Annotated in this window: 48 protein-coding genes (1 of these 48 running past the window's edge); 30 read left to right on the top strand and 18 right to left on the bottom strand. The window is 69.9% G+C overall.

Features of this window, described 5'->3' with window-relative positions; genetic code table 11:
• The 3 genes in view from ACWGIH_RS30405 to ACWGIH_RS30395 are tightly spaced (each overlapping or abutting the next) and all read left to right on the top strand, a layout consistent with a single transcriptional unit that may run on beyond the window.
• Positions 1–244, top strand: partial view of a glycosyltransferase gene (locus ACWGIH_RS30405; RefSeq protein ID WP_453448344.1) — the 3' portion only. The gene continues 917 nt to the left of window position 1, outside the view; 244 of the gene's 1,161 nt are visible here — the last part of the coding sequence; its start codon lies beyond the left edge, outside the window; its stop codon occupies positions 242–244.
• Positions 244–903 (top strand): lipopolysaccharide biosynthesis protein, encoded by a 660-nt coding sequence (locus ACWGIH_RS30400; RefSeq protein WP_453448343.1) that lies wholly within the window; start codon positions 244–246, stop codon positions 901–903. Before ACWGIH_RS30405 ends, ACWGIH_RS30400 begins: the two co-directional genes overlap by 1 nt.
• Positions 900–2,030 carry a GNAT family N-acetyltransferase gene (locus tag ACWGIH_RS30395; RefSeq protein ID WP_453448342.1) on the top strand — a complete coding sequence of 377 codons (1,131 nt, stop codon included), beginning with the start codon at positions 900–902 and terminating at the stop codon, positions 2,028–2,030. Before ACWGIH_RS30400 ends, ACWGIH_RS30395 begins: the two co-directional genes overlap by 4 nt.
• 20 nt (positions 2,031–2,050) lie before the next feature.
• On the opposite strand, the gene ACWGIH_RS30390 is transcribed toward ACWGIH_RS30395, so the two are convergent.
• Entirely contained in the window at positions 2,051–3,220 is a 1,170-nt protein-coding gene (locus ACWGIH_RS30390) for a glycoside hydrolase family 26 protein (protein WP_453448341.1), read from the bottom strand.
• Between the two features lie 129 nt (positions 3,221–3,349).
• Between ACWGIH_RS30390 and ACWGIH_RS30385 the strand changes: the two genes are divergently transcribed.
• Positions 3,350–4,630, top strand: coding sequence for a carboxylate--amine ligase (locus ACWGIH_RS30385; protein ID WP_453448340.1), 1,281 nt, complete (start codon positions 3,350–3,352; stop codon positions 4,628–4,630).
• Positions 4,623–5,891 (top strand): FAD-dependent oxidoreductase, encoded by a 1,269-nt coding sequence (locus tag ACWGIH_RS30380; protein ID WP_453448339.1) that lies wholly within the window; start codon positions 4,623–4,625, stop codon positions 5,889–5,891. The genes ACWGIH_RS30385 and ACWGIH_RS30380 overlap by 8 nt, the downstream gene beginning before the upstream one ends.
• Positions 5,892–6,182: 291 nt before the next feature.
• Here the strand turns inward: ACWGIH_RS30380 and ACWGIH_RS30375 are convergent, their stop codons facing one another.
• The 3 genes from ACWGIH_RS30375 to ACWGIH_RS30365 all read right to left on the bottom strand — a co-directional run bounded on the left by ACWGIH_RS30375 (position 6,183) and on the right by ACWGIH_RS30365 (position 8,027).
• Positions 6,183–7,049 carry a chaplin family protein gene (locus ACWGIH_RS30375; RefSeq protein WP_453448338.1) on the bottom strand — a complete coding sequence of 289 codons (867 nt, stop codon included), beginning with the start codon at positions 7,047–7,049 and terminating at the stop codon, positions 6,183–6,185.
• Positions 7,050–7,149: 100 nt separating this feature from the next.
• Complete coding sequence (locus tag ACWGIH_RS30370) at positions 7,150–7,407, bottom strand: chaplin (protein WP_371527420.1); 258 nt, start codon at positions 7,405–7,407, stop codon at positions 7,150–7,152.
• A 209-nt stretch (positions 7,408–7,616) separates the two neighbouring features.
• Positions 7,617–8,027 (bottom strand): rodlin, encoded by a 411-nt coding sequence (locus ACWGIH_RS30365; protein WP_453448337.1) that lies wholly within the window; start codon positions 8,025–8,027, stop codon positions 7,617–7,619.
• Between the two features lie 206 nt (positions 8,028–8,233).
• Between ACWGIH_RS30365 and ACWGIH_RS30360 the strand changes: the two genes are divergently transcribed.
• On the top strand, positions 8,234–8,644 hold the full coding sequence (locus ACWGIH_RS30360; RefSeq protein ID WP_453448336.1) for a rodlin: 411 nt from the start codon (positions 8,234–8,236) through the stop codon (positions 8,642–8,644).
• A 67-nt stretch (positions 8,645–8,711) separates the two neighbouring features.
• On the opposite strand, the gene ACWGIH_RS30355 is transcribed toward ACWGIH_RS30360, so the two are convergent.
• Positions 8,712–8,906 (bottom strand): hypothetical protein, encoded by a 195-nt coding sequence (locus ACWGIH_RS30355; protein ID WP_453448335.1) that lies wholly within the window; start codon positions 8,904–8,906, stop codon positions 8,712–8,714.
• Positions 8,907–9,284: 378 nt separating this feature from the next.
• On the opposite strand from ACWGIH_RS30355, the gene ACWGIH_RS30350 reads away from it, so the two are divergent.
• The 6 genes from ACWGIH_RS30350 (at position 9,285) to ACWGIH_RS30325 (ending at position 14,405) form a co-directional block, all read left to right on the top strand.
• The gene (locus tag ACWGIH_RS30350) at positions 9,285–10,175 is read left to right on the top strand and encodes an LCP family protein (protein WP_453448334.1); all 891 of its coding nucleotides are present in this window, start codon (positions 9,285–9,287) and stop codon (positions 10,173–10,175) included.
• A gap of 111 nt (positions 10,176–10,286) precedes the next feature.
• Positions 10,287–10,694 (top strand): rodlin, encoded by a 408-nt coding sequence (locus tag ACWGIH_RS30345; RefSeq protein WP_453448394.1) that lies wholly within the window; start codon positions 10,287–10,289, stop codon positions 10,692–10,694.
• 103 nt (positions 10,695–10,797) lie between these two features.
• Positions 10,798–11,124, top strand: coding sequence for a trypco2 family protein (locus ACWGIH_RS30340; protein ID WP_453448333.1), 327 nt, complete (start codon positions 10,798–10,800; stop codon positions 11,122–11,124).
• Between the two features lie 11 nt (positions 11,125–11,135).
• Positions 11,136–12,206 carry an effector-associated domain 2-containing protein gene (locus tag ACWGIH_RS30335; RefSeq protein ID WP_453448332.1) on the top strand — a complete coding sequence of 357 codons (1,071 nt, stop codon included), beginning with the start codon at positions 11,136–11,138 and terminating at the stop codon, positions 12,204–12,206.
• Positions 12,207–12,285: 79 nt separating this feature from the next.
• Complete coding sequence (locus tag ACWGIH_RS30330) at positions 12,286–12,495, top strand: hypothetical protein (protein ID WP_363209049.1); 210 nt, start codon at positions 12,286–12,288, stop codon at positions 12,493–12,495.
• Between the two features lie 35 nt (positions 12,496–12,530).
• Positions 12,531–14,405, top strand: a complete 1,875-nt coding sequence (locus ACWGIH_RS30325; RefSeq protein WP_453448331.1) for an HEXXH motif domain-containing protein — start codon at positions 12,531–12,533, stop codon at positions 14,403–14,405.
• 33 nt (positions 14,406–14,438) lie between these two features.
• On the opposite strand, the gene fxsT is transcribed toward ACWGIH_RS30325, so the two are convergent.
• From fxsT to ACWGIH_RS30310, 3 genes are all read right to left on the bottom strand, one after another.
• The gene (gene fxsT, locus ACWGIH_RS30320) at positions 14,439–18,338 is read right to left on the bottom strand and encodes an FxSxx-COOH system tetratricopeptide repeat protein (RefSeq protein WP_453448330.1); all 3,900 of its coding nucleotides are present in this window, start codon (positions 18,336–18,338) and stop codon (positions 14,439–14,441) included.
• A 440-nt stretch (positions 18,339–18,778) separates the two neighbouring features.
• Complete coding sequence (locus tag ACWGIH_RS30315; protein ID WP_453448329.1) at positions 18,779–20,266, bottom strand: VMAP-C domain-containing protein; 1,488 nt, start codon at positions 20,264–20,266, stop codon at positions 18,779–18,781.
• A gap of 203 nt (positions 20,267–20,469) precedes the next feature.
• Positions 20,470–21,576, bottom strand: a complete 1,107-nt coding sequence (locus ACWGIH_RS30310; RefSeq protein WP_453448328.1) for a threonine synthase — start codon at positions 21,574–21,576, stop codon at positions 20,470–20,472.
• Positions 21,577–21,827: 251 nt separating this feature from the next.
• Between ACWGIH_RS30310 and ACWGIH_RS30305 the strand changes: the two genes are divergently transcribed.
• Entirely contained in the window at positions 21,828–23,402 is a 1,575-nt protein-coding gene (locus ACWGIH_RS30305) for a S8 family peptidase (protein ID WP_453448327.1), read from the top strand.
• 11 nt (positions 23,403–23,413) lie between these two features.
• Here ACWGIH_RS30305 and ACWGIH_RS30300 read toward each other — a convergent pair whose 3' ends face one another.
• The gene (locus ACWGIH_RS30300) at positions 23,414–24,613 is read right to left on the bottom strand and encodes a serpin family protein (RefSeq protein WP_453448326.1); all 1,200 of its coding nucleotides are present in this window, start codon (positions 24,611–24,613) and stop codon (positions 23,414–23,416) included.
• Positions 24,614–24,763: 150 nt separating this feature from the next.
• Between ACWGIH_RS30300 and ACWGIH_RS30295 the strand changes: the two genes are divergently transcribed.
• From ACWGIH_RS30295 to ACWGIH_RS30265, 7 genes are all read left to right on the top strand, one after another.
• Positions 24,764–26,029: an alpha/beta hydrolase fold domain-containing protein gene (locus tag ACWGIH_RS30295; protein WP_453448325.1), complete on the top strand. Its 1,266-nt coding sequence runs from the start codon at positions 24,764–24,766 to the stop codon at positions 26,027–26,029.
• A 174-nt stretch (positions 26,030–26,203) separates the two neighbouring features.
• Positions 26,204–26,956: a GntR family transcriptional regulator gene (locus ACWGIH_RS30290; RefSeq protein ID WP_453448324.1), complete on the top strand. Its 753-nt coding sequence runs from the start codon at positions 26,204–26,206 to the stop codon at positions 26,954–26,956.
• 178 nt (positions 26,957–27,134) lie between these two features.
• Positions 27,135–28,829 carry a purine-cytosine permease family protein gene (locus tag ACWGIH_RS30285; protein ID WP_453448323.1) on the top strand — a complete coding sequence of 565 codons (1,695 nt, stop codon included), beginning with the start codon at positions 27,135–27,137 and terminating at the stop codon, positions 28,827–28,829.
• 216 nt (positions 28,830–29,045) lie between these two features.
• Positions 29,046–29,231 carry an SPOR domain-containing protein gene (locus ACWGIH_RS30280; protein ID WP_453448322.1) on the top strand — a complete coding sequence of 62 codons (186 nt, stop codon included), beginning with the start codon at positions 29,046–29,048 and terminating at the stop codon, positions 29,229–29,231.
• Positions 29,232–29,249: 18 nt separating this feature from the next.
• Positions 29,250–29,636, top strand: coding sequence for a (deoxy)nucleoside triphosphate pyrophosphohydrolase (locus tag ACWGIH_RS30275; RefSeq protein ID WP_453448321.1), 387 nt, complete (start codon positions 29,250–29,252; stop codon positions 29,634–29,636).
• Between the two features lie 179 nt (positions 29,637–29,815).
• Positions 29,816–30,232: an ATP-binding protein gene (locus ACWGIH_RS30270; RefSeq protein WP_453448320.1), complete on the top strand. Its 417-nt coding sequence runs from the start codon at positions 29,816–29,818 to the stop codon at positions 30,230–30,232.
• A 166-nt stretch (positions 30,233–30,398) separates the two neighbouring features.
• Positions 30,399–33,095: a SpoIIE family protein phosphatase gene (locus tag ACWGIH_RS30265; RefSeq protein ID WP_453448319.1), complete on the top strand. Its 2,697-nt coding sequence runs from the start codon at positions 30,399–30,401 to the stop codon at positions 33,093–33,095.
• A gap of 52 nt (positions 33,096–33,147) precedes the next feature.
• Here the strand turns inward: ACWGIH_RS30265 and ACWGIH_RS30260 are convergent, their stop codons facing one another.
• The 8 genes from ACWGIH_RS30260 to ACWGIH_RS30225 all read right to left on the bottom strand — a co-directional run bounded on the left by ACWGIH_RS30260 (position 33,148) and on the right by ACWGIH_RS30225 (position 42,357).
• Positions 33,148–33,861 carry a PspA/IM30 family protein gene (locus ACWGIH_RS30260; protein ID WP_453448318.1) on the bottom strand — a complete coding sequence of 238 codons (714 nt, stop codon included), beginning with the start codon at positions 33,859–33,861 and terminating at the stop codon, positions 33,148–33,150.
• 99 nt (positions 33,862–33,960) lie between these two features.
• Positions 33,961–36,054, bottom strand: coding sequence for a TPM domain-containing protein (locus ACWGIH_RS30255; protein ID WP_453448317.1), 2,094 nt, complete (start codon positions 36,052–36,054; stop codon positions 33,961–33,963).
• Between the two features lie 184 nt (positions 36,055–36,238).
• On the bottom strand, positions 36,239–36,913 hold the full coding sequence (locus tag ACWGIH_RS30250) for a phosphotransferase (protein WP_453448316.1): 675 nt from the start codon (positions 36,911–36,913) through the stop codon (positions 36,239–36,241).
• Between the two features lie 47 nt (positions 36,914–36,960).
• Positions 36,961–38,181, bottom strand: a complete 1,221-nt coding sequence (locus ACWGIH_RS30245; RefSeq protein ID WP_453448315.1) for a hydrolase — start codon at positions 38,179–38,181, stop codon at positions 36,961–36,963.
• A gap of 162 nt (positions 38,182–38,343) precedes the next feature.
• Positions 38,344–39,144, bottom strand: a complete 801-nt coding sequence (locus tag ACWGIH_RS30240; protein ID WP_453448314.1) for a succinate dehydrogenase/fumarate reductase iron-sulfur subunit — start codon at positions 39,142–39,144, stop codon at positions 38,344–38,346.
• The gene (locus tag ACWGIH_RS30235; protein ID WP_453448313.1) at positions 39,141–41,078 is read right to left on the bottom strand and encodes a fumarate reductase/succinate dehydrogenase flavoprotein subunit; all 1,938 of its coding nucleotides are present in this window, start codon (positions 41,076–41,078) and stop codon (positions 39,141–39,143) included. Before ACWGIH_RS30235 ends, ACWGIH_RS30240 begins: the two co-directional genes overlap by 4 nt.
• A complete protein-coding gene (locus ACWGIH_RS30230; RefSeq protein WP_453448312.1) occupies positions 41,078–41,911 on the bottom strand; it encodes a hypothetical protein in 834 nt (277 codons plus the stop codon). Before ACWGIH_RS30230 ends, ACWGIH_RS30235 begins: the two co-directional genes overlap by 1 nt.
• A 131-nt stretch (positions 41,912–42,042) precedes the next feature.
• Positions 42,043–42,357, bottom strand: coding sequence for a hypothetical protein (locus ACWGIH_RS30225; protein ID WP_453448311.1), 315 nt, complete (start codon positions 42,355–42,357; stop codon positions 42,043–42,045).
• Between the two features lie 364 nt (positions 42,358–42,721).
• Between ACWGIH_RS30225 and ACWGIH_RS30220 the strand changes: the two genes are divergently transcribed.
• The 9 genes from ACWGIH_RS30220 to ACWGIH_RS30180 all read left to right on the top strand — a co-directional run bounded on the left by ACWGIH_RS30220 (position 42,722) and on the right by ACWGIH_RS30180 (position 55,067).
• A complete protein-coding gene (locus ACWGIH_RS30220; RefSeq protein ID WP_453448310.1) occupies positions 42,722–45,031 on the top strand; it encodes an ABC transporter family substrate-binding protein in 2,310 nt (769 codons plus the stop codon).
• 379 nt (positions 45,032–45,410) lie between these two features.
• Positions 45,411–47,285, top strand: coding sequence for a translational GTPase TypA (typA, locus tag ACWGIH_RS30215; protein ID WP_365820180.1), 1,875 nt, complete (start codon positions 45,411–45,413; stop codon positions 47,283–47,285).
• 636 nt (positions 47,286–47,921) lie between these two features.
• On the top strand, positions 47,922–49,547 hold the full coding sequence (locus ACWGIH_RS30210; RefSeq protein ID WP_453448309.1) for a peptide ABC transporter substrate-binding protein: 1,626 nt from the start codon (positions 47,922–47,924) through the stop codon (positions 49,545–49,547).
• A gap of 90 nt (positions 49,548–49,637) precedes the next feature.
• Positions 49,638–50,567, top strand: a complete 930-nt coding sequence (locus tag ACWGIH_RS30205; RefSeq protein ID WP_453452699.1) for an ABC transporter permease — start codon at positions 49,638–49,640, stop codon at positions 50,565–50,567.
• On the top strand, positions 50,560–51,516 hold the full coding sequence (locus ACWGIH_RS30200; protein ID WP_453452698.1) for an ABC transporter permease: 957 nt from the start codon (positions 50,560–50,562) through the stop codon (positions 51,514–51,516). The genes ACWGIH_RS30205 and ACWGIH_RS30200 overlap by 8 nt, the downstream gene beginning before the upstream one ends.
• A gap of 11 nt (positions 51,517–51,527) precedes the next feature.
• The gene (locus tag ACWGIH_RS30195; RefSeq protein ID WP_453452696.1) at positions 51,528–52,589 is read left to right on the top strand and encodes an ABC transporter ATP-binding protein; all 1,062 of its coding nucleotides are present in this window, start codon (positions 51,528–51,530) and stop codon (positions 52,587–52,589) included.
• Complete coding sequence (locus tag ACWGIH_RS30190; protein WP_453452694.1) at positions 52,582–53,733, top strand: ABC transporter ATP-binding protein; 1,152 nt, start codon at positions 52,582–52,584, stop codon at positions 53,731–53,733. Before ACWGIH_RS30195 ends, ACWGIH_RS30190 begins: the two co-directional genes overlap by 8 nt.
• Positions 53,734–53,872: 139 nt before the next feature.
• Positions 53,873–54,418: a SigE family RNA polymerase sigma factor gene (locus tag ACWGIH_RS30185; protein ID WP_453452693.1), complete on the top strand. Its 546-nt coding sequence runs from the start codon at positions 53,873–53,875 to the stop codon at positions 54,416–54,418.
• On the top strand, positions 54,411–55,067 hold the full coding sequence (locus tag ACWGIH_RS30180) for a hypothetical protein (RefSeq protein WP_453452691.1): 657 nt from the start codon (positions 54,411–54,413) through the stop codon (positions 55,065–55,067). Before ACWGIH_RS30185 ends, ACWGIH_RS30180 begins: the two co-directional genes overlap by 8 nt.
• A gap of 27 nt (positions 55,068–55,094) precedes the next feature.
• Here the strand turns inward: ACWGIH_RS30180 and ACWGIH_RS30175 are convergent, their stop codons facing one another.
• Positions 55,095–55,679, bottom strand: a complete 585-nt coding sequence (locus ACWGIH_RS30175; RefSeq protein WP_453452689.1) for a Uma2 family endonuclease — start codon at positions 55,677–55,679, stop codon at positions 55,095–55,097.
• 178 nt (positions 55,680–55,857) lie between these two features.
• Here ACWGIH_RS30175 and ACWGIH_RS30170 point away from each other — a divergent pair, with 178 nt between their 5' ends.
• A complete protein-coding gene (locus ACWGIH_RS30170) occupies positions 55,858–57,489 on the top strand; it encodes a peptide ABC transporter substrate-binding protein (RefSeq protein ID WP_453452687.1) in 1,632 nt (543 codons plus the stop codon).
• The last annotated feature ends 29 nt before the right edge of the window (positions 57,490–57,518 follow it).

The following is a 57,518-nucleotide window of genomic DNA, read 5'->3' as shown; positions in this document are numbered from 1 at the left end:
AGTGGTCTACGTCCGCTGCCCCGCCGTCGAGGACCTCCCGCCGGACGCCGCCACCGGCGCCGAGCGCGTGACCGGCGACCCGGACTCCTTCGCGGGGGCGCTGCTGCGGGCCAGGTCGGCGGGGCAACGGCCGCGCCTCGCCCCGGAGGCAGCGCAGCACTACAGCATCACCCGCAGCGCCGCACAGCTGATGCACGTCTACGAGGCAGCTGCCTCCGGCTCGACCCCGAGAGTGAGTTCCTGATGACCGATACCCTCAGCAGGCGGTACCGCCCGGCCGACCCGGCCCTGATGCTGGCCCGCGTGAAGCGACTGCCCGCGTGGTGGCTCCTGCCCGCGGGGGCCGCGCTCGGCGCCCTCACCGGCGGTCTGTACGGCGCGGTCGCGACACCCGAGTACACCGCCACCAGCTACGTGATCGCCGTCCCGCAGAAGGACTCCGACCCCACCGCCGCGCTGGGCTTCGCCACCGCGTACGGCCGCGTCGCCACCCAGCTCGCGGTGCTCGGCGACGCCCAGGTGGAATCGGGCGTCTCGCCGCAGGCGCTGCGCGAGAGCGTGCGGGCCGCCACCTCGCCCGACGCCCCGATGATCTCCATCTCGGCGACGGCGGCCAAGCCGGGCAAGGCGGCCGACATCGCCAACGCGGTCTCGCGCTCCCTGACCAACAACGCGAACCACACCAAGGACAGCACGCGGGTACGTCTCCTGCAGCTCTCCCGGGCGGTGAAACCCGAGGCCCCCGCATCGGCGTCGGCGCCCATGACCGCCCTGGTCGGCGCGTGTGCGGGAGGTCTGCTCGGCGGGCTCGCCCTCCTGGTGCGGCCACGCCGCGGCGAGGACACCCCGTCCGCCGCGGTACCGGGCCCCGCACAGTCCGCCGACATCGACCGGGAGAGGTGACAGGGGTGGCGGGCAATGCCCTGACGGTCGAACTCTGCACGGACGAAGCGGAGTTCGGAAGCCTCGCGTCGGCGTGGGCCCGGCTGCACCGCACGTGCCGGACGGCGACGCCCTTCCAGAGCCACGCGTGGCTGCACTCGTGGTGGCTCTCCTACGGCAGGCGCGGACGGCTGCGCGTGGTCCTCGTGCGCAGGGACGGCGAGCTCGTCGCCGCGGCGCCGCTGATGCGCGCGTACCTCCCGCTTCCGGCGCTCGTGCCGCTCGGCGGCGCGATCTCCGACTTCACCGACGTGCTGATCGACGACACGATCGCCGACCAGGCCGCGGACGCGCTGGCCGACGGCCTGTCGAAGCTGGCCCGCGGCGCCCTGATCGACTTCCGCGAGGTCCGCTCCGGAGCCGCGGTGGAGCGCATCTACGAACGCTGGCGCGGGCCCCGGCTCCGCCTCACGGACTCGCTCTGCCTGGAGCTGCCCACCACGTCGATGGAGGAACTGCTCGGGCGGCTGCCCGCCCCGCGGGCCCAGCGGGCGCGCGCCAAGATCCGCAAGCTGGACGCGCTCGGCGTCCAGCGACGGGTCGTACGCCACGACGAGGTGGACGCGTCGGTGCGCACGCTCCTGCGTCTGCACCAGCTCCAGTGGCAGGACCGCAAGGTGACGTCCGAGCATCTCCAGCCCCGGTTCTCCGAGCACCTCATCAGGTCGGTGGGGCTCATGGTCAGGTCGGGCGACGCGGTCGTCACCGAGTTCCGGCTCGACGACGACGTGGTGGCGGCCGATCTGACGCTCCTCTCGCCCCATCTCGTCGGCGGCTATCTGTACGGGGCGCACCCGCGGCTCCGTGAGCGGAAGGTGGACGTGGCGACGATGCTCCTGAACGCCTGCACGCAGCATGCCGAGGGTGAGCGGAGCCGGGTGCTCAGCCTCCTGCGCGGCAACGAACCGTACAAGCGCCACTGGCGCCCCGAGGAAGCCACCAACCACCGGCTGCTCCTCGCCCGCCGGCGCACCGCCCCCGTGCTGCGGGCCGCCGCATGGGAGGCGGCGGCCCGCAGCCGGGGCAAGGAGATCCTGCGCAAACGCCGGGAACTCCGGGAACACCGGGAGCGCCCGGAGAAATCCTGAGCGGTCCCGGGCGAACCCGCTTACGACCGCTTGTACCAGTCCAGGCGCATGCACAGCTTCCCGCCCAGCCAGTGCTCGACCCAGTCGCCCAGGTTCAGCGGCGAACAGTTCGGCGGCTGCGTGGGCTTGGTGGGCTGCGTCGGCTCCGGGGTGGTCGGCCCGGTGTCCGTGCGGCCGAAGAGCAGCGAGCGGTACGCCTTGGACGACTTGGGATTGTCCTCGCACTGCCACACGCCGTGCGGGCAGTAGTCGGTGACGGTGTTGTACAGCGGTTTGTGCTCGTCCATCCAGGCGAGCATTTTCCGCATGTACTCCTCGTTGTCGCCGTTACGGAATAGGCCCCACTCCGGGTAGGAGATCTCCTTGCCGTGAGCCTTCGCGAATTCCACGTGCTCCTTCAGGCCGTACGGCTCGCTGACCTGCTCGGCGAAATCGGTGCCCGTCGGCTGGTCGTACGAGTCCATGCCGACGATGTCCACGACGTCGTCACCCGGATAACACTGCGTCCAGGGAATGGCGTCCCGGCCCCTGTTCGGCGTGAAGTCGAACTTGAACTTCTGGCCCGGCACCGAACGCATCGTCGTGACGATGCGCTTCCAGTACTTCTTCCAGGATTCCGGGTCGGGGCCGCACCGATGGGTGTACGTGGTGCCGTTCATCTCCCAGCCGAGCACCACCACGGTGTCCGGGATGTCGAGCTTCACGAGCCGCTCCGCGAGCGCGCGGTAATGCCGGTCGAACTCGCCCGCGGCGCCCCGCTGGAGCAGTGAACGGACTTCCCAGTCGCCGACGCGTTCCTCGTTGCGCTCCATCATGGGGACGTTGAGCACGAAGAGCCGGTCGTCCTTCTCCCGCCGCCACTCGGCCCAGCTCTCCAGGAAGTTCGGCGCCCCCTCGATGTTGCTCCACCGGTCACCCGGCAGGTAGGTGTGCCCGACGCTCAGCTCGGCCCCGCCCAGCCATTCGCTGAGCTCGGTCATGCGCTCCACGCCCTGCGGCCCGTAGGTGAGGTAGGCCCCGAACGCGGGCTTCGAGACGGGCTTCGAGACGGGCGGGGAGGCCGACGGATCGGGGTCCTGGCCGGCGCCCCACGCGTGCCCGGATCCGACGGCGAGCGCTGCTGACACGACGATTCCGGTGGCGGTGAACACCAGTCGTCTACGGGGGGTCCGGGGTCTCTGCGCGGCCATGGTCGCTCCTCACGCTGCTCCTCATCCACTGACACTCAGTCATATGTATTTCTATTGCGCCAATCGAGCCCCTAATCCTCTGGGCGTGCCCATCGCCCGCATGGGGGATGGAATTGAGAGAATTTGGCCGTGCTCACTCTCGACACCCGGGTACCCGCGGTTCTGCTGCGGATCGACCCGAACCCTTTTCATCACGGCACACTCGGAGCCGTCCGGTCCTTGGGCCGCGCCGGAGTGGAGGTGCATGTGGCGGCCGCGGATTCCGCGGAAAGCCCGGTGCGCAGATCCCGCTATCTGCACCAGACGCACCCTCCGCCGCCGCCGGGCGCGTCGCTCCGGGAGATCGCCGTCGTCCTGCGCCGCATCTCCCACCGGGTCGCCAGGCCGTCCGTGCTGATTCCGATGGACGACGCGGGAGCCCTCGCGATCGGACGGCTGCAAAGAGAACTGGCGGAGACCTATCTCCTGCCCGACCAGGCCCGCGGAATCGCGGAGCGGGTGGCCGACAAGGCGACGCTGACCGAGGTGTGCGCCACGGCGGGAATCCCGCACCCGGTGACCCTCCTGCCGGAGTCACCGGCCCAGGCGGCCGCCGCCGTACGGCAGTTGGGGCTCCCCCTAGTGGCGAAGTGGAGCCGCCCGTGGCTGGTCCCCACCGGGACGGATCTGCGCAGCACGGTCCTGGTGCGGTCGGCGGGGCAGGCCCGGGAGCTCTACCGGCGCAGCGAGGAGGCGGGCAGCCGGCTGCTGCTGCAGGCCTTCCTGCCGGCCGCCCCCGGCCGCGACTGGTTCGTCCACGGATACGTCGACCGCGCGGGGGCCGTGCGCGGCGGCGGCTCCGGCCGCAAGCACCGCTCCTGGCCGCGCAGGGCGGGCCTGACGGCGGTGGGCGAGTGGACGCCCGACCCGGGCCTGCGGGCCGACGTGGAGAGACTGGTCGACACCCTGGGCTACCGGGGCATCTTCGACCTCGACTTCCGGGTGGACTCCGCGACCGGCGAGCACTGCCTGCTCGACTTCAACCCGCGGCCCGGCGCCCAGTTCCGGCTCTTCGCCGACGGCACCGACCTGGACGTGGTGCGCGCCCAGCACCTGGACATGACACACCGGCCGCTGCCGACCGCCGCCGCCCTGCCCGGCCGCTCCTTCGTCGTGGAGAACTACTCCCCGCTGGCCGCCCTGCGCGTCCTGACGGCGACCGGCCGCCCCGCCGCCACCGCGTCACACCGCCGCGAGTTCGCCTGGCACGCCCAGGACGACATGGCCCCCGCCCGCGCCATGTGGGTGCTGTGGTGCCGGCACGTGACGCGGCGGCTCCTGGGCCGGATGCGGCGGACGGTGCGCCCGACTCCGGCCGCGCCGCCGGCGCCCGTACCGACGACGAGAGAGCGAGCAGTCGCTGATGCATGACCTGTTGGTTGTCGGAGCGGACCCCTACGGGCTCTCCATCGCTTCGCACGCCGCCGCCGCGGGACTCGACGTACGCGTCTTCGGCAGACCCATGGCGTCCTGGCGCGACCACATGCCGCGGGGCATGTTCTTGAAGTCGGAACCCTGGGCGTCGAACCTGTCCGACCCCCGGCACCGCTACGGCCTGGCCGCCTACTGCGAGCGCAACGGAACACGGGCCCGGCACGGCGAACCCCTCTCCGTGGAGACGTTCGCCTCGTACGGCCTGTGGTTCGCCCAGCACGCCGTGCCGGACGTCGACGAGCGCATGGTGGCGAGGGTCGCCGCCTGCCCCGGGGGCTTCGAGGTGGTCACCGACGACGGCCAGACCATCCGGAGCCGCACGGTGGCCCTGGCCGTCGGAGTGATCCCCTTCGTCGAGATCCCCTCCGCGCTGCACGGGCTCGGCGCGCGGCACGTCTCGCACAGCAGCCACCACCGGGACCTGGACCAGTTCCGCGGCCGCGACGTCACCGTGATCGGCGGCGGCCAGGCCGCCCTGGAGACCGCCGCGCTCCTCGCGGAGCAGGGCACGCGCGTACGGGTGCTCGCCCGGTCGCACCGGCTGAACTGGAACACCGTGCCCCCCGCCTGGAAGCGCCCGTGGCGGGAGTCCGCCCGCGCCCCGCGCAGCGGCCTCGGCTGCGGATGGCGCAACTGGTTCTACGCCGAGGTGCCGGGCGGCTTCCGGCGGCTCCCCGAGGCCACCCGCGCCCGCGTCTCGGCGTCCGCGCTCGGCCCGGCGGGGGCCTGGTGGGTGCGCGACCGGGTCGAGTCACGCGTCGAGGTGCTGCTCGACCACGAGGTCGCCACGGCGTCGGTCGCGTCGGGCCGGGTGCGCCTTTCGACCGTCGGGAGCAACGGGGGAGGACCGGACTTCGACACGGACCACGTCATCGCGGCCACCGGCTTCAGGGCCACCGGCGCTCGCCTCGGCCTGCTGGCCCCGGACCTGCGCGGCGGCCTGGCGGTGAACGCCGCCGAAGAGCCGTACGCCTCCGTGGAGTTCGAGTCCTCGTACCCCGGCCTGTTCCTGGCGGGTCTGGTCACGGCGTCCAGCTTCGGCCCGGCCATGCGCTTCGTGCACGGCGCCTCTTTCACGGCCGGTCGGCTGGTACGGGGCGTTCAACGCAGCCTGCGGCGCGCCCCGTTGGAGCCCCTCGTCCCGGCGCCGGCCGGCGGGCGAGGCCGCCGGGCACTCCTGGGCGCCGTCAAGCGCTGAGCCGGAACTCCGGCTCCCGGGGACCCGATCAGGTGATGCCGTCGGCGAACGGGTGAATCGGTTCTTCGTCCCGGGCGATCAGGTGGTGGACTCTGTCACATGGGACGGGCCTGGTTGCCCTCCGCCAGCCGTCGGCTCCATGCCGTGGGTAGGCAACACGCCCTTCGCGGGCCGGCCCCCCTCCCGTTCTGGCGGGGAAGAGACCCTCGGGTGTCTCTTCCCCGCCAGCGGCTTGTCCGGGCGGATCGGGGTCCTTCCTACGGACCTCCGCGGCGCCGAGACGGAAGGGCGTCAGCGGCGCGACGAGGCGAAGCCGCGGCGGTACAGGATCCCTCCGCCGACCAGCAGCGCGGCGCTCGCGGCGGCTGCGGCGAGCAGGTCCTGGTCACTTCCGGTCTCGGCGAGCCGAGCGACGGGGTGCGACGCCTCCTGAGCGCCCGACGGCAACTGCCGGGAGGTCGAGGACGCGACGTGCTGCGGCGGCTTGCCGCTCTGCACGGTGTCCATGGGCGGCATGGCACGGTCGACCGGCGGCTCGGCGGCCCGCGGAGGCGTCTCGGGGGTGGAAGGCGACTCGGGCGAGGCAGGCGTCTCGTGCCCCGGGGACGTCGGCGCGGGCGCTCCGTTGGCGCAGCCGTTGCCAGTGGCCGGGTTGAGCAGACCCACCACGTCGACGGTGTTGCCGCAGGCGTTGACCGGAACGTCGGCGGGCGTCTGCACGTTGTTGCCCGCCAGGACGCCGGGCGAGTGACTGGCATCGCCCTGGGCCGTCGAGTGCGTGCCCGCGTGCGTGCCCGAGTGCGATCCGCCGTCCGGGGCGTCGTCGCCGTAGCCGTGCCCGTGCCCGCCGCCCGTCCTGGTCTCCGCGCGCTCCTGTGCGGGCGCTCGGTGCGGGGCGTGGGCGTGGCTCTGCGAGGCGCCGGAGTTCCCGCAGCTGTTGCCCATGGCCGGGTTGCCCACGCCGACCGCGTTCGCGCTGTTGCCGCAGGCGTTCACCGGTACTTCCACCGGGGCCTGCACGCTGTTCCCGGACAAGATCCCGGGCGAACCCGTGGCGCCGCCGTCCGCGCCCGCGGCGTACGCGTTCGAGCCGGACAGGGAGAGGATGCTGGTCGCGGCCGCGGTCGCGAGCATTCCTTTACCAATGACCTGTCGCATCTAGTTGTCTTCCTCTGAGCAAGTGGAAAGCCGGCCTTGGAGTCGGTAGCGACGTCCAAGGCCGGCCATGAGAGTCACAGCCAGGTGGCTGGGTGCTACCTCAGGTGTTGGCGCAGGTGTTGCCGAACGCCGGGTTCAGCAGGGCGATCACGTCGACGGTGTTGCCGCACAGGTTGACCGGCACGTGGACCGGGACCTGGACGAGGTTGCCGGAGAGGACACCCGGGGAACCGACGGCCGCACCCTCGGCGCCGGCGTCGGCGAACGCGGGAGCCGCCATGCTCATGGCCATCACGACACCGGCAATGATCGTCGCGCTCTTCTTGTGCTTCACAGATGTTCCCTTCTCTGTGGTCATGCCGATCTGGCAGTCGAAACCGAGCGAGAACCACGTAGTCGTCTCGCACCATGACCCGCAGCCTGCAAACGAGTTGACGGCCCGGAAGAAACCGCCGATTACGACCAATCGGGAAATTCACCCGAATTAACGCATGCAAAAATGAAGAAGCCCGGGCTGCCGGGCCTGAAAAACAGGCCCGGCAGCCCGAGCGTTCTCACGCCGGCAGATCAGCCGTTGAGCTCTCCGTTCCCGGACAGGACCGGGATGTCGTTCAGGATGTGCGACAGCGGCTCGTCGCCCTTGGCCTGCGTGGAGTTCTCGGTGCACTGCTGGTTCTGCGGCGCCGACAGGATCGGGATGTCCTGGACTCCGACGTTCACGAGCGCGACCAGCGACTGCAGGTTCGCCTTGACCGGGAGACCGACACAGGGCTTGTTCAGCGAGCCCTGGACGAGGGAGAGCTGGGGGCTCATGTCGCCGTGCGTCGCGGAGTTGCCGTACGCCTGCTTGGAGCCGTTGCCGCTCAGGGACGTCGTGCCGTGGTCGTCACCGATGGCCAGTGCCGACGGGGCCGCGGCAGCGGACATACCGACGACGGAAACGGCAACTGCCGCCGTGGCCATAGCCTTCTTCATCATTTTGTGTGTTCCTTTTCTGGCAGAAGCTCGAGTCACTGCGGGCTGCTCAACCGGCCCGCACGAGTTTGAGTTTCGGGGCTTCACTCGGTTGGGGTCAGTACCCGCCCCGTATTGGGCCAATGGAGTGAATCGGAGCAACTAACGGCGGTGCGTGGAGTTAATCAGCACGCTCCGGCGAACGGGGTTTCTTCAGAAGGGAATTAGTTGTGATCAAGAAGGGTATGGCTGCAGCCGCGGTTGCCGTCTCCGTCGTCGGCATGTCCGCCGCCGCAGCTCCGTCCGCGCTGGCCATCGGCGACGACCACGGCACCACGTCGCTCAGCGGCAACGGCGCCCAGCAGGCGTACGGCAACTCCGCCACGTACGGCAACATGAGCCCGCAGATGGCGCTCATCCAGGGCTCGCTGAACAAGCCCTGCATCGGTCTCCCGGTCAAGGCGAACCTGCAGTCGATCGTCGCGCTCGTGAACGTCGGAGTCCAGGACATCCCGATCCTGTCGGCGCCGCAGAACCAGCAGTGCACCGAGAACTCCACGCAGGCCAAGGGCGACGAGCCGCTGTCGCACATCCTGTCCGACATCCCGGTGCTCTCGGGCAACGGGAAGGGCAACAGCTGACCCCCACGCATTGCACAGCGGGCCGCCGTTCACCGGCGGCCCGCTGCCGCGTTCCGTGCCCGCGCTCTCAGCCCCTGGGCCAGTGATCGCGTGACATCAGAGCTCGCCATTCCTGGTCCGGGCGGCCCGGTACGGTTTTTCCCTGCCTTTCCCAGGCAGCCTGCAGCGACTTGAAGATGGGATCATCGACGCGGCTTTCCGGAGAATTCCTGCTCACCGGGATGAGGCCCTGCCGCTTCCATTGATGCTTGAAGTCAGCCATGTTCCCTCGCCATCGACGGGCGTGTGTCGGACCATCTGTTCCAGGTGTGGAATCCAGGGAAACCGAACAGCTTAGGGCGAACGAGTTGTTGTTCGTGCGTGCCGAGAACTCTCGTGCTCCGCAGTGGCGTAGAGCGGTTTACCGTTTCGTCGTCCCGGTTCCCCCGCAGCGGAGTCCAGCTTGCGCACTCACTTCCACTCACCGACCGGATCCCGGCGCACGCGAAAACTGCGGGTCGCCCTTCCGGCGGCTCTTCTGATCGGCACCACCATTGCGATGGGAAACGCCACGGCGCTGCCGCTCCCTGTCCAACGCGTCGATGTCTTCAGCGACATGAAGAATCGACCGAACGAGGGAAGCGGTACGAATATCCTCCTGATGGGAACGGACGGGCGCGACACCATCACGCGCAAGGAGAAGCGGGATTACCGCGCGGGCGGGGTCGCCTGCGACTGCACGGACACGCTCATGCTGGTGCACGTCTCCGAGGCGGGGGACCGCGTCAGCGTCGTCAGCCTCCCCAGGGACTCCTACGCCGACATCCCGGCGCACCGTGACAAGACCACGGGCCGGGTGCGCCCCGCGCATCCGGGAAAGATCAACGGCGCCTACGCGCAGGGCGGTCCGGCGCTGTCGGTGCGGACGGTCGAGGGGATGACCGGCGTCCGCGTCGACCGGTATCTGCAGCTCGACTTCCGGCGCTTCATGGACAGCGTCGACACGGTGGGCGGTGTGCGGGTCTGCACGCCCCGCCCTCTCAAGGACAAGACGACGAAGCTCGACCTCGCCCCCGGCAGCCATCTGCTCAACGGCGGCCGGTCCCTGCAGTACGTCCGCTCCCGGCACGTGGACAACAGCGCCGACTTCGGGCGGATCCAGCGCCAGCAGCGCTTCCTGATCGCCGCGATGCGCGCCGTACGTACGGGGAACGTCCTGGCCGACCCGGTCAGGTCGGCACGGCTCGGGCGGTCGCTGGTCGGCGCGGCGCGGGTCGACCGGGGATTCAGCACCGAGCAGATCCTGCGGCTCGCCACAGAGCTCGGCCAACTCCCGGCGTCGTCCATGGAGTTCACCACGGTGCCGGTGAAGGGCTTCAGCGAGACGCTGAAGGGTTCGCTCCAGTGGGACCGCGCCGAGGCCGACAAGGTCTTCACGGCCCTCAAGCGGGACCAGCCCCTGACACCCCCCGGCTCGCAGGCCAGGCTGAGCGATCCACCGCGGTTCGGCAGCCCGGCGAGCGTACGCGGGGACACCCTGGACTGCGGTTGACGGCCGTCCGATTACTAGGCCAGGTGGGTCGAAGGTCGCAACCATCGCCGTGTCAGGCAGTTGATCATCACGCGGCTCTGCCAAGGGAGCCCGCTCTTGAAGGGAATCAAAATGAAGAAGCTGTGGGCATCCGCGGCCATTGCCGCCTCTGTCGCCGGAATCTCGGCGGGCATGGCCCCCCATGCCATGGCGATCGGTGACGACCAGGGCACCACGTCCCTGAGCGGCAACGGGGCCGAGACGGCGTTCGGCAACTCCGCGACCAAGGGCAACCAGAGCCCCCAGCTCACGCTCGTCCAGGGCACGCTGAACAAGCCCTGCATCGCTGTGCCGGTCAAGGCGAACGTCCAGTCGCTCGTCGCGCTCGTGAACGTCGGAGTCCAGGACATCCCGGTCCTGTCGGCGCCGCAGAACCAGCAGTGCACCGAGAACTCCACCCAGGCCAAGGGTGACGAGCCGCTGTCGCACATCCTGTCCGACATCCCGGTCCTGTCCGGCAACGGCACCGGCAACGGCTGATCCTGCCCCGGGGGCCGGCCGTCGTCGTGCCGGCCGGCCCCTCCGGCTCTCGCCGTGTCGCCTCCACGGTGTGGGGGCGACACGCCGGGGGTAGAGGCTCGGCGTGATTGAACTCGCCGAGATGATCGCGCAGTTACGCGGGGAACTCGCCGCCGCCATGGCCGCGGCGCAGGACGCCGAGAACCCCGAGGACCCCGAGGGCGCAGCACTGCGCTTCGAGCTGGGTCCCGTACAGCTTGAGGCGGAGTTCGCCGTACAGCGGTCCGCCGGTGCGGACGGCAGGATCCGCTTCTGGGTCGTCGAGGCAGGTGCCTCCGGCCAGCAGGCGCACAGCACCACCCATCGCGTCACCCTCAGCCTGGAGCCCCGCGTCCGCGACACCGATCAGCGGCCCTGGGTCAGCGGTGACCGGACCGCACGTGAACGCTGAGCCCGGCCACCATGCCGGCGGCAGTGGGTCTTGAGGCGGCGCGGGTCGCCGAGGTGCTGGTGGAGAGGCCGGGGGGAGCGCCCGGACGGCGCGGGTCCGGATATCGCGTGGGGGACAGGTCCGTGCTGACGGCCGCACATGTGGTCGCGGGACCGGTGACGTCCTTGCGGGTGCGCTTCGACGCCGATCTGCCGGGGGAGTGGAGCGCCGACGTACGCGTCGTCCTGCTCGCCGAGGCGGTGGACCTGGCGCTCCTGGAGATCACGACCGAGCCGCCCGGGCGGTGTGCGGTCGTCGAGAGCCCGCGCTATGGTGCCGTGCCCGAGGCCGACGTGGTGCTCACCGCCAGCGCGATGGGCTTTCCCCGGTTCAAGCTGCGGGACGACGGAATGCGCCTCCTGGACGACGGCGCCCCCAGCCAGTACCGCGACTCCTGCCATGTCTCCGGGACCGTCTCCGTCCTGTCCAACCGCCGTGAGGGCACACTCGAACTGGCCGTTCTCGCGCCACGGGCGGACCCCGAGCCGGAGCGCTCGCCCTGGGAGGGAATGTCCGGCGCGGTGGTCTGGTCCGGCGGTGCCGTCGTCGGTGTGATCAGCGCCCACCACCGCTCGGACGGCCTGGGGCGGCTCGCGGCGGGCAGGGTGGAGCACTGGTACGACGCACTGTCCTTCGCCGAGTTGCGACGCCTGCACGAGGACGCGGGCCTGCCGCTGCCCGGAGAGCTCGCCCCCGCAGCGGAACCGGAGGGGCCGACGGCGCCCCCCAGCCTGGCGAAACTCCCCCCTGACCTGCCCTTGCGTGAACTCATGGCGCTGGTCGACGCCTTGACGAAAGTTCCGTCCCTGAAGGACCCGGGCAGTCTGGCTCTGGTGCTTGCCAGCATCGACGGGGAGATCGCCGCGAACCGGCCGAGGGACGCCAGGCTCAGGATGGACATTTACGGCATCGTCCACACCTGCCTCCGCTATGGGGGCACACTCGATCAGCTCCTGGAGACCGTCCGGCTCCTGGAGGGGCAGTCCGCGGAAGTGGCAGTCGTCGACCGTGAGGCAGCTCAACTGGCCAAGCGATACAGCTGACTTGATGTCGGGCACGGCTCGGATGCGGGGTTTCGCAGCGTGCCGTGCTGGGTCATCATGAGGGGGAAAGGGATGGCGCATGCACGGAATCACGGAGGGGGACTTGGCAGCCGTGGAGCAATCGATGCCTGCCGTCGAGTCCGATCTCGTAGATCTCTCGGGGGTTTCTCTTGAAGCGCTGCTCTCCATGGACGGCAGTGCCATCGCGGGGTCGCTCGAACCCCTGCTGCGCCACATCGACGACGCCCGCGCCGTCACCATGTCGTACAGCCCCTCCCGCTTCGACTGACGAGGCCGCGGCCGTCACCGCGCGGTGGGGCACCCATGTCGGATAGGCGTGGAGCGTCCACGGCGGACAGGCGCACGGCGACGACAGGACTGGCGTTCCACCGGCTCTCGGCGCAGAGCGTCCTCGCTCTCGCGCGGGGCGAGGGCGGCGGCGCTGCGGTGGAGGAACTCCTCGCCGCCGAGCGCAGCCGCCGTCTGCTGCTGGTGCGGGCCCTCGCCGACAGCCTGGGCGAGGGCGACCCGCCGCAGCCCGCGGGGACGGCCCCCCTGTCGCAGCGAGCGGCCTGGACGCTGCTCGCGCGCGCCCAGCAGCACGCGCCCCGGGCGTTCGAGGACACCTTGATGTGCCCGCACACCGGTATGTGGCTGTCGCTCGCCCTGCGCAGGCTGCGCGGCGCGGCGGCCTACGAGGACGCGCCCCTGTGGGTGGTCGCGGGGCACCTGTCGGCCCTGGCCGCCGCCGCTGCCGCCAGGGCGGGCCTCGACTTCTCCCTCACCGTTCCGGTACGCCACGGCCGGGTGCCGCTGCCCACCCTGGGATGCGCGGAGTTCGCGGACGCCACGGAGCCGTGGGGCACCGCCCGGATCGACGCGCGGCAGGGGCGGCTGCGGATCACCGCGGGGCGGGAGACGGTGACGGCGGGGCCCGACTGGTCCCGCGGGGCGCCGGGCTGGCACGCGGTGCGCCGCCTGGAGCTGGAACCGGCAGGCCCCGGGAAGCTCCTGCTGCTCGACGAGTCGGACCCCTACCGCACCTTTCCGCACCCCAGCCCGCCCCGTTTCCTCTCCGCCGCGGAGGCGCGGACCTGGCAGGACCTGCTCACCGACGCGTGGGAGATCCTGCGGCGCGACGAGCCGGAGAGCGCGGAGGCGATGCGCGTCGGGCTGATGTCGCTCGCGCCCACGCCGGCCAGGGAGAGATACCGGCCGCACAGCGTCACGGCAGGGGACGCGTTCGGCGGCGTCATGGCGTCGCGGCCGGACGACGTGGCTCAGCTCGCCGCGACCCTGGTGCACGAGTTCCAGCACACCAAGCTGGGCGGCCTGATCCACCTGGGGCCGCTGAGCGAGCCGTCGGCCCCGCCGGAGCAGCTCTTCTACGCCCCCTGGCGGGACGACCCGCGGCCGCTGGGCGGGCTGCTCCAGGGGATCTACGCCTTCGCCGGCGTGGCCCGGTTCTGGTCCGTCCACCGGCATGCCGCCGACGCCGCGTACGCCCCCATGGCCCACTTCGAGTTCGCCCTCTGGCGCGCCCAGGTGTCGTCCACCGTGGATCTCGTCCACAGCCACGACCGCCTGACGGCCCTGGGGCGACGACTCCTCGGCGCGCTGCGCGAGAGGTGCGAGAAGTGGCTGGCCGAGCCGGTGCCGCCCGCCGAACTCGCGCTGGCACAAGAGGTGGCGGCCGACCACCGCGCCCGCTGGCGGGCCCACCACCTACGACCCCCGGCCGCGGCCGTGGAGGACGCCGTACGGGCCTGGCGGCGAGGGGACGCGAGGCCTCCTGCCGCGCTCGCGGCGCGGCCCGAACTCGCGCCGGTCGCCGACACCCGTTACCTGGACACCGCCGCCGTCCTGGCCCGCTACCGCCTCGGCGCCCCGGCGGCCGACCCGAGTGACATCGAGGGTGTCCGCCCCGCCGACCTGCTGCTCGCGCGGGGTGACCTGAGCGGGGCGCGGGACGCCTTCCTCACCCAACTCGCGGGCGAGGAGACGGCGTCCGCCGCCTGGGCGGGTCTTGGCAGGGCGCTGGCCGGGGCCGCCGAACACCGGGATGCCGCCCGCCTCCTGCGCCACCGCCCGGAAAGGGCCCGCGCCGTACAGAGCGCGCTGGAGCACGCCACGGGGCGGGCCGCCGATCCGGTGGAGCTGGCCGGGTGGCTGGGGCGGGGCGAGCCGGACCTGGACTAGCGCGGCGGGGGCGCGAACCCCCACCGCGGCCGGTTACAGCGGCACCGGGTCGATGTCGCAGTTGGCCCGCTGTCCTGCCTTGGCCTGGACGGTCGCCGGGTGCGGTGCGGCGTTCTCCGAGCGGAGCCGGGGTTCGTCGAGCACGCGCTCCATCCGTGCGATCGTGTCGGCCCGCAAGGTGACTCCATCGGCCTCCTCGCCCACCGCGACGAGGTCCATCGCCAGGTTCAGGGCGCAGGCCAGCGTGGTCGGGTGGTCCTCGCCGAGCGTGGCACGGCAGCGCTCCAGGGTCTCCCCGCCGAGCACGCGGGCCGTGGCGTGATCGCCGAGCGCGGCCAGGTCGCTGCCCAGATTGATGGCGCAGGCCAGCGCGATGGGATGTGCGGGGCCGAGCCGTTCGGTGAGCGAGGAGAGGGCCGCTTCGTCGAGCCGGCGCGCCTCGTCGGGCTGACCGAGCAGACGCAACGTCACTGCGAGATCGATGTCGGCGGACAGCACGTGCGGGTGGCTGGGGTCGAAGATCTCGCGGTACCCCTGGCAGGCCTTGACGCCCCGCTCACGTGCCGCCTGGAGGTCGCCGTTCTCGCGCAGGGCGATGGACAGCGTCAGGGCGGCGGACAGCGACTGGGGGTGGTTGTCGCCGTACCGGCGGGTGAAACGTGAGCTGGCGTCGAGGGCCATCTCCAGGGACTTGGCGTGGTCGCCCTCCTTGCGGCAGGCCTCGCTGAGCTGGCGCACCGTCTCGATGGTGGCGGGGTTGCCGCGCCCGAAGGCCTCGCGGTAGGCAGCCATGACGGCTTCCTGGCGGGCCCGCGCGCCGACGTAGTCCCCCGTCTCGCGCATGTCGATGGCGACGTTGTTCTCGGTGTGCAGCGTCTGCTGGTGGTCCTGGCCGAGGACGCGCAGCTTCAACGCCAGGGTCTGCTGGTCGAGTTCGAACGCCTGGCGGTAGTCCCCGATCAGACGCAGGCTCACCGCGAGGTTGTGGGCGGTGTTGAGGGTGGTCGGGTCCTCTTCGCCGAAGGCCCTGCGCGCCCGCTCGTACACCGTGCGGTCCAGGTCGGCGCCGAGTGCGAAGTCGCCTTCGACGCGTCGCACGGCCGCCTCGAAGTTCATCGCGTCCAGGGCGTCCTCACGGGAGTCCTCGTGGTCGGCCGGGGCCGTGCGCTCGTAGATCTCCCTGATCCGGGTGACCAGGTCCGCGGCCTCGCGGTGGCGGCCGACGCTCCAGTAGAAGAAGCCCAGCTTCCGCCCCATGATGAGCGTCATCTGGTCCTCTTCGCCGAAGACCTCACGCCAGGTCTCCCAGGCCCGCTCGGAGAAGTCGATCGCCACGTCGTGGTCGCCCCAGCGGTACAGGTACTCGGCGACGTTCAGGACGAGCTGGCGCACCCAGGGCTGGTTCGACTCGACGGCCTCCGACGCGATGACATGGCTGTAGAGCTCCGCGTACCGCGGCCAGTTGGCCGGGGACACCGGCGACTTGGGGTCGGCGGCGGCGAGCAGGGTGTGGGCCCCGTGACGCATCCGGGCCTGTTCCTCGGGGGACATGCGGTTGTTCAGGACGAGCTGTACGAGGCGGTGCATCTCGATGGAGTTCGTACGGTGGTCGATGCGGGCGAGGGAGTAGCGGTTCACTTCCCTTATGGCGCGCGCGAGCCGCATCGGGTCGTTCAGCGTCGCGTCGAGCTCGGGGAAGATGCTGCTGTTGCCCAGGCCGGAGAAGATGGACCGGGAGATCGGGTCCGGGGCGAAGTACGAGCAGAGCTGCAGCAGACGCAGGGCCGAGGGGCTCCGGGTCTCCAGGTGGTCGAGGGAGACGTTCCACGCGGCCGCGACCGGCAGTTGGTAGTCCGGGGGAGGGGACGTCTCCAGGAGTTCGGTCCGCTTGTTCTCGAAGAGGCGCAGATACTCCGAAGCGGGCATGCCCGTCTCGGCACGCCACGCGGCGGCCTGCTCCAGGGCCAGCGGCAGGTCTCCGAGCGCCTCGGCCAGACGGTCCGCCTCTCCCTCCTGGAGGGGCGGCCCGGAGTGGCGCAGGAGTTCCTTGCTCTCCTCGCGGGTGAAGACGTCCACTTCGAGTGAGCCGCCGACCAGGCCCCACCGCCGGTTGCGGGAGGTGACCAGGATCGTGCCGTTGCCCCCGGTGGGGAAGTAGTGGCGTACCTGCTCGGGGTTGTCGGCGTTGTCGAAGATCAGCAGCCAGCGCGAGTACGGCCGGCCCTCGCGCAGCGCCTCACGCACCGCGGGTCCCGCGATGTTCGCCTCGGTGCTGGTCTCCAGGCCCAGGCGCCCGGCCAGCTCCACGAGTGCCTGACCGATCTGGCCGGGCCGCTCGGAGGGGATCCACCAGACGATGTCGTACTCACCCTGATGGCGATACGCGTACTCGATGGCCAGCTGTGTCTTGCCCACGCCGCCCATGCCGTGAATCGCCTCGGGCAGGACCGTGGTCGTGCCTTCGCGCAGGCGCTCACCGAGCAGTTCGAGCAGCTCCGCGCGGCCGGTGAAGTTCGGATTGCGGGGCGGCAGGTTTCCCCAAACGCGCGGCAGTGATGTGCGGTCCCCCTCGATCGTTTGCTGGGGTGTAGTCGACATCACCAATGCTCCTTCGGGATGGGGCCGAGAGACGGGGGTTTGACCGCTTTTCTCCAGGCTGACTGCGTATCGACGATCGTGCCAGCCAAGTACCCCTGCCAGCAGGGCGGCGCGCTGCATGAAACGCCCGGAGAGTGCCCGCAGCGCGGCGAGTTCCACGCGCAGGAAGTCGATGTTCCGGCTGTTCACCCGCGGCATGGCCAGGGTGTCCAGCGGTTCTGCGGGGGAGGGGAGCGGCGAGGGGGTTTCCGTTCCGTCGGCCGCCAGCAACGCGCGTACGTCGTGCAGGATCCTTGCCGTGTCGCTGCGGCGGCCCAGCGCAAGGAGCTCCTCACGGATGTCGGGAGCGAAGGAGAACGCCACGTCCGTGAGGTCGTCGCCCTGTTCCCCGCTGGGCCGGACGAGGCCGCTCATCAGCAGCTCGGACGCGTGCACCGGGCCCGCTCCCGGCGTGGTCTCCAGGACCTTCTGGATGAGGGGGAGGCTGAGAGGCACGGCCGATAAGCGGGTCGCCAGCGTGAAGGCCGTGGGGGAGGCGCCGGCGCGGAAGTCCGACACGCGCTCCGCCGCGGGCACCGTACTGCGCGGGTCGGGCACGTCGTTCGTCCAGGGCAGGGCGCGCGCGGCGTCCGGCCTGCGCTTCCACTCCCGGGCCCGGACGGCGGACATCTCGAGCCACTGCGGCTCGGGGCCCGTGAGGAGCTGGGTCCAGGCCTCGGCCCAGCGGTTGGTCAGGGCAAGGACCGGCACGAGGACCGTGTCCCCCTCGACCTCCGGCTCGTCCGGGTCGCGCGACTCGACCGGGGCCTCGCGCAGCTCCCAGTCGAGCTCGCTGTTGGCCGCCCAGGCGTGACCGGCGCGCAACCGCACCCGGCAGACGTCAAGGCCGGTGCGGAACCACAGCTGCTGGGGGAGCACGTGCACCACGGCGACCGGGCAGGTGCGGCCCCAGGCACGCAGCAGGGGCATGACGGCGCCCGACCGCCAGCCGGCCGCGAGACCGTCGGTCAGCACGAGGACCACGCGGCGCATGTCCGCGATGCCACCGAGCGGTTCCTCGGGGCTGATGCGGGCGGGGGCGGTCTCGTCGGTGCCGCGCAGGCGCAGGACGCGTACGCGCGCGAAGTCCCCGCCACGCTTCAGCTCGCCGACCAGTTCGTCGACCACCTGGTCCCACACCTTCATGGTCAGGTGGCCGTCCACGACGAGGACCGCTTCGGCGCGCTCCTGTCCTCCGGACCGGCCGGACCTGGCGCGGCCGAGTCGGCCGAGGACGGACGCGGCCTCACGTCGTGCCCGCGTGGCCGGTCCCCGCTGCCCTCCGTCGTCATGCATATGCGCCCTCAAGGCGTCGAGGCGGCCTGGACAGTTGTGCGGAGTCCCGCAGAGCGCGGGCGTGCGTGACATCCACAAGCGCAGCGTGACAGTGCGCCCGCACTGCAAGCAAGGGGGTACGGCGGCATGGGCCGGGGCGCACGGAAATCGTGCTAGAAGTCACCTCTTCGGCAGGGAAGGTCGTGCCTGCGACGGAATGCGCGGTGACCCCGGGGTGCGGCCGCGTGCGCCAGGACGGGGAGTGCGTGCCCCCCGCTCGTACACGCGTGCGCCCGGCCCATAACTGCGTGCGCCCTCCGGAGAGCGACCGAGCGAGGGGAGACGGCCACGCGGCGAGCGGGTGGCGCGCAGCGGCGAAAGCCTCCTCGTTCATGGCGCGGCACCCCCTCTCGCCCTATGCGGGAGGTCCACGGACTGGGCCTGTGGCCGTCGGGGCCCGTTCAACTCGTCACCGGCGCACGGTCGGGGCCAGGTGGCCCGGGTCTGCGCTCGGGATCGTCGAGCAGGATCGCGAGGTGGCGTCCCACGTGGTTGTCCCAGCCCTCGGGGCCCAGCGCCAGAGCCTCCTTGCGCCAATTCCCGGCGCGCGTCACCAGGCTGGACAGGCCCCGGTCCTGGACCATCTCGGCGACCGCTTCCTTGAACGCGGGGTCACCGCAGTCGCCGCGGTGCCAGATCATCGCGGGCACCCCCGCCCGCAGGCCGGCCATGAACTCCTGGTGGCTCGTCGGGCAGTCGGTGCCGGGCGGTTGGCTCAGCACCAGACAGACCGCGTGGTCGTCCTCCTTCAGTTCGCGCTCCAGGTGGAAGTGCGACTGGCCGGGAGGGTTGAAGTACGAGTGGCTGTCGGCGGGTTGCTCCTTGAGCTGGCGCCACTTCTTGTGCCAGGGGCGGTGCCAGGCGGCCTTCCGCAGGCGTTCGAAGCTGCGGATCAGAACCGAGTAGTCCATCACCAGGGGGATGGGTGACGGGGACGAGGACTCCTTGTGCCACCACTCCACGGGCTCCCCCAGCAATTCCCACGGGAGGATGAATTCCAGGACGACAGGTTGCCTCAGGTCCGCCCATCGCTCCTCGGTCTGCTCGATGAGGACCTCGACCTCGGCGGGCAGGTCGTCGCGGTGCAGATGCAGGGTCTCGCCGGGCACGGGATGCCAGCCCTCGGCGTCCGACTGGCGCCAGTGGGAGAGGAAATAGCGGTCGGGATCCACTCCGTCGGGTTCGAACTGGATCATCAGATACGCGGGCACCATGGGCGGCGGGGCCTGCTGGGCCATGCCGCTGCGCTGCCAGTCGGCGATCTGCTCCTCGAGCCCCCATGTCCTGGCCTGTCGGCGGTTCCAGCGGCGCAGGTCCTCCGCAGCCTCCATCTGTCCGTCCTCCACGAGCCGTTCGGCGGCCAGGGCCAGGAACGCCATGCTGACGGGGAGTTCCTTCGCGGCGGTGTTGTCGCCGGCCAGTCGTAGAAAGACTGCCCATCCCGTGTCGCACCACGCGGGCAATTCCTGGGTGCGTGAACGGCTGGCACGCCGGGCGAGCGTGGCGAGCCCGGCGGCCGAGCGCATGTCCCGCAGGATCGGCTGCAGGGGGTGCAGGTCGGCGCCGTCGAAGAACTCCACGGCCTCCCATTCGTCCACAAGACGCCGCAGCGACAGCACGGCGGAGGACCGCTGCTCCAGATACTGCAGGCAGCGCACCAGACTCGTGAGACCGTCCGGGGCCTGCGAGCAGTGCTCCACCAGTTGCAGCAGCCAGGGCCGCAGTGCCGCGTTGCGCAGGGGGTCCACGGGGGACGCCAGCTCGTCGCTCAGCATGCGCACCCAGATGTCTGCGCTGTTCTCCTGTCGTACCGTGCTCGAATCCTGCAGTACGTCGACGATGTCGGCGACCAATTCGTTGCGAACCCTCGCCGGGCTGCGCCCTTCCACCCCCGTGACCTCCCGATCGCCACCAGCAGCCAGCAGTCAGCACTCATGTGAATCGATGGTGCGGCACCGTCAAATCGATGGTGGCGACAAGCGTACGGCCACAGCCCAGCTCAGGGCAGGCCTCCGGTCATTCGCGGGCAGAGCTGTGACCAATGGGCGGACTCCCTCAACTGCTGTGTGTGCGGCTCTAGTTCACGTTTCGGTCACGTGTGCGCCAGTCCTGATTTCAGGCCCGCCCCGCACAGCGGCACCACGGCACTCCGCTCGCCGAGCGCGCCGTCCCGTACGGCTGCCCAGCACGCGACCCCGGTCGTCTCGACGAACAACCCCCGGCCCGCCAGGTCACGTTGGGCGGCCCGGAGCTGGTCCTCCGTCACCGTCAGGAAGCCGCCGCCGGAACCGCGTACGGCCCGCAGGATCTGCCGTGCCCGGGGCGGGCGCGGAATCGCGATGCCCTCTGCGAGCGTGGGCGCCGCCGGGGTGTTGCCCAGGGGCTCGTCGGCACCCGCGCGCCAGGCCTCGGCCAGCGGGGCGACCGCGGCGGCCTGCACGGCGTACAGCGAGGGAGCCTTCGCGATCAGGCCCGCCGCGTGCAGCTCCCGCACCGCGAGGGCCGCGCCCAGCAGCAGGGTGCCGTTGCCCACGGGCAGGACGAGGGCGTCCGGCAGGCGGCCGCCCAGGTCCTCCCAGAGCTCGTGGACGTATGTCTTGGTGCCGTGCAGGAAGTAGGGGTTGTGGACGTGCGAGGCGTAGAAGGTGCCCGGCTCGTCGGCGGCCGTCCGGGCCGTCCATGCCGTCTTCTCGCGGCCTCCGGGGACGACGTCGAGCCGTGCGCCGTGCGCTTCGATCTGCTCCAGCTTCTTCGGTGAGGTGCCCTCGGGGACGTACACCGTGCAGGACAGTCCGGCCCGCGCGCAGTACGCGGCGACCGCCGTGCCCGCGTTGCCGCTGCTGTCGGCGATCACTCTCTCCGGGGCGAGCCGCTGCGCGAGCGCGGCGAGCATGACCGCGCCGCGGTCCTTGAAGGAGAGCGTCGGCATCAGGAAGTCGAGCTTGGCCGAGATCGCGCCATCCAGCGGTACGAGGGGTGTACGGCCCTCGCCGAGCGAGAAAGCGGGGGCGGGCAGCGGCAAGGACTCCGCGTACCGCCACAGGGAATTGACCCTTCCGTTCAACGACTTCAGCGGCGCGGGGCTGGGGGAGAAGTCCAGGTCGAGCGGGCCGCGGCAGACGGGGCAGCACCAGGCGAGAGTGCCCGGGGGGACGCGGGTTCCGTCGCTGGGGCAGAAACAATCCGGCAATGCTGTCATGTACGCAGGCTAGTTGGGACAGTTGGGGCGGATGTGTCATGACGGGTGCGTGGCGGTCATGTTACGTCCGGTACTGACCCTTGTGGGATTCCTATGGATCCGCCAATCTTTCGTCCCGACGAAGGACAAGAGCGGTGAGTCGCCCCGTCAAATTGACATGTCCCTGCCTCCTCTGCCCTTGCCCTCGTGCGTGTGAGCACCACCGGCACCACCCCCCACCAGCGCACCACCTATTGAGGAGGACCCCTCAGATGGCAGTGATGCGTCATACCCGCCGAAGACTGGCCGGGATCAGCGCGACAGCGGTCGCGGCGCTCGCCCTCGGCCTCGTCTCCGCCCTCCCGGCGACCGCTCAGCCGGGTCAGGCCGAAGGCACCGTCGAGAACGCCGGAGTCCCCGGCGCGATACCGGGCAGCTACATAGTCAGCCTCGACGAGGACGCCGCGAAGGCGGGCTCCAAGGCGGGCAAGGCCCTGGCCGAGAAGTACGGCGCCGAGATCGACCGCACGTACAAGAAGGCGCTCAACGGCTACGCGGTCGAGCTCTCCGCGGCCGAGGCGAGGAAGTTCGCCGCCGACCCGGCGGTCGAGTCCGTCGTGCAGAACCGGACGTTCACGGTCGACGCCACCCAGCCCAACCCGCCGTCCTGGGGCCTGGACCGCATCGACCAGAAGACGCTCCCGCTGAACAACTCGTACACCTATCCGGACTCCGCCGGTGAGGGCGTCACGGCGTACGTCATCGACACCGGGGTCCGCATCAGCCACAGCGACTTCGGTGGCCGCGCCTCCTACGGCTACGACGCCATCGACAACGACAACACCGCTCAGGACGGCCACGGCCACGGCACGCACGTCGCCGGAACCGTCGGCGGAACCCTGCACGGCGTCGCCAAGAAGGCGAAGATCGTCGGCGTGCGCGTCCTGAACAACCAGGGCTCGGGCACCACCGCGCAGGTCGTCGCCGGCATCGACTGGGTCACCCAGAACGCCGTGAAGCCCGCCGTCGCGAACATGTCGCTCGGTGGCGGCGCCGACAGCGCCCTGGACGCGGCCGTACGCAACGCCGTCGCGTCCGGCATCACCTTCGCGGTCGCGGCCGGCAACGAATCCGTCAACGCCTCCACGCGCTCTCCCGCGCGCGTGACCGAGGCCATCACGGTCGGCGCCACCACGAACACCGACGCCAAGGCGAGCTACTCCAACTTCGGCAGCGTCCTCGACCTGTTCGCGCCGGGTTCGTCCATCACCTCGACCTGGAACACCAACGACACCGCGACGAACACCATCTCGGGTACGTCGATGGCGTCCCCGCACACCGCGGGCGCCGCGGCGCTCTACCTCGCGGACAACCGCACGGCGACCCCGGCACAGGTGTCCGCGGCCCTGGTCAGCGCGGCCTCGACGGGCGTCGTCACCAGCCCCGGCACGGGCTCGCCCAACCGCCTCCTGAACGTGGGACCCGGCTCGACCAACCCCCCGGGCCCCAAGTTCGAGAACACGACCGACTACGCGATCAACGACAACGCCACGGCCGAATCACCGGTCACCGTGAGCGGCGTCCCGGGCTCCGCCCCCGCCGCCCTGAGCGTGCCGGTCGCCATCAAGCACACCTACGTGGGTGACCTCCAGGTGCAGCTGATCGCGCCCGACGGCACTGCCTACACGCTGAAGGGCTATGGGACCGGCGGCAGTTCGGACGACATCAACACCACGTACTCGGTGAACGCGTCGTCGGAGACGGCCAACGGCACGTGGAAGCTGCGGGTGAGCGACAACGCGGCACAGGACGTCGGCAGGATCGACTCCTGGGGGCTGCAGTTCTGAGTGACCCCCTCCTATTCCTCGTCCTCGCGGTACGGCTCCGGGTCGGTGACCCAGCCCGCCGCGAGGACGAGGCGCGAGGTGCGATGGACGGCGAGGAACCCGAAGGGGCGGTCGAAGACGGCATCGATCTCGATGGCGAGGTAGCGCTCTTGCGGGATGCCCGCGGCGCATGCCTCGAATGCCGTGACCGTCGCGGCCCGGAAACCGAGCGCCCCGAAGGTGGCGGTGGCCGCCTGCGCCCCCTTCTTGACCGCCAGGGGGAGGGGGCTGATGCCGGAGAAGTGGCCGTCAGGCGTGGCCGTCGTGGCCGTCGCCAGGCCGAACAGCGGGCCGTGGGCCAGCAGGTCGTGCCGCGCCGACATCGTGAACGGCACGGTGGTGACGTTCAGTGTCGGAGGCATGGGGTGCGTGCAGCGCACCTTGCGCACACTCAGTCCGGGGCCGACATCGCCGTAGGGCAGCCGAGGGCCCGGGAGCACCGCACGCGTGCGCGCGAGGATGTCGACGCCCGCGCCGAGGACCTGGCCGGGGCTCATCGACTCCTCCCCGAGGAGGAGATGGACATCGACTCCGGTGTCGCCGATGACCTTCAGCTCCGTGACGGAACCGGCCGGGGTCTCGGCGACACCGACACGGTCCAGGAGTGATGTGGTGCGGTACAGGGCCGCGAGCGCTCGGCCCTGCCACGGGCCGCTCTCGGGCGACGAGGCGCCCTCGGTGAAGGGCTGGAACCACTCCGTACGCAGGGCAAGCGCGCTCGCCAGGACGAACTCCGCGTCTTTGTCGGGGTGCAGCGGCATGCGGTCGATCTGACCGCGGGTGCGCTTCGACGCCCACGCGTCCAGTGCCGCCGCGTCCGCTGCGGGATCCCCGGTGAGTACGCCGAGCGCCCCCAGGGGGAGGCCTGTCCGCCACTGCTCCCGCAGCTCCAGCGTGCGCTTGGTCCACATGCCGATGGCCGCGTCCACGCCACGCATCGCTGCGACCGATTCCAGCATGTGCCGCGCCGCGCCCGCCGCGTGGTCCGCGGGGAGGCCGACCGCCTCGGTCAGCTCGGAGCGGGCCTCGCCGTGCGCTCCGGCCGCCAGGAAGGCCAGCAGGGGCCACACGCCCGCCGCGGAGAAGACGGTGCCGCTGTGCGCGGGCGCCGTGTCGGCCCAGCGCGCGGTCAGCCTGTTGACGGCTCTCACCGTCACGGCAGATGTGCCCATGTGGTCCCCCGCTTGTGCGCCGCACGCGATGCGTACGCCCCCGCATCGACCGACCCGGTCGAATCAGGGGCACCGTACTCGCGGACATGCCAAGGCGCTCAACCGCTCTGCTTAAGGGCCTTTTGTCCGCTTCTGTGATAGTTCTTCGGCGTGACGACCGTCGTGACGCCGACTGTCGCAGGCCGGCGTGGTGCGAGGCCCGCGGCGTTGGATCCTCGCCGAAGGGGTAGCCGCAACGACCGGAACGGGGCCAGGGTTTCGTGCGTCGCGCACCTCTCCCGCGGGCTTCTCGTCGTCGTCGCTCTCCTGAACGCCTCTCTCGTCGTGCTCGTCGCGGCTCCGTTGCCCCGCATCTCCCTCCTGGTGCTCGTCGCGGGGGCGGTCACCTCCTGGGGGCTCGTGCTCGTGCCGCCCGCGGTCATCGGCCTGGTCGCCGGAGCGGCCGCGGGGCGGCGGCACCCCTGGTGCGCCGGAGTGGCCGTACTGACCGCGTTCGTCGCGCTCGTGTACGGAGTCATGCCCTATGCCGCCGCGTACCGCACCGCCGAGGAGCACGGCCAATCCCTGGCCCCCGGTGCCTACTTCGAGGGCGTCAACTACGCCAAGGCGCCCGACGGTGATCGCACCCGCCGTTACGCCCGCATCGGCGAGCGGCGCGGAAAGCTGGACCTCTGGACCCTGCCGAAGCGGGACGGCGTGCGCCACCCTGCCGTGGTCTGGGTGCACGGCGGAGGCTGGAACAAGGGGCATCGAGGTCAGAGCCCCGCATGGAACCGCTGGTTCAACGCGCGGGGCTGGTCGGTCTTCGACATCGACTACCGGCTCGCGCCCCACGTGACCCAGCTCGACCAGATCGGCGACGTGAAGTGTGCCGTGGGCTGGGTGCGGCGGCACGCGCGCGTGTTCGGCATCGATCCCGACCGCCTGGTCCTCGCGGGGAGTTCGGCGGGCGGCAACCTCGCGCTCTCCGCCGCTTACACGGAGGGTGATGACCGCGTCCCGTCGTCCTGCGCGGTGCGTGACAGCTCGGTCGCCGGGGTGATCTCCCTCTACGGGCCGACCGACATGGGGCGCCTCATCGCGGGGACCGCGCTGCGCGGTGACCCCATGATCCCGCGTCTGATGGGTGGTTCGGCGAAGGCCGTCCCTGCCCGCTACCTCCTGGGTTCGCCCGCGAAGCTCGTACGGACGGATGTGCCGCCCACGCTCCTGCTGCACGGCAGCGCGGACCGGGCGGTGCCGGTGGCGCAGGCGCGCGAGCTGGCGCGGCGGCTCGACGCCGTGGGGGCGCCGGCGACGTACGTCGAACTGCCCTGGGCTGACCACTGTTTCGACGTGAACTGGGGCGGCTGGGGGAGCCAGATCGCGCGCTCGGCGATCTCCCGCTTCCTCGCCATCCGGGGTGAGAACGCTTGATCGCCGCCACTCGGGGCATCCCGGGAGTGTGATCGCCATAGCCGCGGAAAGCCCCTGCGTAAAGACCTGCACACCCCAAAATCATCACTTCGGGTGATTCCTTGGCCTTGGCTTGCGGCCAACAACCCACGGTTGCCAGGCTGTTGCTGTCTGTCAACCTGATGGGAGTGGCCAGTGACTTTCGGTGAACAGCCGGCGTATCTGCGTGTCGCGGGTGATCTCCGCAAGAAGATCGTCGACGGTTCGCTGCCGCCGCACACCCGCCTCCCCTCCCAGGCCAGGATCCGCGAGGAGTACGGGGTGTCGGACACGGTCGCCCTGGAGGCGCGCAAGGTCCTGATGGCCGAGGGCCTCGTCGAAGGGCGTTCCGGATCGGGCACGTACGTGCGCGAGCGCCCCGTGCCCCGGCGCGTGGCGCGCACCGGTTACCGGGCCTCAGGCGGCTCCACGCCGTTCCGTCAGGAGCAGGCGGAGGACGGCGCACGCGGCACCTGGGAGTCCCGCAGCGAACAGGTGGAGGCCTCCGGCGCGATCGCCGAGCGTCTCGGCATCCGCGCGGGCGACCGCGTGATGTGCACCAAGTACGTCTACCGCGACGCGGGCGAGGTGATGATGCTCTCGACGTCCTGGGAGCCCCTCGCCGTCACCGGACGCACTCCGGTGATGCTCCCCGAGGAGGGACCGCTGGGCGGCTGCGGAGTGGTCGAGCGCATGGCGGCCATCGACGTGGTCGTGGACAACGTCGCGGAGGAGGTCGGCGCGCGCCCGGGGCTCGCGGAGGAGCTCATGGCGCTCGGCGGTGTCCCCGGCCATGTGGTGATCGTCGTGCAGCGGACGTACTACGCGTCAGGCAAACCCGTCGAGACGGCCGACGTCGTGGTCCCCGCGGACCGGTACCGGATCGCATACCACCTGCCGGTGAAATGACCGGGCGCTCCGGCGTACGCCCGGAATACGGACGGGCCCGTCCGCCCGCCGTGATCGCGAGTTAACGCCCGCCCGGCTTCCGTAACGCCGGAGCAACCAGGTCCCGTGACGACTTGTCATGTACGGCTCCTAACTTCATCGCCCGTACCCGCAATCCGGTCGGACGACAGGAACCCTCATGACGGATACGGCCACCCGCGACACCAGCGCGGCCGCAGGACCACCGCCCAAGCGCAGCTACGCGCGGATGGCGGCCGACGAGAGCCGCGAGGACTACTCCTTGCGGTACGCGCCGCACTCCTTCCGGCGCTGGTCGCCGACGATGGTGGCGTCGACCGCACTCGGCGGCATCGCCTACCTCGCGGACTTCGCGATCGGCGCGTCCATCGTCTTCACCTACGGCTTCACCAGCGGACTCGCCTCGATCCTGTGCGCCGCGACGATCATCTTCGTCACCGGCATCCCGATCGCGCGGGCCTGCGCCAAGTACGGCCTGGACATGGACCTGGTGACCCGGGGCGCGGGCTTCGGGTACTTCGGATCGACGCTGACGTCGCTGATCTACGCCTCGTTCACGTTCATCTTCTTCGCGCTCGAAGGCTCGATCATGGCCCAGGCCATGCACCAGGCCGTCGGGCTCCCGGTGGAGATCGGCTACTTGATCACCACGCTCATCGTGATCCCGATCGTCTTCCGCGGCATGGGCGCCCTGGCCAAGGTGCAGGCCTGGACGCAGCCGATCTGGCTCGTCGGCATGGTGCTTCCCTTCGTGGTGCTCGCCTTCGAGGCGCCGGACGCCTGGGGCGCCTTCGGCTCCTTCGGGGGCACCGAGGGCGCGGGCAGCGGCTTCTCGTGGATCGCCTTCGGACTCGGCACGGGCGTCGCGCTCTCCCTCATCGCCCAGATCGGCGAGCAGGCGGACTACCTGCGCTTCATGCCGGCCAAGACCGAGCAGAACAAGAGGCGTTGGAATCTGGCCGTTCTCGCGGCGGGCCCCGGCTGGGTCATCATCGGCGCGGCCAAACAGCTGGGCGGGGCGCTCCTGGCGTTCGCGGCGCTCGAAGCCGTCGGCAAGACGCACGCCCTTGAGCCGATCGCCCCGCAGATCGAGGCCCTGAAACCCTGGCTCGGTTCCTTCGCGCTGCCCGCGGCGGCCCTCTTCGTGATCGTCTCGCAGATCAAGATCAACGTGACCAACGCCTACAGCGGCTCGCTGTCCTGGTCGAACTTCTTCTCCCGCATCACGCACCGGCACCCGGGCCGGGTCTGGTACATCTTCCTCAACCTCGCCATCGCGCTGACGCTGATGGAGATGAACATGTTCGCGGCCCTCAACAAGCTGCTCGGCTTCTACTCGAACGTCGGCATCGCGTGGATCGTGGCCGTCGCCGCCGACCTCGTCATCAACAAGAGGATGGGCTGGAGCCCGCCGTACATCGAGTTCAAGAGGGCCTACCTGTACGCGGTGAACCCGGCGGGCTTCGGTTCGATGGTCATCGCGTCGGTGGTGTCGATCCTGGCCTTCTTCGGCCTCTTCGGAACGTACGCGGAAGCCTTCTCGACGTTCATCGCGGCCGGTCTCGCCGTCGTCCTGTGCCCGCTGATCGCCTGGGCGACCAAGGGCAGGTACTACTTGGCGCGCCCGAATCCGGTGAACGGCCCGCACGTCGACGTTCCCGACGTGACGGCCACGCACGCGTGCGGTGTCTGCGAGACGGCGTACGAACTTCCCGACATCGCGGACTGCCCGGTGCAGTCGGGCCCCATCTGCTCGCTGTGCTGCTCGCTGGACGCGGAGTGCGGCGACGTCTGCCGTACGTCGCCTTCGAGTACGCCGGTGCTCATGCCGATGCCGACGGTGCGCGCCGACTGACTCGGGACCGTCGTCGACCCGCAACGGACGACCCGCTGACATCAGGGGGCGCACTCGACAAAGTGCGCCCCCTCGGTGTTGGCCAATTGCGTACCTCTTTGTGTAAAGCCGTATCCGCTGAGTAAAGGTCGGGCGTAGGCTCGGGCATATGCGGATTGCGGTTTCCTTACTGATCGAGGCGTGGCGCGCGCCGGGGGCGGCGAGCGGAGGGGCGCGATGAATGACGGAACGGCCGTACTGCCCTGGTTCGTCATCCGGCAGGACGACAACGGCAACCGCTACAGGGTGGGCAGGTACGCGACGAAGGCCGAGGCCGAGAGGATCGCGCACAGCCTCGACGACGACGGCCGCCAGCAGCTGTACTGGGTGGAGAAGCTGAGCCAGAACGGCAGCGCGCACTGACCGCATAGGCTCCGCCGCATGACGGAACGGATCGTGGTGGGCGCCGCCCTGTACGACGGCGGGCGCCTGCTTGCGGCGCGGCGCAGCGCACCCCCTGAGCTCGCGGGCCGCTGGGAACTGCCCGGCGGGAAGGTCGAGCCCGGTGAGCGCCCCGAGGAAGCCCTCGTGCGGGAGCTGCGCGAAGAACTGGGTGTGGACGCCGAGCCGGTCGCGAGAGTGCCGGGCGAATGGCCGCTCAAGCCGGGGTACGTCATGTGGGTGTGGACGGCGAAGCTCCGCTCCGGAGCCCCCGAGCCCCTGGAGGACCACGACGAACTGCGCTGGCTCTCGCCGGACGAGATCTGGTCGGTCCCGTGGCTGGACGCGGACATCCCGGCGGTGACGGCCGTGACCGAGTGCCGCTAGGGCAGGCCGGGAGCCGTCGGCCGGGGGAGCGCGCGAGGTGATGTCTCCCCGCACTCGAGCCCCACCTACGCCGTTCGTGCCACAGTGCACCCAGGTAAGCGGTAATTCCGCCGGGATATCGGGTATGTGCCCATTAACCCCATGAAACCGGACAAGGGTCCGCTGTTGCTGGTCTGGAAGTGATCGGCGTGATCGACACCGAAGGCGACTGCGCCGAGTGGGATTTTCCCGCGGACCCGGGCGCCGTGCGTATGGCCCGTGCCGTCGTCCGCAAGCAGCTCGGAGCCTGGGGCCTCACCGGCCTCGGTGACATCACCGTCCTCCTCGTGAGCGAACTGGTGACCAACTCCCTGCGGCATGCCTCGGGCCCCATCGGAGTACGGCTCGTACGTCAGGCCGGGCCCGTGGGAACCCTCCTCGTGGAGGTTTCCGATCCGCTGCCCGACCCGCCCCGGGAGCGGGACGCCACGCCTGATGACGAGGGGGGCAGGGGTATCCAGTTGGTGGCCCGCGCGTCGCGGCGCTGGGGCACACGACAGGGCAGAACGGGGAAGACGGGGAAGACGGTGTGGTTCGAGCTGGTGCTGCCGGGTTAGAAGACTGGCAGCGTGAGACGGACACAAGACGGTCACGGGCCAAAAAGAGTTGAGTCCGTGCTGTGATCGTGAACGCCGTGTGGCGTGGCTCCGTAGTGCTGGATACTGCGGGCAGCCGCATCCGGTGACCGGTGCCGGACGTGGTGAGCTGGAGGGGACGGTTCGCGTGAGCGAGATACCAGCGAAGGCGACGGAGCAGGACGGGCCGTCGGGTGACGCCAGGGGCGAAGCTGCGGATGATGTGATGTGGCAGAGCAGTCCACCCGGTTCGATCTATGACTACATCAAGGTGGCCTCGTTCTCGATCGGCCCCGACGGTCTCATCGACCAGTGGAGCCTGCGTGCCGAGCGGCTGTTCGGAGTGGCCGCCGACGACGCCGTGGGCAGGGACCCGATCGAGGCCTTCGTACCGGCCGAGCTGCGCAGCAGCGGGCACCGCAAGATGGCGGAGATCCTGGACGGCAGGGAGTGGACCGGGTCCGTTCCCTTCCGGACGCCCGCGGGGACGGGCGGGCCGGGCGGACCCGCTGGACCCGGTGGAGCCGGCGCGCCCGGACCCGCTGGAGCCGGGGCGCCTGATGGACCCGGCGGGCCCGGCACGGGCTCCTTCCGGGGCACCGAAGGCATCGCCGAGGTCTATGTCATGCCGACCGAGACGGAGGAGGGTGAGCGGGCCGCCGTCTGCATCGTCGTCGACGTACGGGCGCTCCGGCAGATCGAGACCGACCTCGCCGCATCGCAGGCCATTTTCGGCCAATCTCCCTTCGGTTTCCTGTTGTTCGGCACCGATCTGAAGGTGCAGCGGGCCAACCGCCGCTTCGCCGCCGTCTTCGGAGGCGGCGTCGAGGACCACCGGGGCCGCACCGTCCACGACTACCTGCCCCGGCACGAGGCCGACCGCATGGCAGCCGCCCTCAAGCGCGTCCTGGAGACCGGCGACTCCGTCACGGACATGCAGATCGTCGGCCCCGCCCCCGGCAGCAACGACCGCCGCCACTGGTCGATCAACCTCTACCGCGTGCACAGCGGTTCGGGCCGCCCCATAGGCATCGCCGGCCTCGGCACCGACGTCACCCGGCGGCACGCCGCCGCCCGCGAGGCCGCCCACGCCCGCCGCAACCTCGCCCTGCTCAACGAAGCGGGCGCCCGGATAGGCAACTCCCTCGACCTGGAGACGACCGCGCGCGAGCTGCTGGACGTCACCGTCCCCGGCTTCTGCGACCTCGCGTCCGTGGACCTCTACCAAGGGCTGCTCGACGGCGACGAGACACCTCCCGGCCTCGCCGACGGGAGCGCAGAGTTGCGCCGCGTGGCCTTCGCGAGCGCCGTCGCCGACGCGCCCTTCCCGGAGGGCGGCCACCCGGTCGACGTGGGCGCCGTGCACCGCTTCGGCTTCACTTCGCCCTGCGCCGACGCCCTGCGCACGGCGCGGCCGAAGCTCGTCTCGGCGTCCGACGACGGCTCCGCGAGCAGGCTCACCGGCGGGCTCATCCAGTCGACGCTCGCCGTGCCGATGGTCGCCCACGACACCGTCGTGGGCCTCGCCCAGTTCTCCCGCACGAAGGGGAGCGAGCCCTTCGGAGAGCGTGATCGCTCCCTCGCCGTCGAGCTCGCCGCACGCGCCGCCGTCTGTATCGACAACGCCCGCCTCTACCGCCGCGAGCACGAACGCGCGCTGATACTGCAGCGGTCCCTGCTCCCGCCGGACGACCCCGAGGCCTCCGGCCTGGACATCGCCTGCCGCTATCTGCCGGGCAACGCGGCCACCGAGGTGGGCGGCGACTGGTTCGACGTCATCGAACTGCCGGGCCACCGCACCGCGCTGGTCGTCGGCGACGTGATGGGCCGCGGCCTGCGCGCCGCCGTCGCCATGGGTGAACTGCGCACCGCCGTACGGACCTTGGCGCTCCTGGACCTGGAGCCCGCGGAGGTCCTCTCCGCGCTCGACGAGATCGCCCGCGGCCTCGGTGACCCCTCAGGCACCCAGCAGGCCACGAGAGCGGCCCGCCAGACGCGTTCCGCGAGCGAGACGGACCTCTCCGAGGTGTACCTCGCCACGTGCGTCTACGCGGTCTACGACGCCGTCACGCGTCGCTGCACCTTCGCCAACGCGGGGCATCTGCCGCCCGTGCTCGTCGAGCCCGGCGAATCGCCGCTCATGCTCGACGTGCCGCCCGGCATGCCGCTCGGAGTCGGCGGCGAGCCCTTCGAGGAGGTCGAGGTCGAGCTGCCCGAGGGCGCCCTCCTCGCGCTCTACACGGACGGGCTCGTCGAATCCCGCGACCATCCCCTCGACGAGGGCCTGAACGCCTTCGTACGGGCGCTCGACGACCCCGCGCCCGCACTCGAGGACGTCTGCGACCACGTCCTGAACACCCTCGACACCCACCACGGAGAGGACGACATCGCGCTCCTCATGGCCCGCATCCAGGGCCTGCCCGCCGAAGCTGTCGGCGACTGGACGCTGGAGCGCGACCCGAAGTCGGTGGGCCGGGCCCGCGAACTGGCCTGCGCACAGCTGCGTTCCTGGGACCTTGACCCCCTCTGCGACACGACCGAACTGCTGGTCAGCGAGCTGGTCACCAACGCCCTGCGGTACGGCGAGGGCGACATCCGGGTGCGGCTCCTGCTCGACCGCACCCTGGTGTGCGAGGTGTGGGACGCGGGGCTCGTCCAGCCGCGCCGCCGCCGGGCGCGTGACACGGACGAGGGCGGCCGCGGGCTGCAACTGGTCGGCCTGCTGAGCGCCGCCTGGGGCTCGCGCAGAACGCCGCGCGGCAAGACGGTGTGGTTCGAGATGCCGCTGCCGGACAGCGGGGTGGAGCCGATGGACGCGGCGGAGGCGCTGCTCAGCCTCTTCTGACGGCTGCCGTGCGCGCTGGGCGTACGTGGTGGGGAAAGGGGACGGTTCGGGGCTACGTGGTCGCCTTCAGGGCGGCGAGGCGGGCCTCGACCTCCGCCGTGTCGCCCAGGCTGTCCAACTGCTCGAACTGCGCGTCGAGGGACGACGCGGCGAGCTCCTGCTTGCCCAGCGCCCTGGCCTCCTCGCGGCGCACCTTGTCCTCGAAGCGGCTCAACTCGCTCGCCGGGTCGAGGACATCGATGCTCTGGGCGGCGTCCATCATCTGGTTCTGCGCCTGCGCGGTCTTGGCACGGGCGACCAGCTGATCGCGCTTCGACCGGAGCTCGGTCAGCTTGATCTTCATCTGGTCGAGCCCGGACTTCAGCTTGTCGACGACCTCGCTCTGCGAGGCGATCGTCGGCTCGGCGTCCTTGGCCTCCCGCTCCGACTGCAGCTGGCGCTGCAGGGCGACCTTGGCGAGGCCGTCGAACTTGTCGGCCTCCACCGCGCTTCCGCCGGAGCGCAGTTCGTCCGCCTTCTTGCTGGCGGCGACCGCCTTGGCGCCCCATTCGGCTGCGGCGTCCTGGTCCTCCTTGTGGTCCAGCTCCAGCATCCGCAGATTGCCGATCGTGGTCGCGACCGCCTCCTCCGCCTCCCGGATGTTGTTCGTGTAGTCGCGGATCAGCTGGTCGAGCATCTTCTGCGGGTCCTCGGCCTGATCGAGGAGGGAGTTGATGTTGGCCTTGGCGAGCTGGGCCACGCGGCCGAGGATCGTCTGCTTCGTCATGTGGGCTCCTTCTGTCCGGGTCGGTAGGAGTGCAAGGGGTGCGTGCGAAGGGTCCGTACGAGGGGGGGCCGTCCATACGAGAGGGGGGCCGTACTGGGGTCAGAACCTCCCGCCCCCGCCCATCCGCCCCCGGGTCCCCCCGCCGCCGAAGCTTCCGGGGCCGCCTCCGCCGAAGCCGCCCCCTCCGAAGCCGCCTCCGCCCATCCCGCGGCCCCCGCCTCCGAAGAGCTCGCCGAGGATGATGCCGCCGAGGACCGCGCCGCCCATGCCGCCGCCGCGCCCGCCACCGCCTCCGTAGGGGTTGCCGTAGCCGCGTACGTCGCGTTCCGCGAGCTGCAGGGCCTGGCGGGCCCGGGCGTCGGCCTGCTGGGCCTCGGCGAGCGCGGCGGGGGCGTCGGTGTCCTGGGCGGCCTCCGCGCCCGAGAGGTGCCGCTGGGCCTCGGCCAGGCGGGTCCTCGCCTCGCTGCCCACCCCGCCCCGGTGGGTGTCGATGAAGTCCGCCGCCGTCCCCACGGCGCTGCGGGCGGTGAGCAGGGCCTGACCGAGGAGGGCCGTGGCGCGGCGGCTCGTGACTTCGCGTTCGCGGGCGCCCTTGAGGGACTCGTCCAGGACCGTGTCGGCCTCCTCCACCCGGCGCAGGGCGTCGATCGGGTCGTGCGGGCCCGCCGCCATCGCCTTGCGGACCTCGGAGACCACCGTCTCCGCACGGGCGATACGGCCGTGCAGATCGGCCGTGGAGGCTCCCGCCGAGGTGCCTTCGAGGAGACCGCGCGCCTCGGCGAGGTCGGTCTCCGTCTCGGTGAGCGCGGCGGGCAGCTTCTCCGCGGCCAGCGCGAGCTCGGCGGCGAGGCGGTCGACGGCGTCCACGAAGGTGCCCGCCTGGTCGACGGCGCCTTCGGCGGCACGCAGGTGCACGGCGGCCTTGCCGTTGTCGCGCGCGTCGATGGCCTGGCGGGCCTCGTTCAGGTGGGTCGTGGCGAAGACGAGCCGGTCCTTGGCCTGCTCGACGTGGCCGATGACGGGCGCCGACGCGGACGGCGCGTACTGTTCGCGGATCTTGCCGAGCGTGGTCTCGGCGGCGGTGGTGCGGCCTGTGACGTCCCGGAAGGTCTGCTCGGCGTGGTTCAGGGCGCCTGACACGTCGCGTTCGAGGGCGCGCAGTTGGTCGAAGCCCGCGGCTTCCGTGTCGAGGCGGCGGCCGGCCTCGGTGCAGCGCGCGATGATCTCGTCGAGCATCGTGCGCCGGGTCGCGTCGTCCTCCGGGTAGGCGTCGTCGAGCTGCTGGCGCAGCTTGAAGGCCGTCGTCAGCTCGGAGCGTGCGTACGCGAGCGCGTCCGTGAAGGGGCGCACGGCCTCGTCGCCGAACTGGGCGGTCGCGAAACCGAGTTCCTCCGCGCTGGTGCGGATCGCGTCGTCGGTCTCCACCAGGAGCCGTTTGCTCTGCTTGTCGAGTTCGGGGAGCGGGGTCTGCTGCCAGCCCTCCGCTCCCTTTCCCCAGCTGCCGCCACCGGGCGTCGTACGGGTATGGGTGCGCTTCTTCCGCCGCCCGTACGCGACCGCCGCGAGGGCGCCCGCGCCGCCGACCACCACGATGGGCAGCACGAGGTCCCCGGCAGCCGTCTCGTCACCGCTGCCGCCGCCTCCCGGGTCGGCGGCTCCCGGGGTGATGGCCGGGGTGGGGACGGGCCGTCCGGCGAGCGCCGCGCTGTAGCCGTCCGCGGCGCCGATGGCCGCGCCCGCCCAGTCGTTCTGCCGCAGCGCGGGCTTGATCGCCGTGGTCGCGACGTCCTGGAGCTGGGCCTCGGTGAGCCGGGAGCCGACGTCGGCGGAGTAGGCGTACTGGCGGTCGTGCGTGGCAACGGCGAGCAGCAGGTCGTCCAGGCCGAGCCCGTTGCGCTCGGCCGTGGCGTCCGCCCAGTCCTGCGCGCCGCGACCGGAGAAGTCACGCACGTAGACGACGAAGAGCTGGAGGCCGCGGTCGTCGTAGAGCTGGTCGAGCGCCCGCTCGGTGGAAGCCTTGCGGTCCCCGAGGGCGCCCACCTTGTCGGTGATCTGCCCGTCACGGGAGAGCGTGACCGGATCATCGGCCGGGGCGGCGAGTGCCACGGGGGCGGACAGGAGCAGCAGGCACCACGCGAGCAGTGCGGTGGCTGCCGCTGTCGCCCGCACGGCCAGGTGCGAGGACGGCGTCACATTTGGGAGCGTATGACCGTCTTCGGGGGTGCGCGACCGGGGGATCGGGCGGCGCCTCCAGTGCCCTCTGAGACCCAGCGCCGCCCGGCCCTACGCCCAGCACCAGTTCCACCACCGCCCGGCCCTACGCCAGCACCAGTTCCCCCGCCGGGCTCTACGCCGGCCATTCCACCGTCGCCGGGCTCTACGCCAGCACGAGTTCCACCGCCGCCTCCAGCCACCGCACCTCGTCCGGCCCCAGCGTCGGATTCGCCGCCCGTCGTGCTCGGGCCTCCGCGAGGTGGGTGCCGGCCGTGGCCCTGACGTCGACCGCCGCGTCCGTCAGGAGGGTGGCCAGGGCGATGCGTGACCCTGCCGCCTCAGGCCTGCCGCTCACCGCGACCTCCGCGAGGATCAGCGCCGACATCGCCCAGTCGAGTCCGGGCGCCCCCTCCTCCGAGGTGGTCCAGTCGATCACCACGGGGCCTTCCGGCGTGAGGATCACGTTCTCCGGGTGGAGGTCGAGGTGCAGGACGCGGTCCGTGGGTGAGGTGGACGAGCGGGCAGGCAGGGCGTGCAGCGTGTGCAGCAACCGGGCGAGGATCACGGCAGCCTCCTCCGGCGTGATCGCGCCCCGCATCGCGGCCTCCGCCATGGTCGGCCCCGCGAGCCGCCCCATGACCAGGTCGGTACGCGGCGCCCCGGGCTCGGCCGGACGCACCGGCGGTACGGGATACCCGTGCTCCGACAGATACGTCATGACGGCGGCCTCGTCCGTCGCGTCGGTCCCGTCCCGGTAGCGGCGCAGCACCCAGGTGTCGTCCAGCGCGAAGACATCCGCGGTGCGACCCGAGCCGAGCAGTCGATCAGTCGTCCCCATCCCGGGAGCGTAAGCCGCCTCCTGTTCCAGCGCAGCGAGACTGCGCCTCACCCCGCGAACTCCACCTCCGGGTACCGCTCCGAAGGCCCGTCCAGGAGGTGATCGTCCCGGTCTCGCAGCCATCGGTCGAAGAACGACCTCGTGTACGCCCGCTGCGCGGCCACCGCCTGGCTCGGGTCGACCGTGCCTATGTGCTTCTCGATCACCTTCTGGTCCACCCCGGCCTGCGGGAGCAGCGCGGCGAGGTCCGTGTACGTCTGGTGCGTCGAGCCGCGCAAGGTCAGGTTCCGCTTCCAGCCGGTCGAGTGGGACCAGAACGCGCGCCACGACGGTTCCGTCGTACGGTCACTGCCCTGCCGGCCCATGAGGAGGAAGGGGCCGTTCAGACCGTGCCGGGCCACCGGCGTCAGATTCGTGCCGTTCGGCTCGGGGTTGTTCTCCAGGGTGCCGTCCATGTTGAGGCCTGCCTTGACCCGGTCGTCCTCGTACATGGTCTCGGCCGCCGCGATGCCGCCCGCCGACTGGCCGAACATGCCGACCCGCTTGCGGTCCACGACCTTGGAGAGGCCGTTCGGCAGGGAGCCGAGGCGATCCATGACGAATTTCGAGTCCGCCACCCGGACGTCCAGGACCTTCTTGAGGAGCGCGGGCAGCGCTTCGTCCTGTTCCGCTTCCGCCAGTGCCTCGCGGAGCGGGGTGTCGTCCTTGACCGAGCCGTCGGGGAACTGCACGCCCGGTGCCTCGTAGGTGTGGTCGAACGTCACCACCACATAGCCGTGGCTCGCGAGCTCCTCGACCGCTGACGTGCCCCATGTGCGTGGGTCGTTGGCGCCCGCCGCGTACAACAGGACCGGGCGTCGGCCTCCGCTCCTGTCGGCCGGCGCTCCCTCCCGTGCGTGGGTGCGCAGGGCGGCGAAGTCGATCGCGTCCTTCGGTATGCCGTGGGGCGACGCGGCGTTCCAGCGCGCCGCCGCTCCCGGCGCCATGTACGGAGCGAGACGGTGCCCGGCGCCGCCGCCCGCCCTGCCCGCCGCCGGATACCAGACGCTGATCATCAGCTCCCGATACGGAACGGACTTCACCCACGGATCGTGCCGTGAGGTGTCGACGACGCGGGTCGACACCGTGCCGATCCGGTGCGGTCCCGTGGGTGCGGGGAGCTGCGCCTGGACACCTCTGCGCTCCGCCTGCGCGGGGGCAGGAGCGGCGGCCAGTGTCGCCGCCGCCAGGCCGACCGCCGCGAGACCGAGCACCGATCGCCGGGTCACCGCCGCACGCGCTTCCGAACGAGTCACAGCCGAGGAAGAGTTCATGCCTCCATGCTGATCTCGCCCCAGCCCCGTGACCATGGGGGAAATCTCGACTCTTCGGCCTGGGGGATTACCCCCAGGCCCGCTCCGGACCCGCCACAGCTCCAGCCCTACAGCCCCTCAGTTCTCCCCGCGCCGCCGAATCTTGTTCCCGAGCCACACCAGCGGATCGTACTTCCGGTCAACTGCGCGCTCCTTCAAGGGAATCAACGCGTTGTCCGTGATCTTGATGCCCTCCGGGCACACCTCCGTACAGCACTTGGTGATGTTGCAGTACCCGAGCCCGTGTTCCTCCTGAGCGGCCCGCTTGCGGTCGATGCCGCTCTCCGCGGCCGCGTCCAGCGGATGCATGTCCAGCTCCGCGACCCGCATCAGGAAGCGCGGCCCGGCGAAGGCCGCCTTGTTCTCCTCGTGGTCACGCACCACATGGCACGTGTCCTGGCACAGGAAGCACTCGATGCACTTGCGGAACTCCTGGGAGCGGTCCACGTCCGCCTGTTGCATGCGGTACTCGCCCGGACCGAGACCCTCCGGCGGCACGAAGGCCGGTACCTCCCGTGCCTTCTTGTAGTTGAAGCCGACGTCCGTCACCAGGTCCCGCACCACGGGGAAGGCCCGCAGCGGTGTCACCGTGATGACGTCCTCACGGCCGAACACCGACATCCGCGTCATGCACAGGAGGCGCGGCCTGCCGTTGATCTCCGCCGAGCACGAACCGCACTTGCCCGCCTTGCAGTTCCAGCGCACCGCCAGGTCCGGGGCCTGGGTCGCCTGTAGGCGGTGGATGATGTCGAGGACGACCTCGCCTTCGTTGACCTCGACCTTGAAGTCCTCCAGGTCGCCGCCCCCGACATCCCCGCGCCAGACCCGGAACCGGGCGTCGTAGGACGTGCTCGAAGGACTCGGCGTAGCGGTACTCACTCGAAAAGCTCCTCTTCGGCCAGGTACTTGACCAGCTCTTCCTTCTCGAAGAGAGCAAGCAGGTCGTCTCGGATGGGCTCGGTGGTGACCCGCACCAGGTCGATCTGACCGCGTACGGGGTCCGTCGCCGCCAATCCGCCCGACGGGTCGGTGAGTTGGCAGAGCAGATTGGCGCGACGCCATGCGCGGTTCATGCCCGGATGGTCCTCACGCGTGTGCCCGCCGCGGCTCTCCGTGCGCTCCAGGGCGGCCCGCGCCACACACTCGCTGACGAGGAGCATGTTGCGCAGGTCGAGCGCGAGGTGCCAGCCGGGGTTGAACTGGCGATGCCCCTCGACGCCGGCCCGCCGTGCCCGCACCCGCAGCTCCGCCAGCTTCTCCAGGGCCTGCTCCATCTCGGCCTCGCGGCGGATGATGCCGACCAGGTCGTTCATCGTCTGCTGGAGTTCCTGGTGAAGGGTGTAGGGATTCTCGGGCGTCGCCCCGGCCTCGGGCCCCTCCGCGCTGAACGGCCGCAGCGCCTCGGCCGCCGCCGTGTCCACGTGGACGTCGTCGATCAGCGGCCTGGCGCCCGTCCCGGTGAGCCCGGAGGCGTACCGCGCCGCGTGCAGCCCCGCCCGCCGCCCGAAGACGAGCAGATCGGAGAGGGAGTTGCCGCCGAGCCGGTTGGAGCCGTGCATGCCGCCCGCGACCTCGCCGGCCGCGAACAGACCCGGTACGCGTCGTGCCGCGGCGGTGTCCGACTCGACCGCGATGCCGCCCATCACGTAGTGGCAGGTCGGCCCGACCTCCATCGCCTCGGCGGTGATGTCGACGTCCGCGAGCTCCTTGAACTGGTGGTACATGGAGGGCAGTCGGCGCCGGATGACCTCGGCGGGCATGCGCGTCGAGACGTCCAGGTAGACCCCGCCGTGCGGTGAGCCGCGGCCCGCCTTCACCTCGGAGTTGATGGCGCGCGCCACCTCGTCGCGGGGCAGCAGCTCAGGGGGGCGGCGGTTGTGGTCGGGGTCCTCGTACCAGCGGTCGCCCTCCTCCTCCGACTGGGCGTACTTCTCCTTGAAGACGTCCGGTACGTAGTCGAACATGAACCGCTTGCCCTCGGAGTTGCGCAGCACCCCGCCGTCGCCGCGCACCGACTCGGTGACCAGGATGCCCTTCACCGAGGGCGGCCAGACCATCCCCGTCGGGTGGAACTGCACGAACTCCATGTTCAGGAGCGGCGCTCCGGCGAGCAGGGCGAGCGCGTGCCCGTCACCCGTGTACTCCCACGAGTTGGACGTCACCTTGAAGGACTTGCCGATGCCACCGGTGGCCAGGACCACGCTCGGCGCCTCGAGGACGAAGAAGCGGCCGGACTCGCGGTCGTAACAGAACGTGCCGCTGACCCGCTCGCCCTCCTTGAGGACGCGGGTGACGGTGCACTCCTGGAAGACCTTCAACCGCGCTTCGTGGTCGCCGAATTCGCGTTCGTCCTCCTGCTGGAGGGCGACGATCTTCTGCTGGAGCGTGCGGATCAGTTCGAGGCCCGTCCGGTCGCCCACGTGCGCGAGGCGGGGGTACTCGTGCCCGCCGAAGTTGCGCTGGGAGATCCGCCCGTCCGCCGTACGGTCGAACAGGGCGCCCCAGGTCTCCAACTCCCATACGCGATCGGGAGCTTCGCGCGCGTGCAGCTCGGCCATCCGCCACTGGTTGAGGAACTTGCCGCCGCGCAGGGTGTCGCGGAAGTGGACCTGCCAGTTGTCGCCGGAGTTCACGTTGCCCATGGAGGCGGCGATACCGCCCTCGGCCATCACCGTATGCGCCTTGCCGAACAGGGACTTGCAGATCACAGCGGTACGGGCGCCCTGCTCACGTGCCTCGATCGCGGCGCGCAGGCCCGCCCCTCCGGCTCCCACCACGACAACATCCCACTGCTGCCGCTCCACTTGAGACATCAGAACAACCTCGGATCGTCGAAGACGCCGGACGCGATCAGATACACGTAGAAGTCGGCGAGCGCCACACTCACCAGAGAGGCCCAGGCAAGAAGCATGTGACGGGCATTCAGCTTTCCGATCCACTGCCACATGCGGTAGCGGACGGGATGCTTGGAGAAGTGCTTGAGCTTGCCGCCGACGATGTGCCGGCAGGAGTGGCAGGAGAGGGTGTACGCCCAGATCAGCACGATGTTGACCAGGAACACGAGTGTCCCGAGGCCCATGTGACCCCACTCGTAGTGCTCATCGCGGAACGAGAGCACGGTGTCGTACGTGAGGATGCCCGCCACCGGAACCGCCGCGTAGAAGAAGTAGCGGTGGATGTTCTGCAGGATGAGAGGGAAACGGGTCTCTCCGGAGTACTTCTTGTGCGGCTCGGCGACCGCGCAGGCGGGCGGTGAGGCCCAGAAGCCGCGGTAGTAGGCCTTGCGGTAGTAGTAGCAGGTCAGGCGGAAGCCGAGCGGGAAGATCAGGATGAGGAGGGCGGGGGAGAGACCCCACCAGCTGCCGAAGATCTCCCAGTTGGGGCCTGACCGCATCGGCTCGCAGTTCTCGGCGAGGCAGGGCGAGTAGAACGGTGAGACGTAGGGCGCCGCGTAGTAGTCCGCGTTCGCGAAGGCCCGCCACGTCGAGTAGACGATGAAGGCGAAGAGACCGGCGGCGGTCGCCGCGGGCGCGAGCCACCAGCGGTCGGTCCGCAGATGGGCAGCACTGATCGCGGCGCGCGTGGCCGCTCGTACGCCGCCGGGATCCTGACCGCTTTTCAGATGGGGTTCCGTGCCAGTGGCCAACGAGGCTCCACTCCTTTGTCCTCAGATCGGCGGTCCTCAGTGCGACGGTTCTTCGGTGGGGCGGTCCTCGGTGCGATGCTCCTCAGCGCGGCGGTGCTCGGATCGGTGCTGCTCAGGGCGGGTGCGGCAGCTCAAGGGGCGCGCCGGTCGCTCGCGCCCAGGCCCTCGTCGTCCGAGTCCGTCCACAGCGAGCTGTCGTACGGCGCGTCGGGGATGGTGACCAGGTCGGGCCGCTTCGCCGGGGCGGCGGCGGGACCCTGGGCCGCGGCGCTCAGGAACGCGACGCTCTCGCGCAGACGGTCGGCATCCGTGCGGACGCGGCGCACGTCGATCCCGGCAAGACCGCCCCGGGAACCCTCGCCGACCTGCTGCTCCAGCTTGCCGACGGTGCGGACCAGATCGTCGACGCATCGCTGAACAGCCGTCAGATCATCCTGCAGAGCCATGACTTGCCCTCACTTCAGGGGTGCGGCGGCAACGTTCATGCGCCTGCGAGTGTCGCGCGTCACATCCCGGCTTGTGAAGGGATCTGCAGGGATTCCCGTCTCGTACGCGCTGAAATGCGCCGGGTGTACGCCGCCGCCGCGACCGTGCCTCCGGGCGCGGGCCGAGGCTTCGTCACGCTGGGTCACGCGTGGTTGGGCCGCACGAGTGGGATCTGAGGGCCCCACGCCGTGTCGCTCCCGTGTGCCGGGTCCCGTCCCCTTCAGTGGATCGATAGATGTGATCAGCTCCATATACCGCCAAACGTGATCAAACCCGGCCCGGTCCTGGTAGCGGGCGGCCGGGCGAGCCCCGGAGGTACCCGTCATGTCCCCAGACCGCGCCAGACTGAGATCTGCCGTGTTCCTCGCCACGGGCGTGCTAGCCCTGCCCGCCCTCGCCGCCTGCAGCTCCCAGGACGAGGCGGGCACCCCGACCGCCGGCCAGGACATCGCGCCCGCGTCCCGGGATCTCGTCGCCGACGGCGGGACCATGAACTGGGCCGTCGAGTCGATGCCGGAGACCCTCAACTCCTTCCAGTCGGACGCGGACGCGGGCACGTCACGGATCGCGGGAGCCGTCCTGCCGTCGATGTTCCGTCTCGACGCGCAGGGCAGGGCGGAGCGGAACACCGATTTCCTGGAGTCGGCCGAGGTCGTCGAGCGCGAGCCCAAGCAGGTGGTGCTCTACAAGCTCAACCAGCAGGCGGTCTGGAGCGACGGCCGGGAGATCGGCGCCGATGACTTCGCCGCGCAGCAGCGCGCCCTGTCCGGGAAGGACAGCGCGTACTGGACGGCGCGCAACGCGGGCTACGACCGCATCGAGAAGATCGAGCGCGGCGCGGACAACCTGGAGGTGCGTGTCACCTTCGACAAGCCGTACGCGGACTGGCGTTCACTCTTCTCGCCGCTGTACCCGAAGGAGGTCATGGGCACTCCTGACACCTTCAACGACGGTGCGCGGCGCAAGCTCAAGGTGAGCGCGGGTCCGTTCGCGGTGCAGGACTTCGACAGCAAGGCCGACGAGGTCACGCTGGTGCGCAACCCGCGCTGGTGGGGCAGGCCGGCGAAGCTCAACCAGCTGGTCCTGCGCGAGGTGCCGCGCGAGAAGCGGGCCGCCGCGCTCGCCGAGGGCAAGGTCGACCTCGCCGAGATCGACGCCCCCGAGGCCCGGCGCATCACGAACGCGGCCCGTGACAAAGGTGTCCAGGGTCCGCTCGGCCATGGCCCCGAGGCACACCTGACCCCCGCCAAGGCGCTGCGGTCCTGGGCGGTCGCCCACGGCTCCGACGAGGAGGCGGCCGACACCGAGCAGCACGCCCGCAAGCGGACCGACAAGGCGATCAAGAAGTACGCCACCGAACAGTCGGGCCTGCGCGGCTACACCGTCCGCAAGTCCCTCGAACCGGCCTACACCCAGCTCGCCCTCAACGGCACCGAGGGCCCCCTCGCCGACGACCGGGTGCGGCGCGCGGTGGCCAGGGCCCTCGACCGCAAGGAGCTCGCCAAGGCGGTCCTCTCGCCGCTCGGCCTGCCCGCCGAGCCGGTCGGCAGCCACCTGGCCCTCGCCGGCCAGCACGCGTACGCGGACAACAGCGGGGCCCTCGGTGACCAGGACACCGCGGAGGCGCGGGCGCTGCTCGCCGACGCGGGGTGGACGCCGGGCGGCCCGCTGAAGGAGCCGAAGGGGAAGACGGCCGGGGGTGAGGCAGACACCAAGAAGGCCAAGTCCGACTCGGCCTCGGACTCGGATTCCGGCTCCGACGCGGACTCCGATTCCGAGTCGGGTGACGACGGCACGTACGTCGTCGGCGAGGACGACCAGAAGCCGGGCGACAGCGGCACCTCGGTGCTCGCGCCCGCTCCGGCGGCGGCCTACCAGCGGGCCGCGCTGACCCGCCAGGCGGCATCCCTCACCGCTCCCGGTGAGGCGGACAAGGAAAAGAAGAAGGACCCGGGCGGGCACGCCAAGCAGCACGCGGAGAAACGTGCCGACAAGCAGGCCGCGAAGGGCGGTGCGCCCGGCGCGTACGCCCCCAAGGGGACCGCGGCGCCGGCCGCCACCGCCGCGGCGGGCGGCCCCATGGCCAAGGACGGCAAGCCCCTCACCCTCCGTTTCGTCCTGCCGTCCGGTGACGGCTCGGAGTCGCTGCGGACCGTGGCCGACCGGATCTCGCGGATGCTGGAGAAGATCGGGATCCGTACGGAGACGGCGAAGGTCGCCGACGAGAGCTACTTCAAGGACCACATCGCTTCCGGGCAGTACGACCTCGCCCTCTACTCCTGGCCCGCGACGGCCTTCCCGGCCACGGACGCGCGCCCGATCTTCGCCAAGCCGGTGCCGGCCGCGGACGGATCGCTGAACGTCGAGCAGAACTACACGCGGGTCGGTACGGATCACATCGACCAGTTGTTCGATCAGGCGATGGGGGAGCTGGACGAGGACGAGAGCCGTGCGCTGGTCAAGAAGGCGGACGCCCGCATCTGGGCCGAGGCCGGTTCCATTCCCCTCTATCAGCGCCCGCAGCTGATGGCGGCCCGGACGAATCTCGCGAACGCGGGGGCGTTCGGATTCCAGGTGCCGAACTACGAGGACATGGGCTTTCTGAAGCAGGGCGCCAAGCCCGCGGCAAAGTAGCTCCGCTGCCCGCCGCAAAGTAGCTCCGCCGCAGGTCAGGCTCAGATTCCCCTCAACTCCCTTGCCCGCCGACACGCTCGGCGGGCAAGGTCGTCACCACCCATTGACCTGAACATTTCCCCTCACGTACACATCCCTCCGAGGCAGTCGACGGCCAGACCCCCCACACTTGCATGAGCAGGGAGCGCCGTCCCGGCGCCCCGCCAGCCGCGTATGAGTGCTAAACCCCAGGTCAGGCCCCCCGCCAGGCCCCCGCGGAGGTCTCCTCCGCGTAAGGGACGTAGACTGGGGTGAGGCCGTGGCGTGTTCTGCCCGGCAGGGCACGCGTGCCGGACCGTACGCGCGGCCATCCACTCTTCCCGGGAGAAGCGCAGCTCGTATGCCCACGCGCCATGACATTCGTAATGTTGCCATCGTCGCCCACGTCGACCATGGCAAGACCACCCTGGTCGACGCCATGCTCAAGCAGGCCGGCTCCTTCGCCGCGCATGCGGCAGAGTCCCTCGACGACCGCATGATGGACTCGAACGACCTGGAGCGTGAGAAGGGCATCACGATCCTGGCCAAGAACACGGCCGTCAAGTACCACCCCAAGGATGGCGGCGACGTCATCACCATCAACATCATCGACACCCCCGGCCACGCCGACTTCGGTGGTGAGGTCGAGCGCGGCCTGTCGATGGTGGACGCGGTCGTCCTCCTCGTGGACGCCTCCGAGGGTCCGCTGCCCCAGACCCGCTTCGTCCTGCGCAAGGCCCTCGCCGCGAAGATGCCGGTGATCCTCTGCATCAACAAGACGGACCGCCCGGACTCCCGCATCGCCGAGGTCGTCGACGAGACGTACGACCTCTTCCTGGACCTGGACGCGGACGAGGACCAGATCGAGTTCCCGATCGTCTACGCCTGCGCCCGTGACGGCGTCGCCTCGCTGACCAAGCCGGAGGACGGCACCGTCCCGGCCGACAGCGAGAACCTGGAGCCGTTCTTCTCCACGATCCTGGAGACCGTCCCGGCCCCGAAGTACGACGAGGACGCGCCCCTCCAGGCCCACGTCACGAACCTGGACGCCGACAACTTCCTCGGCCGTATCGCGCTGTGCCGCGTCGAGCAGGGCGAGCTGCGCAAGGGCCAGACCGTTACCTGGATCAAGCGTGACGGCTCGCAGTCCAACGTCCGCATCACCGAGCTGATGATGACCGAGGCGCTCACCCGCAAGCCCGCCGAGAAGGCCGGCCCCGGTGACATCTGTGCCATCGCCGGTATCGCGGACATCATGATCGGCGAGACCCTCGCCGACCCCGAGAACCCGATCGCGCTGCCGCTCATCACGGTCGACGAGCCGGCGATCTCCATGACCATCGGCACCAACACCTCGCCGCTCGTCGGCAAGGGCGGCAAGGGCCACAAGGTCACCGCCCGCCAGGTGAAGGACCGCCTGGACAAGGAGCTCATCGGTAACGTCTCGCTCCGTGTCCTGGACACCGAGCGTCCCGACGCCTGGGAGGTCCAGGGCCGTGGTGAGCTCGCGCTCGCCATCCTGGTCGAGCAGATGCGCCGCGAGGGCTTCGAGCTGACCGTCGGCAAGCCCGAGGTCGTCACCAAGCAGATCGACGGCAAGACGTACGAGCCGATCGAGCGCATGACGATCGACTCGCCCGAGGAGCACCTCGGCGCCATCACGCAGCTGATGGCGACCCGCAAGGGCCGCATGGAGACGATGACCAACCACGGCTCCGGCTGGATCCGCATGGAGTGGATCGTTCCGTCGCGTGGCCTCATCGGCTTCCGTACGGAGTTCCTGACCCAGACCCGCGGCACCGGCATCGCGCACTCGATCTTCGAGGGTCACGAGCCGTGGTTCGGCGACCTGCGCACCCGTCACAACGGCTCGCTCGTCGCGGACCGCTCGGGTTCGGTCACGCCGTTCGCGATGGTCAACCTCCAGGAGCGCGGTGTCATCTTCACCGAGGCCGGCACCGAGGTGTACGAGGGCATGATCGTCGGCGAGAACTCGCGCGCCGACGACATGGACGTGAACATCACCAAGGAGAAGAAGCTCACCAACATGCGTGCGGCTTCCGCGGACACGACGGAGAACGTCGTGCCCGCGCGCAAGCTCTCGCTCGAGCAGTCCCTGGAGTTCTGCCGCGACGACGAGTGCATCGAGGTGACCCCGGAGACCGTGCGTATCCGCAAGGTCGTCCTGGACCAGAAGCAGCGCGGCCGCACCGCCTCGCGCGCCAAGCACGGCTAACGACCTGGCAAAGCCCGGCCAAATCTTTCGGCCGGGCTCGTCGGCGGCGCAACTGCCGCCGACGACCGGCGAATTCGGCATCTGAGGCCGGTTTCCGCCCTTCCTCCGGGAAGAGGCGGGGGCCGGCCTTCGTGCATCTGCGGGGTTCACCCCCTTGCGGGGCCCTCAGGGGCACTACGCTGGCCCGGGCCCCGGGGGTGGCGGGTTTCCCGCCGTCGCGACTCTCCGCGCATCTACGCGCGTCCACAGAGCCGCCCCCGAAGACGCCACGAGTCGGCTCCGGCGCGGTCCGCCGCAACCGGTTTTCCTGGACCATCTGTCCGGAATGCGGACGGCGTTGACCGTTAGATGTGTAACACGTCCGTTTCGCAACCATCTATCTCGGATCGGTTTGTCCGGATTTTGGAAGTTGTACGCACCAGGTGTGATTGAACCGAGACCAAAAGAGTGTGGTCGGGCGGTACCTCATGGCTAATAGTTGACCGCGTATAGCTCGGGTCAATGGGTCACGCGCTGTGGGGAGCGCCGACTCACGAGCACACTGGGGTACTTCGATCAACGCGCCGTCAGGGGTGTCGGCGCGGATTCCTGTACCCCCTCTTGTAGTGAACCAGTGGACTCATGAGGAGGAACCCCATGCGTGGTGCCAAGAGCGCCAAGTGGGTCGCGATAGCGGGTGTCGTGGCGCTGACGGCAACGGCCTGTGGTGGCGGCGACAGCGACAGCGGCAACAGTGGCAAGGTCGACCCCAAGGGGATCGTCAGCTACGCCAACGGCGAGCCGCAGAACGCCCTGCAGCCTTCCAACACCATGGAGGCGTACGGCAGCGTCGTCATCGACTCGCTCTTCACGGGCCTGGTCCACTACGACAAGCAGGGCAACATCACCTACGAGAACGCCGAGTCGGTCACCCCCGACAAGGACTCGAAGGTGTGGACCGTCAAGCTGAAGTCGGGCTGGAAGTTCCACAACGGTGAGGCCGTCACCGCCAAGTCGTACGTGGACGCCTGGAACTGGGCCGCTGACCCGGCCAACGGTCAGCAGAACAGTGCCTGGTACCGCGACATCGTCGGCTACGACAAGGTCCACCCCGAGAAGGGCAAGGCCAAGTCGAAGGCGATGGAGGGCCTGAAGGTCGTCGACGACAACACCTTCACCATCACGCTGAACAGCGGCATCCCGTACTACGCCTACAAGCTCGTCTACGCGCCCTTCTACCCCCTGCCCTCGGCAGCGCTGAAGGACCCGAAGAAGTACGGCGAGGCGCCGGTCGGCAACGGCCCGTACAAGTTCAAGAGCTGGGACCACAAGAAGTCGATCCAGGTCACCGCCTGGCCGCAGTACAAGGGCTCCAACAAGCCCAAGAACGGCGGCGTGAACTTCAAGGCGTACAACAAGGACACGGCCGCGTACGCCGACCTGAAGTCGGACAACGTCGACTCCATGCCGATCGTGCCGAACAGCGAGATCGCCAACTTCAAGCAGGACTTCGGCGACCGCGCCATCGAGCAGGACTTCTCGGCGATCAACACGGTCAACTTCGCCTTCTACACGAAGCAGTGGAAGGACGTCGACGTCAAGGTCCTCCAGGGCCTGTCGATGGCGATCGACCGCGACACCATCGCGAAGACCGTGTTCAACGGCACCCGTGAGTCGGCCACCGGCTGGGTCGCCAAGGGCGTCAAGGGCTACCAGAACGACGCCTGTGGCGAGTTCTGCAAGTTCGACGCCAAGAAGGCCAAGCAGTCCATCAAGGACGGCGGCGGCGTTCCCGGCAACAAGATCCAGATCCAGTACAACGCCGACCAGCCGCACAAGGACTGGGTCGTCGCGGTCTGCAACTCGATCACCAACGCGACCGGCGTCAAGTGCGTCGGCGACCCGGTGACCGACTTCGCGGCGGACACGGAGATCCGTGACCAGAAGAAGGTCAAGTCGATGTACCGCTCCGGCTGGGTGCTCGACTACCCGTTCAACGGCAACTTCCTCGCCGACCTCTACGGCACGAACGTCGACGGCAACAAGGGCGGCTTCTCGGACAAGAAGTTCGACGCGCTGACCAAGAAGGCCGACTCGGCCAAGACGATCGAAGAGTCCGCGAAGCTGTACCAGCAGGCCGAGAAGCAGCTGGTCAACACCTTCCCGGGCATCCCGCTCTGGTACAACAAGACGCTCTCCGCGTACTCGAACAACGTGAAGAAGATCGAGTTCGACCAGGCCGGTGACCCGATCCTCACCGAGGTCGAGGTCTTCGAGAAGTAGCAGTCGCCGGAGTCCCGTATCCGTGAAGCGACGCCCGGCGATCCCGGGCGTCGCTTCACGGACGGCTCCGCAATGGACGGAGGCACCACCATGGGGCGTTACGTCGCGAGGCGACTGCTCCAGATGATCCCGGTCTTCATCGGGACAACCCTGCTGATCTTCCTGATGGTCAACGTGCTGCCCGGTGACCCGGTCGCGGCACTCTGGGGAGACAAGCCGCCAGACCCTGCACAGGTGGCGCAGATCAAGCACGACCGCGGGCTCGATCTGCCGCTGTGGCAGCAGTATTTCCACTACATGGGCGGTTTGCTGCAGGGCGATTTCGGCAACACCATCGCCGGTAACCGGCCGATCCTCGACGAGATCACGCAGGCCTTCCCGGTCTCCATGCGGCTCGCCGCCATGGCCTGGACGTTCGAGCTCGTCGTCGGCATCAGCCTGGGCGTGCTGGCCGGTGTGAAGCGAGGACGCATCCTCGACAACTCGGTGACGCTCTTCACGCTCCTCGTGATCTCCGTGCCGATCTTCGTGTTCGGCCTGTTCCTGCAGCTGATCTTCGGCAACCAGCTCGGCTGGGTGACCCCGACGGTCCAGGACTCGGAGAACTTCGGCGAGCTGATCCTGCCGGCCCTCGTGCTCGGCCTCGTCGGTCTCGCGTACGTGGCGCGGCTGAGCCGCACCTCCATCGCCGAGAACCGGCAGGCGGACTACATCCGTACGGCTGTCGCCAAGGGGCTGCCGCGCAAGCGGATCATCACCCGGCACCTGCTGCGCAACTCCCTGATCCCGGTGGTCACCTACCTCGGCACGGACATCGGCACCCTGATGGGTGGCGCGGTCATCACCGAGGGCATCTTCAACGTGACCGGCGTCGGAAATCTGCTCTACCGAGCGTTGTTCCAGCGCGAGGGAGCAGTCATCGTCGGAGTTGTCACCGTCCTGGTGATCGTTTACCTCCTCGCCAGCCTGCTCGTCGACCTGCTTTACGCGGTCCTGGACCCGAGGATCCGTTATGCCTGACATCACCAAAACCGCCGCCGCGGACGAACAGGCCGTCATCGCCGCGGACGTGGCCGCCGTCGCCGACGCGGGCGAGGCGCCCGGCAAGCCGCGCAGCCTCTGGGACGACGCGTGGCGCGACCTGCGCCGCAGGCCGCTGTTCCTCATCTCGTCGGCGCTCATCCTGGTGCTGCTGCTCGTGGCGGCCTTCCCCGGCATGTTCACCAGCGCGAGTCCGAGTTCAGGCGACCTGACGAACCACTTCCTGCAGAAGCCCAACCTCGGTCACGTCTTCCAGCCGGACTGGTTCGGCTACGACCGCCAGGGACGCAGCGTCTACGCGCGAGTGGTCTACGGCGCGCGCAACTCGATCATGGTCGGCCTCGGCGTGACCATCCTGGTGACCTTCTTCGGCGGCCTGATCGGCATGCTCGCGGGTTACTTCGGCGGCTTCTGGGACAGCCTGCTGTCCCGGCTCATCGACGTGTTCTTCGGCATCCCGTTCCTGCTCGGCGCCATGGTCGTGCTGAACGCCTTCACCGAGCGCAACGTCTGGGTGATCACGGGCGCTCTGGCCTTCCTCGGCTGGACCCAGATCGCCCGCGTCATGCGTGGTGCGGTGATCACCACGAAGCACTCGGACTATGTGGTGGCGGCACGCGCCCTCGGAGCCGACACCAAGCGGATCCTCTTCCGGCACATCCTGCCGAACGCCATCGCCCCGGTCATCGTGATCGCGACCATCGCGCTGGGAACGTACATCGTCGCCGAGTCGACGCTGTCCTACCTGGGCCTCGGCTTCGGTGACGACGCGCTCTCCTGGGGCGGCGACATCTCCGACGCCCTCAGCGACATCCGGAACAACCCGCACACGCTGATCTTCCCCGCCGGGATGCTCAGCATGACTGTGCTGGCGTTCATCATGCTCGGCGACGCCGTACGCGAAGCCCTCGACCCGAAGCTGCGCTGAGGGAGGCGTAAATGACCAGCATCGACATCAAGGAAGACTCGGTTCCCGCCCCCCGCTCGGGCGAGGAAAAGAGCGGCAGGCTCCTGGACGTCCGGGACCTGCACGTCGAGTTCCACACCCGCGAAGGTGTGGTCAAGGCAGTCAACGGCGTCAACTACAGCGTGGACGCGGGCGAGACGCTCGCCGTCCTCGGTGAGTCCGGTTCCGGCAAGTCCGTGACGGCCCAGGCCATCATGGGCATCCTCGACATGCCGCCGGGGAAGATCCCGCAGGGCGAGATCCTCTTCCGCGGCCAGGACATGCTCAAGATGTCCAACGAGGAGCGCCGGAAGGTCCGCGGCCGCAAGATCGCGATGATCTTCCAGGACGCCCTGTCGTCGCTCAACCCCGTGCTCTCGGTGGGCTACCAGCTCGGCGAGATGTTCCGGGTGCACGACGGGCTCAGCCGCAAGGCGGCCAAGGCCAAGGCCATCGAGCTGATGGACAAGGTCAAGATCCCGGCCGCCAAGGAGCGGGTGAACGACTACCCGCACCAGTTCTCCGGCGGTATGCGTCAGCGCATCATGATCGCGATGGCGCTCGCCCTGGAGCCGGACCTCATCATCGCCGACGAGCCCACCACGGCTCTCGACGTGACGGTCCAGGCGCAGGTCATGGACCTGCTCGCGGAGTTGCAGCGCGAGTACAACATGGGCCTGATCCTCATCACCCACGACCTCGGCGTGGTCGCCGACGTCGCGGACAAGATCGCGGTGATGTACGCGGGCCGGATCGTCGAGACGGCCCCGGTCCACGAGCTCTACAAGCGCCCCGCGCACCCCTACACGCGCGGTCTGCTCGATTCGATCCCCCGGCTCGACCAGAAGGGCCAGGAGCTCTACGCGATCAAGGGCCTGCCGCCCAACCTGCTCCACATCCCGTCCGGTTGTGCCTTCAACCCGCGCTGCCCCAAGGCCGAGGACATCTGTCGTACGGACGTCCCGCCGCTGGCGCGGGTGACGGAGCGGGACGGCGCGGAGCTGCCGGGTCGCGGCAGCGCGTGCCACTTCTGGAAGGAGACGATCCATGGCTGAGCCGCTCAAGAAGACGGATGAGCCGAAGGACGCGACCCCGAACGTCTCCGAGGTGGAAACGGTCGACGCGGCCACCGCCGAGGAGGCCGTCGCGGCCATCGAGGCACCGGTGGAGCGCGGCGAGCCGATCCTCCAGGTCCGCAACCTGGTCAAGCACTTCCCGCTCACGCAGGGAATCCTGATCAAGAAGCAGATCGGCGCGGTCAAGGCGGTCGACGGCATCTCGTTCGACCTGTACCAGGGCGAGACGCTGGGCATCGTGGGCGAGTCCGGCTGTGGCAAGTCCACGGTCGCCAAGCTCCTGATGACCCTGGAGCGCGCCACGGCCGGCGAGGTCTTCTACAAGGGCCAGGACATCACCAAGCTGTCCGGGCGCGCGCTGAAGGCGGTCCGCCGCAACATCCAGATGGTGTTCCAGGACCCGTACACGTCGCTCAACCCACGTATGACGGTCGGCGACATCATCGGGGAGCCCTTCGAGATCCACCCCGAGGTGGCTCCCAAGGGCTCGCGCCGCCAGAAGGTCCAGGACCTCCTGGACGTGGTGGGCCTCAACCCGGAGTACATCAACCGCTACCCGCACCAGTTCTCGGGCGGTCAGCGCCAGCGCATCGGCATCGCGCGCGGTCTGGCCCTGAACCCCGAGATCATCATCTGCGACGAGCCGGTCTCGGCCCTGGACGTCTCCGTCCAGGCCCAGGTCATCAACCTGATGGAGAAGCTGCAGGACGAGTTCAACCTGTCCTACCTCTTCATCGCGCACGACCTGTCGATCGTCCGGCACATCTCGGACCGCGTGGGCGTGATGTACCTCGGCAAGATGGCGGAGATCGGCTCCGACGAGCAGATCTACGAGCACCCGACGCACCCGTACACGCAGGCGCTCCTGTCCGCTGTCCCGGTGCCGGACCCGGAGGCTCGTGAGGGCCGCGAGCGCATCATCCTCACCGGTGACGTGCCGTCCCCCGCGAACCCGCCCTCGGGCTGCCGCTTCCGCACCCGCTGCTGGAAGGCCGAGGAGAAGTGCGCGGAGGAGACCCCGCTGCTCGCGATCCCGCAGCGGTTCGCGGGCCAGGACACTCCGGCGGCGCATGAGTCGGCGTGTCACTTCGCGGAGGAGAAGAACGTCGTGCACGCGGCGTAGTCTCTGCCTCGGCTCGGCCGTACGTCATGGGGGCGCCCGGAACCAATCGGTTCCGGGCGCCCCCATTTTCGTGCGTAACGTCCGGGCGCCGCCGAGCGTGTTCAAGTCAGCAGCGGAACCTAGGGACGGACGGGGGACGATGACGAGACGGCCGGAAGATGCTTCGGGAGACGCGGGTCGCGCCGCGGAGTTCGACGCGTTCTACGCCGCCACCGCCAAGAGGCTGGTCGCCACGGTCTACGCGATGACCGGTGATCTGGCGGAGGCGGAGGACGCGGTGCAGGAGGCGTATGTGCGGGCCTGGCAGCGGTGGGAGCGGCTGACGCGGGAAGGGGATCCGCTGCCGTGGGTCAGGACGGTGGCGTCCAGGCTCGCGATCAGTACGTGGCGCAGGACGCGGAACCGGCTGCGGGCGCAGTTGCGGCACGGGGTCCCGGCGGACGTGCCCGGGCTCTCCGCCGACCGGGTGGCGCTGGTTGAGGCGCTGCGGGAACTGGCGCCGCAGCAGCGGCAGGTGGTGGTCCTGCATCACCTGCTCGACCTCCCCGTGGAACAGGTGGCCCGGGAGACGGGCGCGTCCAACGGGGCGGTCCGCACCCGGCTGAGCCGGGCCCGCAAGGCGCTGGGGGAGCGCTTGAGCGACACGACTGCATTCACCGCGGAAGGGGCGGCCCACCATGGCTGAGGTCGAAGAACTGCTGGACGACGTGACGGTGCGGATGGCGAGCGGGGCCGAGCTGCGCGCGCGGGGCGGGAGGCGGACCGCGCGGCGGCGGGTCGCCGGGGGAGTGGCTGTCGCGGCGCTGGTGGCGGGAGCGCTGACGTGGGGCGTGGCCTCCGGGGGGATCGGCGGTGACGGCAGGGAGGTGCGGCCCGCGGCCACGCCGACGGTGAACCCCTTCATGGTGGGCGGGGTCGTGCGGCTCCTGTCGCCCGAGCTGATGCCGCAGGCCGACAAGTGGCAGTGGAAGAGCATGGAGGAGGAGGTGATGGTGGACCTGCCCCTGCCGAAGGTGGGCGGCGACAACAGCTGCCCGGGATCGGGCGCCGGGCGGAAGGCGCCGAGCCAGGTCCAGTACGGCACGGAGTACTACAGCGCCAAGGGCGCCAACGCCAGGCAGCGGGTCACCGAGTACGACAGCGCGTCCGTCGCGGCGGACGAGGTGTCGCTCCTGCGCGACGCACTGACCGCATGCGGTCTGCGGGAGCACGCTGACGGGCCGGACCCGTACTGGTCAGGCACCACGGAGTCCTCCTCGCGGCTCCGCGTCAGCGTCGAGCGGTGGCGCGGCTGGGTGTCCGTGGTGGAGGTCGAGGTGGAGGGGCGGGATTGACGGGGCTGACGGGGCGAGCGGGGCTACTCAGCCGTCGGCGTCCCCCGGCTTTCCGTAGCGCCGGAACGCGGCGGTCTCCACCGTCCAGGGTCCGAACGGCACCTTGTCGCCGAAGATGTACGGCTCCTTGTTCCCGTACCGGCCGGCGCAGGGCTCGGAATGCACTTCGATCGTGCCGGTCCGTGGGTCGACGATCATGTAGTGATCGATGCCCATGGCGGGGTACTCGGTCAGCTTCTCGCCGTAGTCGTTGTTCGAGTTGGACGGGGAGACGATCTCGATGACGGCCAGCACCTGCGTGGCGTCGACGGCGATGCCCTCCTCGTCCAGCGCGGCCTCGGGGATCACGAGGGCGTCGGGGCGGCGCATGCGGCCGATCGAAGGGTGCTCGATCGCTGGGCCGTTCGCGCAGATGTGTCCGGGATGGGTGGCAAGGAGCTGCTTGTTCAGCTGCTGGCAGATGCGATAGACGGTGCCCTCGTGGCGCTTCGAGGGGCACATCATGGCGAGTATCGGGCCGGAGGGGCCGATCTCGACATTCCAGGTTCCCTCAAGGCGCTCGGCATAGGCGCCGAGTTCCTCGGCGATCGCGCGCATCTTCGCGTAGTCCATGGTGCGAGGGTAGCGAGAGCGCATCCCGCTTCCCCGCCCCTCGCTCTCTCCGTGCAGCGGCATCCGAGGGTTTTGCCGGTCCTACTAGCCCTGGAAAGCCGCTGTGGAGATGCGGAGAGCTACTCATTGGGGTGTATTTGGGCCTAAGTCAGACTTAGGCCTGAAAGGGAGGCTCTCCATGCGTGGAGCCACGCACGCCAAGTGGGCCGCATGCGCGGTGACCGTCGCACTCGCGGCGACCGCCTGCGGTGGAGGCGGGGACAGCGGCGGTGGCGGCGACGGCTCCGGGATCGTGGGGTCCTCCTGGGGTGATCCGCAGAACCCGCTGGAGCCCGCCAACACCAACGAGGTGCAGGGCGGCAAGGTCCTCGACATGCTCTTCCGGGGTCTCATGCGGTACGACCCGAAGAGCGGCGAGGCGAAGAACATGGTCGCCGAGAAGATCGACACCAAGGACTCGCAGAACTTCACGGTGAAGATCAAGGACGGGTGGAAGTTCAGCAATGGTGAGGCCGTCACCGCGAAGTCCTTCGTCGACGCCTGGAATTACGGCGCGCATCTGAAGAACAACCAGAAGAACGCCTACTTCTTCGGCTACATCGAGGGCTACGAGGACGTCCACCCGGAGAAGGGGGACGCCAAGGCCGACAAGCTCTCCGGGCTCAAGGTCGTCGACGACACCACCTTCACGGTCAAGCTCACGCAGAAGTTCTCCACCTGGCCCAAGACCCTCGGCTACCCGGCATTCGCGCCGCTGCCCAAGGCGTTCTACGACGACCACGACGCATGGCTCGCCAAGCCGGTCGGCAACGGCCCGTACACCGTGGACTCGTACGCCAAGGGGTCCAAGATGTCCCTGCGGAAATGGGACGGGTACAGCGGTACGGACAAGGCGAAGAACGGCGGTGTGGATCTCAAGGTCTACACCGACAACAACACCGCCTACACGGACCTGATGGCGGGCAATCTCGACCTCGTCGACGACGTGCCTGCCTCGCAGCTCAAGAACGCCAAGAACGATCTGGGTGACCGCTACATCAACACCCCCGCCGGCATCATCCAGACGCTCGCCTTCCCCTTCTACGACAGCAAGTGGTCGAAGGCCGGAATGGAGAAGGTCCGCCAGGGACTCTCCATGGCGATCAACCGCGAGCAGATCACCGAGACCATCTTCCAGAAGACCCGCACCCCGGCCACCGACTGGACGTCACCGGTGCTCGGCGAGGCCGGCGGCTACAAGTCCGGGCTCTGCGGCGACCCCTGCAAGTACGACGCGGACAAGGCGAAGAAGCTGATCGCGGACGGCGGCGGCATCCCCGGCGGCACGCTGAAGATCACGTACAACGCGGACACCGGCTCGCACAAGGAATGGGTCGACGCCGTCTGCAACTCCATCAACAAGGCACTCGGGAACGACAAGTCCTGTGTCGCGAGCCCGGTCGGCACCTTCGCCGACTTCCGCAGCAAGGCCTCCCAGCAGAAGCTGGACGGCGCCTGGCGCGCGGGCTGGCAGATGGACTATCCGCTGATCCAGAACTTCCTGCAGCCGCTGTACTACACGGACGCCCCGTCGAACGACGGCAAGTGGTCCGACAAGAAATTCGACGAGCTCGTCGACAAGGCCAACGCCGAGACCGACACCGCGAAGGCCGTCTCCACGTTCCAGGACGCCGAAAAGGTGCTCGCCGAGCAGATGGCGGTCATTCCGCTCTGGTACCAGAACGGCAGCGCCGGCTATTCGGACCGGGTCTCCGACGTGGAGCTGAATCAGTTCAGCGTTCCGGTCTACAACGAGATCAAGGTCAGCTGAGGCCAGGGAGCGGTCATCCGGCGCGGCAC

This window comes from Streptomyces sp. NPDC054872, from assembly GCF_053610705.1.
This window is presented reverse-complemented; position numbering and strand designations above follow the sequence as displayed.

What these genes read in the sequence shown, in the direction of transcription:
- ACWGIH_RS30195 (WP_453452696.1), top strand. Translation starts at nt 51,528, where the DNA reads ATGACCAGCATCGACATCAAGGAAGACTCGGTTCCCGCCCCCCGCTCG.
- ACWGIH_RS30400 (WP_453448343.1), top strand. Translation starts at nt 244, where the DNA reads ATGACCGATACCCTCAGCAGGCGGTACCGCCCGGCCGACCCGGCCCTG.
- ACWGIH_RS30225 (WP_453448311.1), bottom strand. Translation starts at nt 42,357, where the DNA reads ATGGCTCTGCAGGATGATCTGACGGCTGTTCAGCGATGCGTCGACGAT.
- ACWGIH_RS30190 (WP_453452694.1), top strand. Translation starts at nt 52,582, where the DNA reads ATGGCTGAGCCGCTCAAGAAGACGGATGAGCCGAAGGACGCGACCCCG.
- ACWGIH_RS30305 (WP_453448327.1), top strand. Translation starts at nt 21,828, where the DNA reads ATGGCAGTGATGCGTCATACCCGCCGAAGACTGGCCGGGATCAGCGCG.
- ACWGIH_RS30170 (WP_453452687.1), top strand. Translation starts at nt 55,858, where the DNA reads ATGCGTGGAGCCACGCACGCCAAGTGGGCCGCATGCGCGGTGACCGTC.
- ACWGIH_RS30330 (WP_363209049.1), top strand. Translation starts at nt 12,286, where the DNA reads ATGCACGGAATCACGGAGGGGGACTTGGCAGCCGTGGAGCAATCGATG.
- ACWGIH_RS30280 (WP_453448322.1), top strand. Translation starts at nt 29,046, where the DNA reads ATGAATGACGGAACGGCCGTACTGCCCTGGTTCGTCATCCGGCAGGAC.
- ACWGIH_RS30260 (WP_453448318.1), bottom strand. Translation starts at nt 33,861, where the DNA reads ATGACGAAGCAGACGATCCTCGGCCGCGTGGCCCAGCTCGCCAAGGCC.
- ACWGIH_RS30285 (WP_453448323.1), top strand. Translation starts at nt 27,135, where the DNA reads ATGACGGATACGGCCACCCGCGACACCAGCGCGGCCGCAGGACCACCG.
- ACWGIH_RS30350 (WP_453448334.1), top strand. Translation starts at nt 9,285, where the DNA reads ATGGGAACGGACGGGCGCGACACCATCACGCGCAAGGAGAAGCGGGAT.
- ACWGIH_RS30205 (WP_453452699.1), top strand. Translation starts at nt 49,638, where the DNA reads ATGGGGCGTTACGTCGCGAGGCGACTGCTCCAGATGATCCCGGTCTTC.
- ACWGIH_RS30200 (WP_453452698.1), top strand. Translation starts at nt 50,560, where the DNA reads ATGCCTGACATCACCAAAACCGCCGCCGCGGACGAACAGGCCGTCATC.
- ACWGIH_RS30390 (WP_453448341.1), bottom strand. Translation starts at nt 3,220, where the DNA reads ATGGCCGCGCAGAGACCCCGGACCCCCCGTAGACGACTGGTGTTCACC.
- ACWGIH_RS30275 (WP_453448321.1), top strand. Translation starts at nt 29,250, where the DNA reads ATGACGGAACGGATCGTGGTGGGCGCCGCCCTGTACGACGGCGGGCGC.
- ACWGIH_RS30300 (WP_453448326.1), bottom strand. Translation starts at nt 24,613, where the DNA reads ATGGGCACATCTGCCGTGACGGTGAGAGCCGTCAACAGGCTGACCGCG.
- ACWGIH_RS30325 (WP_453448331.1), top strand. Translation starts at nt 12,531, where the DNA reads ATGTCGGATAGGCGTGGAGCGTCCACGGCGGACAGGCGCACGGCGACG.
- ACWGIH_RS30370 (WP_371527420.1), bottom strand. Translation starts at nt 7,407, where the DNA reads ATGACCACAGAGAAGGGAACATCTGTGAAGCACAAGAAGAGCGCGACG.
- ACWGIH_RS30175 (WP_453452689.1), bottom strand. Translation starts at nt 55,679, where the DNA reads ATGGACTACGCGAAGATGCGCGCGATCGCCGAGGAACTCGGCGCCTAT.
- ACWGIH_RS30335 (WP_453448332.1), top strand. Translation starts at nt 11,136, where the DNA reads ATGCCGGCGGCAGTGGGTCTTGAGGCGGCGCGGGTCGCCGAGGTGCTG.
- typA (WP_365820180.1), top strand. Translation starts at nt 45,411, where the DNA reads ATGCCCACGCGCCATGACATTCGTAATGTTGCCATCGTCGCCCACGTC.
- fxsT (WP_453448330.1), bottom strand. Translation starts at nt 18,338, where the DNA reads ATGCATGACGACGGAGGGCAGCGGGGACCGGCCACGCGGGCACGACGT.
- ACWGIH_RS30355 (WP_453448335.1), bottom strand. Translation starts at nt 8,906, where the DNA reads ATGGCTGACTTCAAGCATCAATGGAAGCGGCAGGGCCTCATCCCGGTG.
- ACWGIH_RS30345 (WP_453448394.1), top strand. Translation starts at nt 10,287, where the DNA reads ATGAAGAAGCTGTGGGCATCCGCGGCCATTGCCGCCTCTGTCGCCGGA.
- ACWGIH_RS30185 (WP_453452693.1), top strand. Translation starts at nt 53,873, where the DNA reads ATGACGAGACGGCCGGAAGATGCTTCGGGAGACGCGGGTCGCGCCGCG.
- ACWGIH_RS30235 (WP_453448313.1), bottom strand. Translation starts at nt 41,078, where the DNA reads ATGTCTCAAGTGGAGCGGCAGCAGTGGGATGTTGTCGTGGTGGGAGCC.
- ACWGIH_RS30310 (WP_453448328.1), bottom strand. Translation starts at nt 21,576, where the DNA reads ATGACAGCATTGCCGGATTGTTTCTGCCCCAGCGACGGAACCCGCGTC.
- ACWGIH_RS30365 (WP_453448337.1), bottom strand. Translation starts at nt 8,027, where the DNA reads ATGATGAAGAAGGCTATGGCCACGGCGGCAGTTGCCGTTTCCGTCGTC.
- ACWGIH_RS30250 (WP_453448316.1), bottom strand. Translation starts at nt 36,913, where the DNA reads ATGGGGACGACTGATCGACTGCTCGGCTCGGGTCGCACCGCGGATGTC.
- ACWGIH_RS30180 (WP_453452691.1), top strand. Translation starts at nt 54,411, where the DNA reads ATGGCTGAGGTCGAAGAACTGCTGGACGACGTGACGGTGCGGATGGCG.
- ACWGIH_RS30375 (WP_453448338.1), bottom strand. Translation starts at nt 7,049, where the DNA reads ATGCGACAGGTCATTGGTAAAGGAATGCTCGCGACCGCGGCCGCGACC.
- ACWGIH_RS30380 (WP_453448339.1), top strand. Translation starts at nt 4,623, where the DNA reads ATGCATGACCTGTTGGTTGTCGGAGCGGACCCCTACGGGCTCTCCATC.
- ACWGIH_RS30220 (WP_453448310.1), top strand. Translation starts at nt 42,722, where the DNA reads ATGTCCCCAGACCGCGCCAGACTGAGATCTGCCGTGTTCCTCGCCACG.
- ACWGIH_RS30210 (WP_453448309.1), top strand. Translation starts at nt 47,922, where the DNA reads ATGCGTGGTGCCAAGAGCGCCAAGTGGGTCGCGATAGCGGGTGTCGTG.